Source organism: Methylobacterium carpenticola, assembly GCF_042748905.1.
Classification (GTDB): domain Bacteria; phylum Pseudomonadota; class Alphaproteobacteria; order Rhizobiales; family Beijerinckiaceae; genus Methylobacterium; species Methylobacterium carpenticola.
The window spans coordinates 1-43002 of sequence record NZ_JBHZEO010000002.1 but is presented as its reverse complement, the minus strand read 5'-3'; the positions used below and the strand labels follow the sequence as shown (position 1 = coordinate 43002).

The following is a 43002-nucleotide window of genomic DNA, read 5'->3' as shown; positions in this document are numbered from 1 at the left end:
GCCGAAGGAGGACAGCTTCACGGTCTCGCCCGAGACAAGGCAATCGCTGATCTCCGACAGCACCGTCTCCACAAGGGCCGCAGACTCGACCCGTGACAGGCCCACTCGCTGATAGACAGCCTCGGTCAGGTCAGCCCGCGTGACCGTCTTGCCTGCCATTCTGCGCCTTTCCCCGATCGCCGATCATTTTCGCCTAGCATTACAGTTGCATGGTGTTGCGCCTATCTGAAGGTTTTGGACGGAGAGCCCGATGCCCTCAGCCTCGTTGGAGACCACGTTGGAGCTCTGGTCGACGTCGCTGCGCGAGGCCAAGCAGCGCATGCGACCGCTGTTTGCCGCTCCCAGTGTCGCCGCCTCCGCGAACGCCTTCCTGGATGGGCTGCTCGGGGGCGAGCGGCGCAAGACTGGCTGGATGCGCGCGGAAGCAGCCGGGGATCCTGGGCCCTGGCGTCAGCAGGCGATCCTGGGCCGCAGTCACTGGGACGCGGACGCTCTGCGCGACGTGGTACGCGACCTCGTGATCGAGACGCTTGCCTCACCAGATGCGACCCTCGTGCTCGACGAAACCGGCTTTCTCAAGCAGGGCAAAGCCTCGTGCGGCGTCGGCCGTCAGTACACGGGCTCGGCCGGCAAGATCACGAACTGCCAGATCGGCGTGTTCGCGGCCTACGTCTCGGATCAGGGGCACGCCTTCATCGACCGTCAGCTGTATCTACCCAAAGCGTGGAGCGGTGATCCAGCGCGTAGGCGGGCGGCGCATGTTCCCGACGAGATCGCCTTTTCGACCAAGCCACAGCTGGCGCGGGGGATGATCCAGCGCGCGATCGCCGCGGGGGTGCCGTTTGCCTGGGTGGCGGCGGACAGCGTCTACGGGGTGAGCGAGATCGAGATGGCGCTGCGGCGCGCCTCCAAAGGCTACGTGCTGGGCGTCACCGGCCAACACAGCTTCTGGTCCTGGATCACCGAACGTCCCATTGCCGGCACGGCCGAGGAGATCGCCAAGGCTCTCTCGGAGACGGACTGGGTCCGCTTATCAGCTGGGGCGGGCACGAAGGGCGCACGCCTGTTCGACTGGGCCTACCTGCCCCTGGCCACCCTGCCGGCCAGCGCCGTGGATCCGGCCCTCGATGAGAGCGAGTGGACGCGCGGCTTGCTGGTCCGGCGCAGCCTCTCGGACGGGGCTCTGGCCTACTTCACGACCTGGTGCCCGGCCGGGACACCCGTCTCGACGCTGGTGGCGGTGGAGGGCCGGCGCTGGGCGATCGAGGACGCCTTCGAGACCGCCAAGACGGAACTCGGCTTGGCCCACAACGAGAGCCGCTCCTGGCATGGCTGGCACCGGCACGTCTCGCTGGTGATGCTGGCCTTTGCGATGCTGGCGCGGGTGCGCCGATTGGCGAACGGCGCGCCCCCAAAAACCGCGCTCATCGCCACGCTCGCCGGTGCCCTGGTCGGTCCAGGAGATCCGGCGCGTGGCGATGCGGCTGGCACAGCGACGCATTGAGCCCGCTGTCGTCATTGCATGGTCAGCCTGGAGACGCGCTCATCAAGCGGCAGCCCGAGAAGCATATCTGAAACGCCGCATGCAACTGTAATGCTAGTTGGTGGATAGAGGCGGGGCCGTCTATCGCACCACCTCAATGCTGATGTCGGTCGTCAGCTTCTTCCAGGCTCGGTCGGTGGTGACCGCCACAGCCTTATGGCTCGCCGCGAGCGCCAGGCAGGCACGATCACCGAGTGACAGACCAGCCTCTCGCGTGATGGTTCGTAGGGCTCCGGCGGTTTCGCCCTGGGCCTGATCCAGGGGCACGACGTCGAGATCCAACTCATGCAGATCCGCCACTGCCTCATCCGGCGTCTGCCCGCGGTCGACTAGCTTGCTAATCACCTCGGCCAAGTTCGCGGCACTGATGCAGGCGCTGTGGAGCACGGCCTCCACACGATCCGCTCCCGGCTCATCGAACAGCAGGCAGAGCAGGGCAGACGCATCGAGGACGTAGGCCGCCTTACTCACGACCAGCCTCGTCGCGGCGCTCCGCAATCAGCTCGTCGGACACCAAGCCCTCCGCGGGTGCCAGTGCACGAAGCTTGGCCTGAATGCGTCGCAGGGCTGATCGAGCCGGGCGGATGCGTAGCTCGTCGCCGTGCAGCTCCATGAACACGGTATCGCCTTTGGTGATCCCCATGCTTTCGCGAAAGGCGGCAGGCACAATGATGCGGCCACCCTCCACAACTTTTCCCTTCACCACCGACATGGCGAACTCCCGCTGGAGGCCAGAATGCCACCTCTGGTGTAGCAAACCGCGCCTGGTGCAGGAAGCGTGCGCATGTCACTTCATGCCTAATTGTCCTTACCGCCGCCGAGCAGAAAGGGTGGACCGCTCACACCAGAGGCGGCCCGAGTTGTACTGTCACGAAATCCATCTCTTCGACCGTCTATCGATCATAGACAGAATGACGGGTTTCGTGACACGCTCCAGCCGGTTTGAACGGCTCAGCTCGTATTGTCACTTTAACGACCGTTTTCCTGACATTGCGGGCAAGGACTGCTGGTCGGCTCGCTGGGAGCGAGAGCAGCTCGCGGGCGGCTGGACAGATATCTCTATCGAACCCGATCACATGAACAAATGTAGCCTATATTGCAAACCTAACAGGAACATGTATAACAGATGTGATAGCCGCTCCCCGACGGAGCTGCGGTCCGGGTGGCTAGCCAGGCCAGCTCCGGGTGACCGTGGAAAAAGCCGGATGGCACCGGCAGCAAGCGGCCTTTGTGCCGCAGGAGTGGGAACGGGTCGCCCCGACCCCACAGAGAGCCGGGCGGCTGATCGATGGTCCTCTCGGTGGTTCCGCGTCAGACCTCGCGAGAGGTGAAGCAGCGAGTAAAGGCCGACCGCCTGACCCCGGCCTCCCTGATCAGGGTTTCGTCCATCAATCTGTGACCGGCTCGTACAGCGGCTCCGGCCCGTCAGGCCTGTCAGGCTTCGCCTCGCGTAGGCGAAGCTATGCCCTCTCCCCAGCCCACCAACCCATCAGGTTCTCGCAAGAGTAAATGGCAATCACCGATCAAGCGCAGCGGCTGTCGCTGCTGCGCATCTGCTCAACGTCATGCTCCCAGACAAGTAGGCTACTTCGTAGCCCTAGGGTCGCCTCAGCACTTGCCCGCAGCGACAGCGGCGCCATACAGCGGCGCCATGCAAGTGATCGGCTGATGGGGCCAATCACTGAGCTTCGCGATCTGGCCGCTGCGGGCACTGCAGGAAGGCGAAGATGACAAAGCCGACCAGTCGATCGACCACTGCCATAACAACGAAACCTTACAAGCCGAAGCCGGCCGAGGAGGCGGCCTTGACCGCCTATCGCGCCCGCCGGGCCAAGCGCCCGTCCGCTCACGTGAAGGTCACCAAGACCAAGACAGGCTCCGCGATCGGTCCGGATCATCCCGACCTCGCGATCGGCACCATCACGCTGATGAACGCGATGGGCACGGCGAGCACCGATTTCATGCACGGCTTGCTCACCCAGCTCTCGAACGCGGCCAGCCAGGGGCGCGAGCCGGACGAGGCCGGCATCAACTTCATGCTGTCCGTCGTAAACGGGATCGGCCCGCGCGACGAGGTCGAGGCCATGCTGGCCAGCCAGATGGCGGCCGTGCACATGGCCACCATGACCTTCGCGCGCCGCCTCACACACGTGGAGACGCTGCCTCAGCAGGACAGCGCCGAGAGGGCGTTCAACAAGCTCGCCCGCACCTTTACGACCCAGGTCGAGGCTTTGAAGAGGTACCGCAGCGATGGGCACCAGACGGTCCGGGTCGAGCGGGTCACGGTCGAGGCCGGTGGGCAGGCGATCGTTGGTGCGGTGACCGCGCCGACGGGCGGGGACGGGGGACGCGATGGAAACTGAGGGCAACCCCATGCGCAGTAAATTTGCCATGCATCTCAGTCCGCGATGCGGGGCGAGAACGCGCAGTGGGCGCCCGTGCGGCGGACCGGCGATGCCGAACGGGCGCTGCCGCATGCACGGCGGCCAATCACCTGGGGCGCCGAAGGGCCAAGCGAACGGCATGTACCGGCACGGCCGCCACACGAACGAGGCCCTCGCGCAGCGGCGTGAGCTGAACACCTGGGTGAGGATGCTGAGGCGGACAGCTCGGGAGATTGGCTAGGTGGAGCGCTCTACGGTCTTGTGGGAGCCCGGATTGGCACCACGGTGATGAGCCGGGCAACGTCGCCGCCCGGCTCGACCCGCCAGACGGAGCGCGCCAACGGGTTGCGGCCGTCCGGTGATGGGATCGCTCCCTCGAATACAAGGGTAACTGGCTCGCCGTCGGGCAAGGGACGGCCGGGCTGGACGCGGACGTGCCCCGTCAGAGCGGCCGCAAACTCCGCGGGGCGCTCGCGCGAGAAGCCGAAGGACAGGAAGAACTTGGCCTTTGAGCCGCCCCTCGGATGCGAGAGGTCGAGCAGATAGGAGACGACCTTCTCGTGAGGAACCTCAAAGCCGGATGGAAACGGTGCAGGCTCGCTCACGGTGCCGAGCGGCCAACGAGCCTCAGGCTCGCAGCAGGCACGGCCACGATCGCACCCTCCGGTTCGGAGAACTCAACGGCTATCGTCGCGCCGCCATCCCACACGCCCACGACTGTGCCCTCCGCTCCGGCTGCGACTTGATTGCCGTCGAGGGTCTTGGCGTCCGCGAGCAGGACGACATCGTCCAGCTCCCGAAGCGCGGGGCTCGGGCCGTCCTTGCGCAGCAAGTAGAGGACTTCAACGGACATGCCGAAACGATAGTGCATGTTTCGCGCGGTGCAAGGCGGTGGTGGGAGGCTTTCGAGGCCTGCAGGCCCTTCCTGCCTCCTCCCTCAAGTGTCGGCCTTTCGCGATCGCCCGCGTCCTCTCTTCGGTCCAGCGACGATTTTGGTGTCGTGGGCGGTCAGCTTCTCGGCGGCGCGCCGGTGGCAGATCTGCCCGAGGCCGAAACTCTTGGCGACTTCGGAGCGCGCCGCGGCGTAGCTTGTGGAGGAAACCACCTGAGCCCGCGATCTGGGGGTCTCAGGTCGCGTGCGGTCCTCGGAAGAGGTCGCCCAACGCCTTCCTGCTGAACAGCGTGAGCCAGCGGCGGCGTCGATGCTCGGGCCGGTCGTGGATCATATGGCAGCGCTGACAGAGGGCCATCAGGTTGGTGTCTGAGTTGTCGGAGGTGTCGTGGTTGCGGTGCGCCGCCGCCAGCACCACGCGCGTCGTGCGGACCTCCGCCAGCAGGTCCACTGACGGGGCGCGCCGCAAAGGCCGACCTCGGCCATTCCGCCACGTCCCGACCTCCGTATCCCACCAGCGGCCATCCGAGAGGCAGACGACGCGCTCCAGGTGCGGCCGGCCGCAGCCTTCGCACCGCCCGCCCGCGCGCTGAAAGCGGATCGCGGCTGAGAGCTCGGGCCAGTCGATCGGATAGAAGCCGCGGTGCTCGCGTCGGATCGGCATCCCCTCAGCCCTTCCTCGCTGCCGACTGGCTGTTGGCTCGCGCCTGCGGAAAGTAGCGGTAGAAGGTGTAGCGGCTGACACCGAGGCGCTTAGCGATCTCAGCCACCGAGATGTTGCCCGCCGCCAGGAGCGCCCGCCCGACCTCAAGATCGGCGTCGGACAAGGCCTTCGGCCGCCCACCCTTGCGGCCACGCGCCAGGGCAGCCTTGAGGCCCTCCATGGTTCGCTCGCGGTTGAGGTCGAGGAAGTACTCGGCCATCGCGCCATGCATCTGCAGGGCGAAGCGCCCATGCGCGCTGTCGCTGTCGAACTGCTCGGTGAGGCTGCGGAAGTGGACGTGCTGCCGGCGCAGGCCGTCGATGGTGCGCATCATCTCGACGAGCGAGCGGCCGAGACGGTCGAGCTTCCAGACCACCAGCACGTCGTCGGGACGCAGGAAGGCGAGCGCCGCCTCGAACTCGGGGCGCTTGGTGCCAGCCTTGCCGGACTTCTTTTCCTCGAAGAGGCGCGCGCACCCGGCCTTGGTGAGCGCATCGCGCTGAAGGTCGAGGTTCTGGTCCTGAGTGGAGACCCGGGCGTATCCGACGAGCATGTCAGGATAGTAGCGCGGGATGGTTTTTCTGACAGTTGTTTTCCTACCACGGTTTCGTGACATTCGCGGCCGCGCGGCGCTCTCGCGTCAGGTGCGTCAACCGAGGCGGCTCTCCGCCATGTAAGGAAAACGGTCGTTTTGTTGACAAGTAGACGTTAGCAGCAGAATGACTGCTCAGGATGGTAAGCGGGAATGGCTATCCAGGCTGCGGGAGCTTTTGCTGATGACGAAGCTTGGGACCGGAGGGCTGCCGCCTCAGACGAGAGCGAAAGTGCTGAGCAGCTGGTCCGTAGTGTATGGCTTGGGCAAGAACCGGCCGGAACCTGGAACGTCCGGCGTGTGCAGCCTGACGCGGCCAGAGGTGAGGACCAGCCGGATATGAGGCCAGCGCGCCGACACCCGGGCGGCCAGCTCCAGGCCGTTCAGGGAACCAGGCATCTCAATGTCGGTGAACAGCGCGCCGATCGTCGGGTCGATCTCAAGAATGATCAAGGCAACATCGGCGTTCTCGGCCTCGATCACAGCGAAGCCAGCCTCCTCCAACATATCGACGGCGGCTAGGCGGACGAGATCCTCGTCCTCGACGACCAGCACGACGGGCAGGGAGGTAGTGTGGGCCAATGACATGAAATCCCAACCCGGTTAGCCGGCTGCAAGTGCGATCATCACCTTGACGGCTAGGCGCCGCGCGACGTCGCTGACACCTCCCTTCAGGATGCGGGCAACCCACGCGTTTGCAGAGACGGCAGCTCCGATGTCGAGGGTGATGCCAGGTGCGATAAGGCGCGGGCCAGGCCTAGCACTACTTGGGCAGATTCTCTGAAAAATCTTTTTGTGTCAATGACTTAGCGAAAAGGACCATTTCCGCTAACTCGTTGATCACGCTGCGCAGGATGGTTCTCCATGCGGTCGAGCGCGCTCCTGAACGCCACAATGGCAACGGGAGCGCGCCCGGCCACCATCAGGAGGTCAGTCCCGATGGTCCTGCGCAGTGCTCCCCCATCAATCCGGACCTGTGCCCGGCCGTTGTCCGCGGGGATCAACGCTTCTGCGGGCTTTTCCCGAGCCCGTTAGCCTTTGCGAGTTCGGAACGCTGGGTGGTGTAGCTGGCCGCCACCATCGGATAGTCCGACGGCAGCCCCCATTTGTAGCGGTACTCCTCCGGCGTGAGCCCGCGTATGGCGAGGTGGCGTTTGAGAGTCTTGTAGGGCTTACCGTCCTCGAGCGAGATGATGTGGTCGGGCGTCACCGTCTTCTTGATCGGCACGGGCGGGACAAGCGGCTCGGCCTCGGGCTCTGCAGGCTGACCGAGGCTGCGGAACTGGTCGTACACGTGCTGGATCAGCGCCGGCAGCTCCCCGACCGGCACATTGTTGCACGAGACGTAGGCCGACACGGTCGCCGCGGCCAGCGTCATGATGTTAAAGTCGGATGCGCCTTCGTCAGTCATGTACATACCGTTCTGTAAAATGCGGCTGTCCAAAGCGGACAACAGTGTGGTCCAAGAATTCTTCTATGTTGCTATTAACGTGAATGGGCTCGCATGGAAGCTGGCAGCGTGCTCAGATCATCGAATAAATTCGACTCAATAGTCGATATTTTCTTCGATGACGACGGCGAGAGCGGCCATGATAACGCGCTCCCCTCTTTGATCGCGGACATCGATGCGGATCTGGGACGCATGTGTGCCCGGCTGCCTGTGGATGATTAACTCGCCCAGCAGGCGCTGCACCTCGCCTCGAACCGCGTTGAGGTCGGGAAACTCATGCCCCTGTTTATCTTCGGTTGCCCATCCATCGTAGATATCGAAGTAAAACTGCGGCATTCCACCTCCGCCGCTGGAATGCCCGGAAGCCCTTGTTTCATGGCGTGAGCACACTGTGGCATAAGCTCCTCGCTCCGGATCGGCTCAGATGCCCTAAACCGTCGGCCATCCCACCGATGGGAAGGATGAAATGCGCACCGTTTTTTCGACTAAATGCATTCACCCGCGGGATCGATTTGATTATTGGATGGATTTTGTTCGGCGCAACATCATAGTAAATGATGCTAAGCCGGTTTGCAGGAAGGATTTTGAAGTTGAACTGAAAACAACATCTGTTTGCGGAATAGAAATATCTATCACGAAAAGCTCTGCGATTTCAGTCACGCACACACAGCGGCACGCTAAGCAAGCCAGTGCGGATGACCTGTTTATTTTCATGCCAGTCGTCGGCTTTAAGAAGCTCGAACAGGATGGACGGCAAGTTTGCCTAACCAGAGGACAATTTGCCTTGATCGATCTGAAGCATCCACATTGCGGCCAATTCTCAGACGCTTCGGAAGTGATTACCTACAGAATAAGCCGACAAAAGCTTGAGAGCCGCGTGGGCAACATCGACTGTCTTACTGCGCGATCTGTGACGCCAGGCACCCCAGAGGGCAGTCTGGCGTCGGCCTACCTGGAAATGCTCCCGTTGCGGGCGAGCGGCTTGGGCGAGGCCGCACAAGCCCTTGCCGAGGCCCACCTGCTGGATCTGGTCGCCCTTTCCCTCACAAAGGCGGCGGATGGAACGATACCCCGCACCTCCTCGGTTCGGGCGGTCGTCCGGATGACGGTGCGTGCTGAGATCGAGGCACGGCTGGCTGATCCTTCTCTCGACGCGGACACGATCGCCAGCGCGGCTGGCGTGAGTGTGAAGTACGCCAATGCCATTCTTGCCGAAGAGGACACCTCGATCCGCCAGCTCCTGCAAGCGCGGCGCCTGGCACGCTGTCGGCACGCCCTTGAAGATCCCGCCCAGCTGCATCGCTCGGTGAGCGAGATCGCCTATGGCTGGGGGTTCTCGGACATGACCCACTTTGGCCGGCGGTTCAAAGCCGCCTACGGTCTGCTGCCCAGTGAGTGCCGCCGCCGCGGGACGGGCGAAGGCGGCAACAGCCGACCCTGATCGACGTCCCAGGAGCGAAACACCTTGGCCATGAGTTAAGTGAACCACTCTCCGCCCCCGCCGTCGAGAGGATTACTCGGACGGGCTCCTAGCTGTCTGGATGCGAGGCCTCCTTGGCGTCTGCGACAACCTTGAGCGCTGCGCCGAGTGCGTCCGGGATCAGGCGGCTTGGTGACCGGCTTGGCGAAGTCGGGTTTCGCCTTCCGACGGTGGCCGAACCGGCGTCGCTCCCCGGCCAGCGCCCGCATCGAACCATGGCAAGATCCGCCCCCACGAGGGTACACGCCAGCCGCTCGCTCATCTCGAACGCTGTCTGGAGATGAGCGACCGCGGCCCGCTTGACGGCGTGCGTCAGAACTTTTTGAGAGGAGATCCTTCAGGCCGGCGTTGACGAGCATGGCGTCGGCGAGAAGGCGCTTGAGCTTGGCGTTCTCGTCCTCCAGTGCCTTGAGGCAACGCCCTCCGACACGTCCAGGCCACCGTACTTCGCCTTCCAGGCGTAGATCGTCGCCGTGCTGATGCCGTGCTGGCGACCGCCGTCGGCGGTGGTCGCGCCCGCTTCCTGCTCGCCCAAGATCGCAATCACCTGCTCGTCCGTGAACCACAATCGCTTCATGGTCCGGTCTTTCCAGGGCGCCGATCTCTATCCTCAAACGGCCGAGAAAACGGGAGACAGGTCACCGGACGAGATGACGTCGAGAGAAGCTTACGGCTTGGACGATGAACCGGTTTCAGCGTCTTCGTCGAGGACGCGCACCGTCGCCGTCATGCCCGCCGCGATGTGAAGATCGTGAGGCCATTGCTTGACCTCGATCCGGATCGGAATGCGCTGAGCGAGGCGGACCCAGGTGAACACGGGGTTGACCGCCGGCAGGCCCGCAACCCCGGGCGCTGCGTTGGGATCAGTGATCCCATAGCCGAGGCTCTCGACGCGGCCGTGGATCGTCGTTCCGCCATAGCCCATCAGCACGATGTTGGCCGAGGTGCCGACACGGATCTGCGTGAGCTGCGTCTCCTCGAAGTAGCCGGTGACCCAGTAGCTGTCCGCATTGATGAGCGTCATCGCCGGCTGTCCGACCACCGCATAAGTGCCGGCCTGGAGCAGGAGATTGGTGACATAGCCGTTCACGGGCGAGCGCACCTCCGTCCGGTCGAGGTTGAGCTTCGCGTTGGCAAGGTCCACGATGGCACCCTGGTAGGTGGCCTGGGCAGCCTGCGCGTTGCTCTCGTAGGTCTCCCGCTCCTCGGCCGTGACCGCCAGGTCGCTCAGCTTCTCACGCCGCATCGCCTCGGCCCGGGCATTCGTCATCTGCGCCTGCGCACGGTCCAGGGCCGCCTGCGCCCGCTCGACAGCGATCCGGAAGTCCCGATCGTCGATGCGGAACAGGACATCACCCTTGTGCACGATTTGGTTGTCGGAGACGAGCACGTCTGTCACCCGCCCCGGCACCTCGGGTGCGATCTGCGCGGTGTACGCGCGCACGACGCCGTCACGAGTCCACGGGGTGTAGACATAGTAGGCCCAGGCGAGCCAGCCAAGCAGGCCGGACCCGATCAGAGCCACCGCGACCGCGAAGAGGCCGAAGGCGGAGGGTGCCTTGGGGGCTGGGAGCGGGGCGGGACGGACGGGCGTCGCCGCGGCGCCCTCATGTTCAGCGAGGAGCATGGTTAGACCCTCCCGAGCAGGAGAACGAGGCCGGACAGGATTGTCAGGAACAGCGCCAGTTCAAGAGCCGGCGAGCGGGTCCAGGCGAGGTCTGCCGGCAGGCGGCGCAGAGCAGCCAGAGCACCACAGGCACCTGCGACCGCGGCAGGGATGCAGAGAGCGAAGGGCGCCACGAACACGCCCATCACGTTGATCTCGCGCAAGGGCAACATCACGGTAACCTCCAGGCCCGTTGGGGGAGAATGATGCGGAAGGCCGCGATCGTGAAGGCGACGCCCGCAAAGACCGCCATGGCCTCGTTGAGCGAGGATGAGAGGTCGTACTGCATGGGATTGGTCGGCTGGACGGCGAGCAGGAAGGAGATGTTGTAGCCGAGAGTCGGCGCAATGGTCCGCCGGTCGGTCATGCCGATGCCACCCATGAACAGGAACGGGAACAGCGCAAGAGCAAGCAGTCCAAAAGACGGTGTTGTCGTGAGGGCCGCGTACTTGAGGAACAACCCACAGACTTGTCCGAGGGCGGCGCCCCAGAGGCAGTTCCATGCCTGCTGGTCGGCATTCGGCATGGTGGTGAACATCAGCGCGAGGCTCGCGGCCAGGATCACGAAGATGCCGCCGGATGGCCAAGCGGTCGCGATCCAGATGATCCACGCGACCCCGACCATCACGAAGGTGCGCACGGCATTGGCGACGACCGTGGCCGGAGATGGCAACACCATGAGCGGTGGTGGGCTAGTGCCGGGCCCGTGCAGGATCTCGGCGAGTGTGCTCGCGACGGTGACGCAGACGACCCCGAGGATGATGCTGGAGGTGCGTTCCAGCGCCACGGCGAAGGCCGACAGCGGGGTGGTCGCGCTTAAGACGACGACGAGCACGGCCGTGAGGCCGGCGAGCGCCGCTCCGTAAGACCCGAGCCCCAGCAGTCGGCCGCCGATGATGGCAGTCAGCGACAGCCATAGGGTGAGGAAGAGCCCCATCGCGACGGGGCTCTGTGCGAAGGCTGCGATCCCGACGAGGCCTACGACGAGGCCAAGCATGGTTCCGCCGGCCCTTGAGAGGCCCTTAAGCGCGACCTGACCGCGAGATGGGAGGGCGAGGGACATCACCGTCCAGGCCGCCCAGCGCGGGTTGTCGAGTTGGAGCCACATCGCCAGCCAGAGAGCCACGAGTGCAGCGGCTGCGACACGCACCCCGAACAGCACCACCGAGACGGCTTGCCGGTGAGGCAAGGCCGGATGCTGTGCTTGGGCCTGTTGGGCGGTGACCACGTTCGTCATCTGCAGCCTCCGATCCGAGAAATGCTCCTCTATCCCGCCGATCTCGGAACAAGTACCCGGGCAATTCCTGCGAGGTGTGGTTCGCCTCTATTTCGGCGACGATGCAGAAAATATTTCTGTATATATAGTATCGCTATCATCTTATTGCGCAAGCAAAGCATGCGTTCGTTGAACAGCATTAAACATTGGTATTATCCAGATTTGTAGGATCCAGGTCCTCTCACCTTGGCTGTGAATCAGCTTGGTTGCGACCACGTCGACCGTCGCCGCCGCCTTCTGCGTCGGGGCTGTGCCGACCTTGCGCCTGATGTCCTTTATGGTCGCGCGCACGGCCTCATCGTCGGTCGGATCAGGCGTCTTGGTAAGCTTGTTCGGCGACATGGGCGCCGGCACGGATCCAGAGAGGTATAGTCCTGGCTTCACTTCCCTACTGGCCTTGCGACCGCCCCTGCCTAAAACCGGGGTCTAATTGAACCTGGACCTAAGTGCCTTTTACAGTCCAATCGAATATCAGAATTGCCCCCCTATCGACAATTTTGCATGCAATTTCGGCAGTAGACGGAAATTTATTATCAATTAACTATCGCAAACTAATCACAACGGTCGTGCATTTCCGCCGTAGAAGGCGCCTAGCGAGGTAGACCGTGTCTCTGCAAGCCATATCCATCCGTAGTAAGCTGATTGTCGCATTTACAATTCTAACCATATTCGTAGTCGGTTTAGGTTTTCTGGGGCTAACCAGTACGCAGCATATGCGAGAGCAGGCCGTCAATATCGAGACAAACTGGCTGCCCAGCATGCGTGTTCTCGGAGAAATTGACACGCTTACAGCACGTACTAGCGGCTCGCTTCTCCGACATACACAAGCTACCGACCCAGCCTTGGTTGCAAGTATTGAAAAAGATACCGAGCGTTTTAGTAAAAAACTTGAAGACAAAAAGGCGCTATATGCTCCCATGATTAGCTCTCCCGAGGAGCGTGCGCTCTACGATGTGTTCATTCGGGAAAGCCGCAATTTCGATACTATCCGGCTATCTGTTCTGGATCTCTCTCGGAATGGCCAAAAATCTCAGGCCTATGAGTTGTATGAAAAGAAGGGCATCGCTCCCCGTCGAGCGGCATCTGAAGCGCTCGATAAGTTAATCGCCCTAAACACTGAGGGTGCCGTTAGGGCACAAGCCGATAGCAAAGACGTTTTCGAAAGCACACGAACGCTCGGAGTTGTCGCTGTTGTCCTCGGCCTTGTGCTCTCAATCGTCTCAGCTGTTTTGATCGTCAGGGGAGTGACGCGTGGTATCCGTTCCGTCGTGCAGCCCATGCAGGCGCTGGCGAGCGGCAATCTTGTAGTGAACATCCCCTATCAGGGGGAGAAGACCGAGATCGGCGTCATCGCGGACGCTGTCCAAGTCTTCAAGGACGGGCTCATCCGGATGCGGGCGCTGGAAGAGGAGGCGGCCTTGGCTCGTGCCGGCGCGGAGGCGCAGCGCAAGGCTGCGATGCGTGAGCTTGCTGATGGCTTGGAGCGTGCCGTGGGCGGCATTGTCGGCATGGTCTCCGCCTCAGCCACCGAGTTGCAAGCTACCGCACAAAGCATGACGGCAACGGCTACCGAGACTGCCAGCCAATCGGTCACGGTTGCGGCCGCGGCTGAAGAAGCGGCCTCGAATGTCTCTACTGTGGCCGCTGCCGCCGAGGAGCTGGGCGTCTCTGTGCAGGAGATTGGTCGCCAAGTCAGCGGTTCTGCAACCCTCGCCCAGGCGGCAGCCGGTGAGGCAGAGCAGACCGCGGCTCATGTTCAGGAACTGAGTGCGGCTGTTGCCCGGATCGGCGATGTTGTGACGATCATCACCAGCATCGCGAGCCAGACCAACTTACTGGCGCTCAACGCGACAATCGAGGCTGCTCGGGCCGGCGAGGCCGGTCGCGGCTTCGCGGTTGTGGCGTCCGAAGTAAAGCAACTCGCCAGCCAAACTGCCAAGGCGACTGAGGAGATCGGCGGGCAAATCGGCCGGATCCAGGGATCAACGACCCAGGCCGTTTCTGCTATCGGATCCATCACGGCTCGTATTCGCGAAATCAGCGCGGTCGCAACGACAATTGCTGCGGCGGTTGAGGAGCAGGGAGCAGCTACGCAGGAAATCGTCCGCAACGTAGCGCAGGCTGCCGCTGGTACAGGTGAGGTCACAAGCAACATCGCTGGGGTGGCGGGAGCCGCCGAAGAGACGGGCGCTGCCGCGAGCCAGGTGCTCGGAGCAGCCTCTGAGATGTCCCGTCAGTCCGAGCAGCTGAGCAGTGAGGTGGGACGTTTCCTTGCGACGGTTCGGGCTGCTTAAGCTGGTCCTATCGTGTGAGATCCGCCGATGGCGGATCTCATCCGGCAAAGCCGGTGGAGGAGAGCCTCAACCGGCGTTTTCTACGCTTTGCAGTCCTGGAGCGTTGGATAGCTGGTTCCATACGCCGAGCTTATGCGAGCAGCACAGCCTAGGTCCAGCCTTCGCCACCCCCGCCCGAAATCCGCGATCCTAGAGTTTGAATTCCAGCTGAAGGGACCTTGCCGCCCAAGCCTCGGTAGACGCTTACCCGTGCAGAACGATGTCGATTTCTGACAAGCTCGATTGTCGTCCTGATGAGACGCCAAAGAGGCTGGCTCAGGCAAGTTGTCTGGAGACGTGCTCTCTGGCTAAGGCTCCTAATACACCTTCAGAGGCAAGCGGTACCTCTTAAATTATCAATACGCGGTACCGCTTAGGAGCTAATTTGGCCTGGCCTTGGCATGAGGTAGTAAGGCGCATGGGCCGGCCAAGCTTAAACGTGAAGTCTACGAACATTCGGCTCTCCGAGGGTGTGCCCGACCGGATCGATGCGCTCCTAGGCAAGGGGCGCCGCGCCGAGTTCATCCGCGAGGCCGTGCTTGCTGAACTGGAGCGGCGGGAGCTGGAGCAACGCGCTCAGGCCACCACCGATGACGCTGCGACCACTGACGCCCAGCTCACCGTAGTCAAACAGGCTCTGAAACTACTAGCTCGCGGGATTGTGTGATTTCATGATCAACAATTGTGAGTTCGATGCCATCGTCGTGGGCTCTGGTGCTGCAGGAGGCTGGGCTGCGAAGGAGCTCACCGAAGGCGGGATGCGCGTGCTACTCCTCGAGGCTGGCCGCAACATCGACCCGATTGAGGATTTTCCGCAGCCAAACAAAGCTGGCCATCACCTCGCGGTCGGCAATCCGCTTGTCGCGCGGTCCAAAGCCGCCCTTCTTGGTGGCCAGTTCGTACAGGCCCGCTGCATCGCGTTCAGCCATCTGACCCAGCAGTTCTTCGTCAATGATCGCGAGAACCCTTACACGACGCCGCCGGACAAACCATTCAATTGGTATCGTGGACGTCAGGTGGGCGGCAAGCTCTACTTGTGGGGGCGCATAGTTTTCCGCATGTCGGACGATGACTTCAAAGCCGCGAGCAGGGACGGACACGGGACCGATTGGCCAATCTCCTACAGCGATCTTGCTCCGCATTACGACAAAGTCGAGACATTTCTCGGCGTCAATGGAACACTTGAGGGAATTCCTGGACTGCCGGACGGGAAATACGCCAAGGCGACGACGCTCAATGCGCCTGAGAAGAAGTTCCGTGCCCTTGTCGGACAGGCATTCCCCAGCGCGCGCATAATACCTACGCGCTTCGTCGCGAACAATCTGTCGCGCATTCCGCTCCCCATCCGGGCCGCGCAGGAGACGGGCCTGCTAACGCTCAGAACCGATGCAATTGTCGAGGCTCTTGATATCAACGAGGCGACAGGACGCGCGACAGGTGTACGCTATATCGACCGGATCACACGACAAGCGCGCTCGGTGCGAGCAAAGTTCGTCATCCTTTGCGCCGGCAGCATAGAGACACTACGCATCTTGATGAATTCACGCTGCAATTGCCATCCAAATGGTGTCGGCAATACGTCCGGGCGGCTCGGTCAGAATTTCATGGATGCGGTACACATTGCGCTTACCGGGCCGCACGAAGACGTGGAAGCCCAAACGCCGGCGGACCAGACTGACGCCTTCGATTTCGGCAAGATCGGTGGCTTCTATGTGCCGCCCTTTCGGGCTCAGGAGCCTGTTGCCGGACCCTATCTACGGGGCTTCGGCATTATGGGCGGCATCGGTCGTGGCTATCCCTTCTGGCATCTAACAGCGCAGGGCGAGATGCTGCCGCGGCCGCAGAATAAGGTGACGCTCGACCCTTACAAACGGGATGCTTGGGGTATTCCAGCAGCGCACGTCGATGTCACCTACTCCGAGAACGAGGAGCGGATGGTCGCGGACGCACTCGCGACGATGAAACGCATGGCTGCGGTTGCGGGTCTCGAGCCGAAGGCGACGCCGATCGGCAAGCCGCTGCACAACCTTGCCTTCAAGATTATGCGCAAGCGCTTGGTAATGAAATCCGGCGCCAGCATTCCTGGCTCGGCGATCCATGAGGTCGGTGGCGCGCCGATGGGGACGGAGGCGAAGAACTCGGTGCTTGACCCGTACAATCGGTGCTGGGATGCAGATAACGTCTTCGTCACTGACGGCGCGTGCTTCGTTTCAAGCGGCGCGCAGAATACCACGTTGACAATCATGGCACTGACTGTGCGTGCCTGTGCCCATATCATCAAGACTCATCGTGCTAGCTCACTAGGGTATGAGGCAGACCAAACTGCTGCTTAATCTTCTGCTATCTAATTCATAAGTGGCCTACCTGCATACTCCCTCTTTGCTAACGCGCCGCCTGCGCCATCACGATAGTCTATGGCAGTCGCTAGGATCTTGAGGCCCTGGCGCGGTCCAGTGGGCGGTGACCGGGAGAACACCCACAGCCGGCGGTCTCTAAAGCCTTTGAGGCGCGGCCGGCACCCCGATCGGAGCACCGAAGCCGATGGAGTGGCCCCCAATTCGGCCGGACACTGGGCGCAACCGTGAGGGCCTGGGCGAAAGCCTAGGCGTGCGCCTATGTCGAACGACACGCAGCGGATCGAGATCATCACCGGGCGCGAGCGCCGCAGGCGCTACACCGCCCACGAGAAGGTGCGCTTCGTCGAGGAGACGATGCAGCCCGGCATGACCGTCTCGGCGGTGGCGCGGATGCACGGCCTCTCGCCGAGCCTGCTATTCGGGTGGAGGCGTCGCATGGCCGAGGGCGGACAGGTGGCGGTGCAGGCCGACGAGGAGGTCGTCGCCGCCAGCCGGGAAGACGCTGGAGGTCGAGGTGCTCAAGGAGGCGCTGACGGTCGCGCGGGTAAAACGTATGGCCCGCCCCGTCTGCAAGCGGATTCGTGCGAGGTGATCTGACCGGTCTGCGCCAACGTATCCGGTCTCGGGGTCATGCCCCGGCCAAGATGGAGTTCCGCGCACCCTGGTCCTCATAAAAGCGTCGGCGTCGAACGCCATTTTTTACACCAGGATCACAGGGTGCCGGATCAACCGTCAGGCCATCTCGCGTCAGCCGCCCGCAGACCTCGTCGATCGCCGAGCTGGGCTGCCCGGACGACCCGTCCCGTTCAGGCCGGCGTAGGCTCGACCTCTTGGCCGCATAGCTCTCCCCGGAGCGCAGCACCGCCCAGGCGATACGCGCGAGCTTGCCGGCAAGCGCCACGACGACCTTGTTCTTGTGCGTGCGCCCGAGAAGGCCGCGAAGCCAGCTCCCCATCGCGGTCGGACTCTCGGCAAGCGACGGCAGCGCCGCCCGCGCGCCGTGGATCAGCAGCGTGCGCAGATAAGTGTTGCCGCGCTTCGTGATCCCAAGGAGACGCGGCTTGCCGCCCGTCGTCGCCTGCCGCGGCACGAGGCCGAGCCAAGCCGCGAGGTCCCGGGCCCGGCGGAACGTCTCGCCCGTGCCGATCGCCGCGACGAGCGCTGTCGCGTTCAAGGCGCCGAAGCCCGGGATGCCGGCCAGACGTCGCGCCGCCGCGTCCGACCGCGCCTGCTGGACAAACTCGGCCGTGAGCGCGGCGATGCGCCGGTCGAGCGCAGCCCATTCTGCGCGCATGTCCTCGATCAGCTGGACGATCCGGCCGCTCAGGAGCGCCGGCGGCTCGGCGTCGTCCAACAGCTCCACCAGGCGGACCTCCAACTGCCGGCGCCCTTTGGCGACCACGATCCCGCGCTCGAGCAGCACGGCGCGCAGCTGGTTGATCAGCGCCGTGCGCTGGACGACGAGACGGGTGCGGGCGCGATGGAGGATCTGAGCGTCGAGCTGCGCCTCGCTCTTGAGCTCGACGAACCGCATGGTCGGCCGCGTCGCCGCCTCCGCGATCGCTTCCGCGTCCCGCTCGTCGTTCTTCTGCGCCTTCACATAGGGCTGCACGTACTCGGGCGACATGAGCCGGACCGCGTGACCTTGGCCGCCCAGAACGCGGCCGAGGTGATGGGCGCCGCAGCAGGCTTCCATCGCGACCGTGCAGGCCGGCAGCGTCGCGGCGAGCCGGACGACGCCCTCTCGCGTCAGCCGGCGCCGCAGCACGACCCGCCCCGTCTCGTCCAGGCCCGCGACGCTGCAGCTATTCTTGCCAAGGTCGATCCCGAGAACCGCGATCTTGGCTGCCGTCTTCATTGTCCGCTCCTCCCCTCTCGTAATTCCGTCAGCGTAGCGCCGAGGGAGCCGGAGGGGCGGGCCATCCCATAAAAGCCGCGTGGCCGCTGCCGTCGCCGCCCGCGGGCTCTTCCCGGTGAAGGTCGTGGCTGACGCGCTCGGTGTGGCCCGCTCCAACCTCGTCGAGCAGATACGGGGCGTGTCTCGGTCGCGTGGCCCCTATCGCCGCGCCGACGACGACACCATCCTCGCCGCCATCCGCGCCATCACGGACGTGCGGCTCACCTACGGCTACCGACGGGTGACGGCGATCCTGAACCGGACGCGGCGCGCCACCGGCGAACCTGCGCTGAACCACAAGCGAGTGTTCCGCCTGATGAAGCGAGACAGCCTGCTCCTCCAGCGCCATACGGGCGAGCGGCCCGTGCGCGCCCACGAGGGTCGCGTGATTGCCCCGGCCTCGAACCAGCGCTGGTCCTCGGACGCGCTGGAGATCGGCTGCTGGAACGGCGAGGTGGTGCGGGTGGCCTTCGCCATCGACACCCATGACCGCGAGGTGATCGCCTGGGTGGCTTCGACGGGCGGGGTCAGCGGCCAGATGGTGCGCGATCTCATGCTGGCCTGCGTCGAGGCGCGCTTCGGTGACCTGCGCACAACCCATCCCGTGCAGTGGCTGGCCGACAACGGCTCTGCCTACACGGCCGCCGAGACGCTGTCCTTCGCGGCAGCCCTCGGCCTTGTGCCCTGCTTCACGCCGGTGCGCTCGCCCGAGAGCAACGGGGTAAGCGAGGCGTTCGTGAAGACGCTCAAGCGCGACTATGCCCGCGTGCAGCCCCGCCCCGACGCCGACACCCTTCTGGCTCGGATTGGCGCCTGGATCACCGACTACAACGAAAACCATCCCCACCGGGGGCTCGGCATGCGCTCGCCCCGCGAGTTCATCCGTGCTCAGATGCGACCAGCCCCGTGTCCGGTCTGATGGGGGCAACTCCACTGGCGACACCCTCGCGGCTGGCATGCTACGCTCCAGTATGGCCGCCAAGCATTCCCGCCACATAGCTCTCACGGCTCCCCTCGCTGACTTCGTCGACGAGCAGGTCGCTAAGGGCGAATATGCTTCAGCCAGCGAAATGGTGCGTGCCGCGCTCCGCCTCCTGATAATCCGGGTGAGCGGTTGCGCGTGAGAGAGCCTGACAGGTGAACCGCGCGCCGCTACTTAATTTCCTGACCCCAATCCTTACGGTTTAAGTGTCTGCAAAACCGTCTTTTCTGGACATTCAAGCTGGAGCAGCGCACGGGCTGCTCGGGACGGAATGCAAGGGTTCGGCGCCGTGAAGGACCTCCTCGTCTGAGGAGTGACGTGGCGGTGCAGCGCGAGTTGAAGTTCTTGCAGCACCTAAAAGCCCTGAGATTGAGACGTGACTAAGTCAATCCTATTCAGCATTTACAAGCCTGATTTTTCGAGTCACCCGCAGCGGCGATCGGTCGGATCGCTAGCAGCTTGTTGATGTTCTCGATCTCCCATTCGTAGCGAGGCATTACGCTGTCGGCTAAACTTTGGCGGACCAACTGCTTCGTGGTCGCAATGGCCTCCGGCGACTTGGCCGAGATCGTGCGCGCGAGGTCGAGGGCCTTGTCCAGCGGTGGCCTGTCGCGGCTCACGTGTGTCACCAATCCCAGAGTAAGGGCTTCCTCGGCGAGGACGCGCCGCCCCGTCAGGAAAAGATCCATGGCGCGCAGGTGACCGAGATGCAGTGGCAACAGGAGTGAGGCGGCTCCTTCGGGGATGATGCCCCGATCCACGAATGGATATTGCAGAAAGGCGCCCGGCCCGGCCACGACCAGATCGCAGTGCAGCAGCATCGTGGCGCCGATGCCCACCGCAGCTCCTTGTACGGCCGCAATCACGGGGCGCGGCAGCGCGTACAGCGCCTCGAGGAAGCGCACCACCGGGCCGCCCGGCAGCTGCGGCCAGTGGGTCGCGAACTCGGCGAGGTCATTTCCGGCGCAGAAGCACTCGCCCTGGCCTGAGAGCACGACCGCGCGCGTATCTGGCATAGCACCGATCTGGCGCAGCACGTCCGTGAGCAGCGTGTAGGCTTCCACGCCAAGCGCATTGCGCTTCTCCGGCCGCCGCAGCTCGACGTGCCACAGGCTGCCGTCAATGGCCTCCGCCCGCATCACGACAGGAACTCCTTCGGCGCGAACGAGGCATCGTAGGCGCCCACATCCGGCATCGGGAGAACGGGCCGTTCGTCGAGGTCGCGCACGCAGGTGCGCAAGTCGTCCAGCACTGCACCCCGGGTGGCGTCGTCCACGTACGGCACGTGGTGGGCGACGAATGGTCGATGCACGGCGAGGCCGACGTACCCGAGCGTCCCCTGGAAGAAGCCGCGCATCATGCCTGCTTCGAGTTCGCCGTGGATGGCGTCACGCCCGAACATGTGGGCGCGGCCGCCGAGCCCCATGGCTACGAAGGCCTGTTTCCCAGCGAGGCCGCCGTGGGCGTACACGCGCCGCCCGCCGTAGAAGCGGCCGGCCAGGAACACCCGCTCGATCCAGCCCTTGAGCATGGCCGGCGGGCCGAACCAGAACACGGGGAAGGTGAAGGCGAGCAGATCGGCGGCGAGCACCCGCTCCACCTCGGCCGCGATGTCAGGCGCGAGCGTACCGGATGCGAAGGCGTGGCGCTGCTCCGAGGCGTACACCAGGGTCTCGGGCCGTTCGCGCACCCGGAAGTCAGCGGCCGATGAGACCGGGTTGAACCTCATAGCGTACAGGTCCGACACGGTGACCGCGTCGCCGCGGGCCTCGAATGTTCCGCGAACGGTGTCGCGCATCGCCGCGGTGAAGGAGCCCGGCTCCGGGTGCGTGTGGATGAGGTGGACCTGCATGGACGCTGCCTCCGCTCTCAGGCGTGCATCCGCGCGCCCTTGGTGATCTTGTCGACGATCTTCTTGTCCTCGCGCAGCGCGAGGCCCACCACGTTCATCGCCTCGGGCGCGTACTGCTTCACCGCCGCCCGGTTCGCGGCGTCGTGTCCGGTGGCGAACATGTCCTCGATGTAGAGGGACAGCCGGGCCCCGCGCTCCATCGCCCGGCGATAGATCGTCTTAAGGGTGTCCGCCTCGGCGCTGAGCACGATCATCGGTTGGACAACGAGGGGATTGTAGGTGTTACCGGTCGCGTCCTCGTAGCGCTCGCCAACAAGACCCTCGTTCGCGCCGACGATGCCGCTGGTCAGGAACGCGGTCACGTTGAGCTTCTGCCACGTGGCCAGATCCTCGCGCACGACGATCGCGATCTTGGTGTCGAACATGTGCTTCCTCCCATCAGTTCCGGGCTTCGCCGAGCCGGCGCAACGCCGCCCGGAGCGCCTCGGCCTGGGTACCCATCTCGCGCGCGACCTCGTCGTTGAGCCGGTCCATCGCCGCGTCCAGCGGCGCCTGCAGGTCCCGGCCCCGCGGGGTGAGAAAGAGGCTGTTGACGCGCCGGTCCTCGCCATGGGGGCGGCGCTCCAGCAGGCCGGCGGTCTGCAGGCGATCCGCGAGGCCCGTGATGGTGGCGCTGTCGATTAAGAGGCGCGCGCCGAGTTCGGCGCCGCTCTGGCCGTCCCGCTCCCACAGCACCTTGAGGACGGCGTACTGCGGCGGTGTCACCCCGTGGCCGGCCAGCGCGTCGCGCGCGCGGCGGGAGATCTGCTGGGCGGCCTTGCCGACCAGGAAGGAGATGCAGTCCTCGACGCGATCCATGCGCTCTCACCTTGGCGCGCGGTGTGCCATCAAAGCCAACTCGTATAGCAGTATCTTGTATACGAGATACTTACACGTCAAGAGGGCTGCTGTTGTTGCCCCTTAAAGATGTTCGCAGCAGGACCGCACCGGTGGAGATCATCCGGCGCATGAGGCACCCCTGACCACGGCGGTGGCGGGCGGCTGGCAGGATGGTGTCAGGGCATGCACCCGACGCAGATATCGCGCACCACGTACAGACCCTTTGGTCGTCCCACCTTCTGGTTCGGAAGACCCCGGTCCACCGGCGGCTTTTGGGTTGCCGGTGCGGGGATGCTTCCGGTCACCTCGGCCTTGGGCGGCACGAAGGCGGACTTCTCAGCCCGGGGTGGCACGTAGGCAAAGTACATGTCCTTGGTGTCAGCCCGCGGCAGGGCTGGTCCAGCATTCTGAGCCAAGGGCGCGGCTGGAGCCATGAGCACCAGACCGAGCATCAGGGATGCTGTAGTGATCCGCATGGCAGCGCTCCGCAACAGGCCACGCAGAGAGCAACCAGCAAGGCTGCATGAGGTTCGTCGACACCTGGCCAGGAGGCCGGCATCCGTGGGTGTAACGACAGCGTTCTTCGGGATCAGGCGGTCCTTCCAGGAGCTCCTGGCGCACGTAAAGCCATCTGGGCGAGTTCAGCCTCGGCCATCGCCCGGGCCTCGGCTTCAGACCGGTGAGGCTGGTCCGATCGCCGGTACATCTTGCCGTGGTCACGGATGATCCACGTGAAGGCGCCCGCCACGTCTCGGCTCGGCCGAATTTCCAGCGTGAATAGATGCCGCCCATGCGCGCTCATGAGCCTCATGTTAGAGGCCAACGCCCTCGCTCCAATGCGGCGTCATGGCAGGACCTCCTTCGCCCGCAAGCAGCGACAGTCCAAGCCTCCCGGCGGGGCTCGGTGGGGAGTGCAGGTGAACCGCCTGCCCTTTAAGAGACCTTGCCGCCGCGCGGTGTGGTGTCACACATCGATCCAGAGTAGACGTCACCACATCTCGGCTCAAGGCTATAAATGGCCCAGGCATTCACACCATGAGTACCCGCATTATCCATACTGATGACTGGTCTGCTGCTGAGATTAATCTGAGCAGTTGCGGTTCGGTTCCATTCCTCAGCATTAAGGGCCGGGTAGAAAGCTCTGCCGGGAGCGCCGACCCCTATCTCACTCAGGTCTGCACGAACGATTTCGGCCCGGCCACTCTCGTTCTCGACTTGCAGGGTACGGACAGTAGTTCAGACGCACGCGAGCCAATGCTTCGGCCTGTTCATTTCAAGAGAACCGAGAAGTATCGCAGATACGATACCGTTCTTGTTCTGCATAACGGTGAGGTGCTGAAAAAGCTTCCGATCGCTCGCGCGCGCTGATCGGCTCTGACGCACGATCGCCGTTTCCTTGAGCGGTCGCGCGCTCATCGCATCCTGGCCTGAACTGTCCTGCCGGCAGGGAGTTGGTCTCCGAATTTGAGGAGACACCTGATGGCCCAGAAGATGCAATCGAGCGAGGCACTCTCAGCGAGCACCTACGATCAGCGAGCCGCTCATCTGCATATGTCGGCGAGCGGTCAGAGCTCATCCAGCAAGCCCAAGTCTGAGGCGACCGAGGAGGACATCGCGAGCCCCAGGCTCACGCCTCAAGGCCGCGAGAACCCCGACGCGTCTGGCGAGGACAGCACTGATCCGCGCGGTGGAGCAAAGACAGGACAGCCGAGCCAAGCGGAGGGGTAGCCGGCGGTTATCGGCATCCCTTCCATTCTCACCCTCGTCAGCTCTCGCGATGACGTCGCGCGCGCATTAAACCCAAGCTGGTGGGTTCGCGCTGATGCGGCCACCCGAGTCATCGGCTGAGCCAAGCCATGTGGTGGAGCGGCGGCCACGACAGGTCAGACGCAGCCGCCGCTCTCGCCGATGCGGGAGAACCCTGCTCGGCTCCCTTACAAGGTGGCGGTGGATAGTTAACGGGTGGTCGCTACCGCCTGCCCGGCCCAGCATTCGCGCCGCAATTGCTCCCCTTCAACTGCAGGGGGGATGGTCAGTCGGACTTGGCCGCTCTAGCGGCCGAGCCGCGCTCAAGCCGCCAGCGCATTGCGTCATCCGCGCCGCGGCCCGCCTCGACCGCCACGTTTCGCGCGCTGACCGGCTCCCGGGTTTCAGCATCCACCAACGCTAGTACCGCACGGTTCCCGGTTCGCATGTTGACGATCTCCAGCGGCGGGCCATCGCGGTCGGCGAGGTTCCATCTGTCACCGATTTGCACCATCGCGGTCAGAAGCAGCCCGATATCGCGACCGCGCCTCGTCGGCAGGTACTCGTAGCGGTCAGGGCGGGTCTGATAGCGCCGCCGCTCCACGAGACCGTTCAACTCCAGTTCCTTGAGCCGATCCGACAAAGTCGTGTTCGTCGCCCCGGTCGACCGGCGCAGATCCTCGTAGCGGGTAAGCCCAAGGATCAGGTCGCGCATGATGAGCATGCCCCAGCGGTCGCCGAGCGCGCCCATCACGTCGGCTGCCGAGCACACCATTCCTTCGAAGCGTCTCGATTGCATCGCGCTTGCGTCTCCCGTCCCCCCTCTCGGTCGTCCCGCGACCTGCGGCGTCCCATGGGGCCGCCAGACGCCAGCTCTACACCACAACTGGAGAGGCGACACACCGAGGCGCCCCCGCCGCACAAATGGGACTTGCTTCACTCTGATTATCAGAGTTAAGTGCAATCGTCATCTCCGGAGTGCGCTACGTGGCATCCCAGCAGGCTTCACGCGTCTTTGTCGTCGGTGCCACCGGCGCACAAGGTTTGCCGGTCGTTGAAGGTCTTGTCGGGGATGGGGCGTATTCCGTCCTTGCCCTTACTCGCCACGCTGGTTCGAACCGAGCCCAGTCACTGCTCAAACTCGGCAACGTCTCGTTGCTGGAGGGCACGTTCGCGGACGAGGACACTCTGCGAGTAGGCTTTCGCGCCTGCGACGGGGCCTTCATCAACATCGACGGCTTCAATGCCGGAGAGAGGACGGAGATGTACTGGGCGATCCGCAGTTACGAGATCGCCCTTGAGGAAGGCGTGAAATTCTTCGTCTATGGCAATCTCGACTACACGCTCAAGAAGGCCGGTTACGACTCTCGGTTTCGCTGCGGCCACTACGACGGGAAGGGTCGGATCGGCGAGTGGATCTTGTCGCAGAACGCTGCGAACGGCGAACGGATGGCGGCGGCCTTGTTCACGACCGGCCCGTACATGGAAATGGCGTTCTCGTCGCGCACACCCATGACGCCGACCATCGAGGACGGGGTCGTGACGTGGCGGGTGCCGCTCGGTGGCGGCGCGGTCGTCCACGTGGCACTCGAAGACTGCGCGCATTACGTCCGGTGGCTGTTCGATCATCCCGACCGCGCGAACGGCATGGATCTCGCCGTAGCCATCGAGCCCGTGAAGTATGATGCCCTCGCCGCGGCGTTCACGCGCGTGACTGGACATCCCGCCCGCTACGTCGACGTCGACATCGATGTCTATTTCGAGCGGTCCTTCAGTCATGTCGCGGATGCTCCCGCCGGCTACAACGCCGATCCGAACGATAAGAGCACGATGAGCTTCCGGGACAACTTCACCGGTTTCTGGAACCAGTGGAAGCACAACGTCATCCAGCGTGACTACGCCCTGCTGGACGAGATCCACCCCAATCGCATTCGCAGCGTCGAGCAGTGGCTGCAGCGGCAGGAGCAACTGGAGCGCGCGGCCGGCCGCGGGGAATTGTGGGAGAGGCTGCATCCCGAGAATCTCGCAAAGCACGCCATCCTGAAGGTTAGCGAAGACCAGAGGCGCGGCAAGCTCTAGCCCTGGCCGGCGATAACACCTCGGTTCATCGCCTCATCGGAGGTGCGGTCCGGCAGGCCGTAGTCGGACCGGTGCAGCCAGGCTTTCCCATCGACGCGCCGCTCTCGTCCTCACCGCCAAATCGGAGATTGTGTCCATGACCCACCGCGAGATCGTTCTCTGTAATCCCGTGCGCACGGCCATCGGAGGGTACGGCGGCAGCCTCAAGGGCATCGCGGCGACCGATCTCGGTGCGACCGCGATCCGCGAAACCCTGCGCCGCGCAGGCCTCGACGCGGGCACGCTCGGCAGCGTGACGATGGGCAACGTCGTCCAGGCCGGCAACCGCATGAACCCCGCCCGACAGGCGGCGGTGAACGGCGGCGTGCCCGTCTCGGTGCCCGCCCTTACAGTCAATCGCGTCTGCGGCTCGGGAGCACAGGCCATCGCGACCGCGGCCGACGAAGTTCGCCTCGGACACCATGACGTCGCCTTGGCCGGCGGCATGGAAAACATGGACCGTGCCCCGTACCTGATGGAGGGCGGGCGCTGGGGCCATAGAATGGGGCATGCCCAGATCCTCGACAGCATGCTCAACGACGGGCTCAACGACGCCTTCTCGGGCGAGCATTCCGGGTGGCACACAGAGGATCTTGCCTCGAAGTCACAGATCGGTCGCGAGGCGCAGGACGCCTGGGCGGCCCGATCCCAGGCCCGGTTCGCGGCGGCGCAGGCCGCGGGCGCATTCGACGCAGAGATCGCCGCCGTGGAGATCAAGGGCCGGAAGGGCCCGGAGACGTTCGTGCGCGACGAGGCTCCCCGTCCCGAGACTACGGCCGAGACTCTGGCCAAGCTGAGGCCCGCCTTTCGCAAGGACGGCACGATCACGGCCGGCAACGCGCCGGGCCTCAACTCGGGTGCCGCGGCGATGATCGTGGCCGAGCGCGGCTTCGCGGAGGCCCGTGGCCTGGATGCCTACGGTCGGCTCGTCGCCTACGGCGTCGGCGCCTGCGAACCGGGCCTGTTCGGGCTCGGACCCGTGCCGGCCGTCCGGCAGGCCCTGGAGCGCGCCGGCTGGTCCCTCGGCGATTTGGAGCGGGTCGAGATCAACGAGGCGTTCGCGGTCGTGCCCCTCGCCGTCGCGAAGGAACTCGGCCTGCCCGAGGACATCGTCAACATCGAGGGCGGAGCCATCGCGCACGGTCATCCCATCGGGGCGACCGGCGCGGTCCTCACGACTCGCCTGCTCCATGCCATGCGCCGCGACGGCGTCCGGCGCGGGCTCATCACCCTCTGCATCGGAGGCGGCCAAGGCATCGCCTTGGCACTCGAAGCCGCGTGAGCGTTGCGCATCGCGGCCCTATCCGCCGGACGATCCCTCCATCTCCCGGAAACGGGCCGTCGCCGGACGGCCCGATCCATTCCTCAGGCTTGGCCGGCCTGCGTTCCCCAAGGGTCGACCGACGTGCCTCCGTCGTCGCCGGCCTGACGCCGGGGGCATCCGAGGAGCGCCCTCGGCAAGCGTCCCTTGCCGACGGTGGTGGGCGCTCCAAGCCGTCGACGACGAGACCTGGGCGCCCCCTCCAGGAAGCTCACGCTTCCGTGGCGTCCGCACCCTCGGAGGCATGGTCGGTGCGTCAGGTCGACCACGCCCGGTGCCGCGTCACCCTTTTGCCCAACAACACAGGATCACGCCGATGCGCGAACCCGTCGTGGTCACGGGAATGGGCGTTGTGTCGCCCCTCGGTTGCAGCGTCGAGGGAATGTGGCGACGCCTGACGGCATCCGAGTCCGGCCTGAGGCGCCTACCGCACGACATCGTCCCGGACATCGAAGCGAAGGTTGCGGGGATCGTACCGTCGAAGGACGAGGACGCCGACGGGTTCGATCCCGACGCCCTCATCCCGGCCAAGGATCGTCGGAAGATGGACCGGTTCATCCAGTTCACCCTGGTCGCCGCGGACCAGGCCCTCCGGCAATCGGGCTGGAAGCCCTCCAGCGAGGCGGAGCGTGTCCGGACCGCGACCGTCGTGGCCTCCGGCATCGGCGGCTTCCAGACCATCACGGACGCGGTCGAGACCGTGGGCACCCGGGGGGCGCACCGGCTCTCTCCGTTCACCGTACCAGCCTTCCTGGTCAACCTTGCCGCCGGGCACGTCTCCATCCGCCATGGCTTCAAGGGACCGCTCGGAGCGCCCGTCACCGCCTGCGCGGCCAGCGTCCAGGCCATCGGCGACGCCATGCGCCTCATCCGCTGCGGCGAGGCGGACGTGGTCGTCTGCGGCGGCGCCGAGGCCTGCGTCACCCGCGTCGCGCTCGGCGGGTTCGCCGCCGCGCGCAGCCTCTCGGCCGGCTTCAACGATACACCCGCAGCTGCCTCCCGTCCCTTCGACCGCAGCCGCGACGGCTTCGTCATGGGCGAAGGGGCCGGCATCCTCGTGCTGGAGGCGCTCGCCCACGCGAAAGCCCGTGGCGCCGTCCCGCTGGCCGAACTGGTGGGCTACGGCACCAGCGCCGATGCCTACCACCTCACTGCCGGTCCCCCGGACGGGAGCGGAGCCCGGCAGGCCATCACCGCCGCCCTGGCGATGGCGGGCCTCGAACCTGCCGACATCGGCTACGTGAACGCCCATGCGACGGCGACCCCAGTCGGCGACGCGGGTGAGTTGGCGGCGCTGAGGTCGGTCTTCGGGGAGGCCGGCCCGGCGATCTCGTCGACCAAGTCCGCGACCGGACACCTCCTTGGCGCCGCCGGCGCCCTGGAAGCCATCATCACGGTTCTCGCCCTGCGGGACGGCGTCCTGCCCCCGACCCTCAACCTCGCCGATCCGGACGACGCTGCGGCCGGGTTGGATCTGATCGGACCAACCGCCCGACGCACCCCCGTCGAGCACGCGTTATCGAACGGCTTCGGGTTCGGCGGGGTGAACGCCAGCCTTGTCCTCAGGCGGATGTCGCCGGATCGAGCCGACGCCGCCGCCCTCGAGTCGTAGACCCTCGCAGGGGAGAGCGTCGAGGTCAGCGTCACCTCGCGATGAGCGATCCTGCGGACGGATGGTCAGGCGATTGAGTTCGTCAGCTCCCCTTGCCGATGATGATGCCCAGCGCCATCTCAGGACCATCCAGTTGGATGGCAGGGAGATGGAACACATGATGGGCGACCTTCACGAGTTGCGTCCAAGGACGCCCGAGAGCGAGAAGATCACAGTCAACCTCGGCTTCGTCGATCTCGGGCGCATCGACCTGATGGTGCGCGACGGCTTCTACGCCAATCGCACCGACTTCATCCGCACGGCCGTGCGTAACCAACTCGATCGGCAGGAGGAGGCGATCCGCCACTCCGTGGCGCGCAGGCAGCTCAGCCTCGGCTTGGCGCATTTCTCCAGGCGAGATCTGGAAGCAGCGCGGGACAGCGGGTCACCACTTCACATCCAGGTCCTTGGCCTGGCCAGCATCGCTGATGATGTCACGCCAGACCTGGCTCGCGCGGCCATCGCTTCGGTCCAGGTGCTCGGCGCCTTCCATGCGAGCGCTCCAGTGAAAGCCGCGCTCGCCGACCGGATCACCTGACGCCTCACACCATGCCGTCTTCGGGCCGGCGCTCCCGGCTGCTCGGGCATCGAAAGATCATGACCATGAACAGTTTCGACAAGATCGACATGGGCGAGGTGACCCGTCTCACCCAGGCGGGCAAGCTCGCGGAGGCAATGGCGCTGCTCCAGGGTCACGCAGTTCCGCGCCCGAGAACCGACGGCGCAGAGTGGAAGGCGACGAGGCGCAGTTTTAGCCCCAAGCGCTCCTGGCCGACCATCGACATGGTGGCTCCCACAGGACCGGCGGGCGCCTGGACGGCACCGAGTGAGCCGGAGGGGACCTCTACCGACGGGTCCGCGCGCCCCGACGAGCCGACAGGCTTTCCGGATCTGTTCGAGACGATGCGGGCCTTTCGCGACCGCCTTGCCACGCCGCGTGCCTTCTCCGGCCTGGGAGAGGGCCTCCACCCCGGGCGTCCGACCTCGGTCCCCGTGCCAGAGGGCGCCCGGTTCGAGGAGCGGACCTTCGCCAATGCCGCAGGCAGCCGGACCTACAAGGTGTTCGTGCCGAGCGGCTACACCGGTCAGGCGCTCCCGGTGGTGGTCATGCTGCACGGCTGCACTCAGAACCCGGACGACTTCGCCGCCGGCACGCGGATGAACGACCTGGCCGAGGAGCAAACCTTCCTGGTCGCCTACCCACGCCAGCCCCAGTCAGCGAACATGCAGAAGTGCTGGAACTGGTTCAACGCTGGCGATCAGACCCGCCACGGGGGCGAGCCCTCCCTGATCGCCGGCATCGCGACAGCCGTCGTCGAGGAGTTCTCGGCCGATCCCACCCGGGTCTACGTGGCTGGTCTGTCCGCGGGCGGTGCGGCTGCGGCGATCATGGGGGCGACCTATCCCGATCTGTTCGCGGCCGTCGGCGTGCACTCGGGGCTGGCCTGCGGCGCCGCCAAGGACATGCCGTCGGCCTTCGCTGCCATGAAGGGAGATGGTGCGGTTCAGCCGAGACGGGACGGGCCGGCAGTGCCGACCATCGTCTTCCATGGCGACGGCGATCGGACGGTCAATCCCGTCAACGGGGACCATGTCATCGCACAGGCAAGATCCGATACGACACTGGTCGAAGCCGTGATACGCGGCGAGTCGCCCGGGGGCATGGCCTATACGCGCACGATCCATGCTGATGGTGCCGGGCGAGGGATCCTGGAGCAGTGGGTGCTGCACGGCAGCGGCCACGCTTGGTCGGGTGGCAGCCCGAACGGCTCGTACACTGACCCGCGCGGTCCCGATGCCAGTCGGGAGATGGTGCGCTTCTTCTTGGCCCACGCGCATGCCCGGAGCGCGGCCCAACACTAAGCTCGACGGGGCGTGTGCAGATGCGAGGGCTTGGGATGTGGCAGAACGAGGCGCTACCCCGGACCGCCTTGTACCGCGGGGCCGGTGCCTGGCTGCCAGATATCGCTGAGAGGCACGGAGAGGGCCTGCTGCCCCGCGCGGGCTCTCTCACGTCAATCAGCGTCTGCGGTTCTGGACCGAGCCGCCGTAGGCGTCGGTGCGGAAGTTGGCGCTGTCGCGCAGAAACTGGTCGATGAGGTAGCTGTTCGCGGCGTGGATCTGCACACCGTCGAAGCCGGCCTCCAACGTATTGAGCGCCGCGGCCTGAAAGGCCTGCAGAATGCCCGGGATCTCGTCGAGGTGCAGCGCCCGCGCCGCCGTGTAGGGCTGCTTGCCCGCATAGGTATGGGCGTACCCCGGCGCGGTCGTCACCGAGGAGGAGACCGGCTGGGCGCCGCCGAGGAAGCTCGGGTACACGACGCGGCCCATGTGCCAGAGCTGGGCGATGATGCGTCCGCCCGTGGCTTGGACGGCGTTGGTGACGCGGCGCCAGCCCGCGATCTGCTCGGGCGACCAGAGGCCCGTTGGCGAAAGGCCAGCCGAGGCCCTGCTGGGAGATGCCGATGGCCTCGCTGACGATCAGGCCAGCCGATGCGCGCTGGGCGTAGTAGTCGACCATCATCGCTGTCGGCACGTGCTCGCGCGTGCCCCGCGCCCGGATCATCGGCGCCATCAGGATGCGGTTGGCTGCTTGGATGGCGCCCAGGCGAACGGGATCAAACAAGGTCGGCATGGGCCGCTCCATTCTCCGGTGGCTGGCAGTCGTGTCCGGCTACCCATCAAGGCGAGGGGGCAAGTCAGACGAGGCGCGCGCCGCCGTCGATGTGCAGGGTCTCGCCGTTCATGAAGCCGTTGCTCATCAGGAACACGACAGCCGCACCGGCCTCGTCGGCGGTCCCCAGGCGGCGGGTCGGCAGCTTCTCGGTGAGGGCGGCGACATAGGCGTCGCGATGCGCGCCCAGCGTGCGGGCCAGAAGCGGCGTGTCGGTCGTGCCCGGGGAAAGTGTGTTCACGCGGCGGGGTGCGAGTTCCAGCGCGAGACCGCGGGCGAACGCCTCCATCGCCCCCGAGGCGGCGGCCAGCACAGCGGTACCCTGCGCCGTCGGACGGTCAGCCAGCGCCCCGGAGATGAAGGTGACGGACCCGTCCTGCGCGAGCCGATCACCAAGGGCGCGGATGGTATGCACCGCCGCCCAGATCCGCTCGTCGAAGGCGCGCTTCAGATAGTCGATCTCGGCCTCTAGGACCTTGCCGGCCACGAACGTGCCGGCCAGCAGCACGAGGTGATCGACATGCGAGATGTCGGCGAGCGCCGCGACGATGGTCTCAGGGCGGGTCACGTCCGTGGAGCGCCAACCGGCAAAGCCATTCTCGGCCGCGACGCGCTCGGCTCCCTCGGCATTGAGGCCGATAACGATGACCTTGGCACCGGCCGTCTTCGCCTGCTGGGCGGCAGCGAGGCCGATGCCCGAGGTGCCGCCGAAGATGACGACAGTGCGGTCCTGAAGGGTGCAGCTCATGACGGTGATCCTTCTCGTCTGGCGCTCCTGCGGCGCTGGTGAGAAGGAGAATGGACAGCAGCTGTTGACTTGAAAATTGGGCAGTAAGTTGGTTCAGTTATGCCGCCATGGAACAGATCGGCCTCGACCGCCTTACCGGCATCATCGCCTTCGCGCGCTCCGCCTCGCTCGGCAGCTACACGGCCGCGGCACGCTCGCTCGGCATTTCACCCTCGGCGGTGAGCAAGAGTGTGCAGCGGCTGGAGCAACGGCTCGGCCTGAGCTTGTTCACCCGCACGACGCGCTCGCTCACGCTGACACCGGAAGGACGCGACCTGCACGAACGGGCGCTGCGGCTCCTGCGCGAGGCCGAGGAGATCGAACAGGCCGCAGTCGCGGCCCGCTCGGAGCCAACCGGTACCCTGAGGATCACAGCTCCATTTCCGATTGGCGTCCATCTGCTTGCCCCAGCTCTGCCAAGCTTCCGCGAGCGTCACCCGAAGCTGTCGGTCGACCTGAGCCTCGCCGACCGCTTCACGGACCTGATCGAGGAGGGCATCGACGTCGCGATCCGCGTGGGCGACCTCGCCGACTCCCGCCTGATCTCCCGGTACCTTGCGCCGCACCGGCTCTGCGCCTTCGCCTCACCGGCCTACCTGCAACGACACGGCACGCCGCAGCATCCGGACGATCTTGCCCGCCACAAATGCGTGAACTTCCGTTTCCAGAGCACGGGCCAAGCCCTGCGTTGGCCGTTTCGGATCGGCAGCCGCACCGTCGAGATCACGCCCGAGGCTGGCATCGTCACCGACTTTAGCGACGCGGTTGCGGCAGTGCTTGTGGCCGGCGGTGGCATCGGCATCTCGCCCACCTACGTTGCGGCACCGTATGTTGCCCGTGGTGCGCTTGTCCCAATCTTGAGGGAGTTCGCGGTCGAACGCTCGGTTATCACGGCGCTTTGGCCGGAGAGTCGGCGCGGCAATCCGAACGTGAAGGCGTTCCTCGCCTTCCTTGGGGAGATGTTCCCGTCGCCAGCGCCATGGGACACGCTAATCGCGCATGAAGGCTGTGGATGAGCAATGAAATTGGATGTTGGGTGAGAAACGCGCTTATTGGGTACCGCCGGACGTTGGTTGCCGTGCTCGCGACACACGGCCGGATGGCAAGAACGGGAATTTAAATTCCACGGCTCGGCCGCGCGTGCAGCGCGGTTGCCGGCGCCTGCCCAGAACAGCCGCGTTCGGGCAACCGGACACTCGCGGACCCGTCCCATGACGTCCGCGCATGGCCTTCAGCCTCGCCCTGACCTGTTTCCGCGAATCCTGATCCGCACCTCTAGGTGGCGCAGACGGGCCTGCGACCCTGCCCTCCGGCAGCTTTGCGAGGGTTCCGTGGGGCTGAATGCCCAGGATTATCCCTATCAGTAGGCGTGCCCTGCGCAGATCTGCACCCTCCCCCCACGGACGAGGCGGCAAGCTTGCGGGTGCTCTTTTCGGTTGGCCACCGGAGCTTCGGCGCGGGCGCCGATCGGCCCTTGGCGAGCCGCAGCCAAGTGCGCCACTCCTCCGAGACGATGCGGACCACGTTCGTATCGTTGCGCCACCCCGTGATCGCCCGTTCCTCGATCGTGACCAGTCCGAGCTTACGGGCTTCGCGCAGGGCGTTGCGGACCAGCGTCTCGCAGACCCCGGCGAGGGCTGCGATGTGGCCCACGGCGAGACGACAGTCCCCGCGCCGGCAGACCTCGGCAGCGACGAGGCTGAGGACCGCGATCTCGCCGGGAGTGAAGCGCGCGGCAAGGGCTGGAGGAAGCCGGCCGGAGGCCGCCCAGCGGCGTCGACGCTCCAGGCTGGCGTCTGATCGCGGCCGAGAGCCTACGGCTTTCCTGGGGGCTGCTTGAACCGCAGGTAGGGCCTTCCGCTGCTCGATGAGGGCGGACAGTTCCTCAGCCTCAGCCTCGGTCACCTGCCCTGCCCCGTAAGCGCGCCAGAGCACGGCCGCCACCTCGGGCAGCTTCACGCGCGGTGCGGCCTCTACCGCCCGGCGGATCTCATCAACAAGCATCGTTCCCGGCCCTCGTCGGGCCGCGGCAGATCGTCCGGCCCCGCCGTGTGGCGGTCCGTCTCCGGCAAAGCCTCGCCGTTACCAGAAACGCGTTCTGGCTTGACTCCCGAGGGAGTGTCTGGCGATATCGGGATTGCGAATTCACGACATCGCCGCTTCGGCGGATCGACGGCCTCCGAGTTACCAGCTCGGGGGCCGTTGGCTTTTCAGGGGTTCACTGCGGCGGCGGTGGTCTCCTTCGGCGACTCGCGGAATGCGGAATACGCCTTAAACGGGCATCTGAGCCGGAGCGCCGCCATTCGTCAAACGGGGCCTGATCAGGAATCAAAGCAGCCAGCATGTGGCCAAGGGTGACGATAAGCGCGTGAGTGGTCCCATGGCTGGGGAGCAGCCAATCACGGCATAGGCGATTGTACGGTGCGTCGCCCCAGCCACACCCACGAAAGCGCAAATGTACATTTTCACATTTGGCAATTTTCACAAAAATGCGTATGTTTTTTTAGTTTTATGACGAAAGAACCAAAAAGGCGGTTGTTGTAAAGCCGCTCTGGCCATGCGCCTTTGTGGGCTGATAGGCACGCGCACTTCAGTCCAGGCGCTCAATCGACCGGAAAGGCTTGCGCCTTTACGGTTTCTTGTGTTTTGCGGCTTATGCCCATTCAGGCATGAAGGCGCACGTTCGTCAGACGTTCTGCCCACCCGCCTCAATCGGCGCTTGATCATCCGTGAAGGACTTTTCATGGCCATTGTGAGCCTGTGTTCAACTAAAGGCGGTGTCGGGAAGACGACGCTCGCTATCTGTCTCGCCGCCTCAGCTGCCCGACGCGGCGCTCGCGTCGTCATCCTCGACGCGGATCCGAACGGCCACGTACGGGCTTGGCGCGACGCCGCGACTCGCGAGGGGAGGGGAGTGGGTATTGCGGTCGTGGCAGGAGTCACTGAGTCAACTATGCAAGATCGCATAGCAGAAGCTGCCGAAAATCACGATCTCGTCCTCATTGATCTAGAAGGTGCAGCCTCAAAAGCCGTCACCTTCGCGATTGCTGAGAGCGATGTAGTAGTGATTCCGTCCGGCATCTCGGGCATGGATCTGCAGGAGGTCTTCCGGACTCACGCCGAGGTGAAACGCGCCGAGAAGATGCTGCGCCGCTCAATCCCCGCCCGGGTCGTTTTCACTGGGTCAGCGACGATCAAGAGCCGGGTCGCCAAGCACGCTCGCCAGGAGGTGAGCGACGGCGGAGTGCAGGTCCTCGACACTGAAACCATCAGACGTCCGAACGCCTACCAAGCCATGCATTTCAATGGGCTAACGCCACTCGATCCTGACGGCGATCCGAAGGCAGCGCAGGAGATCGATCAGATCCTCGACGAGATCCTCGCGGTGATTACCCCAGCCGAAGAGACCGCCTGATGGCTGGAAAGCCCCTCATCCCTCTTGGTCGCGCGCCGCGCCCCCGCACCAGCCCGGAGGTGCTTGAGCAACTCGCCGCAGATGGCGCCGAAGCAGGCTTCAGTCGACCGCTAACGCCCCCAACAGATCCCGAGCCTGCCGCTGTACCAGCCGTACCGGCTGCACTCCACCAGACGCGCGTCGCGCCTACTAACATTCCCGAGAAGCCTCTTCGCCTTGAGGTGCCCACCGCCCTCTGGCTGTCACTCAAGATGGAATCCGCTAAACGGGAAGTTTCTGTGAAGTACCTCGTCATTGAGGCCCTCGCAAAGGCCGGCTACGACGTCGATCTCTCGATGATCCGTGAGGATGGGCGCCGGCCGGACAAGCGCTCCCCCTGACATGTGCCTTTCGGAGTCGGTCGGTTCGACGGCGCATGAGGTCGGCCACTGTTGCCAGCTTAATTCAGGTTCGAGGCTGGCTGCAGGGCGAGGGCGTTGAGGATCATGGGCCGGATCCGGAAGGAGGCGGCAAGCTCGGCGGGTATGGCTAACGACTCGTGAACGCGAGCCCCTGCGCGTTTGCGACAGGCCCCCATGGAGCCGTTAGATCGGGCAAGGTCTCGTCTACCTCTCCCAAAACAGAGAGGCGAGACCTCACCAAGGATCGGTCTCGTCCTGCTCCCGCAGCTACGCTGCGACCGCCAGCAGGCCCACACGGTCGATCCAGGCCGCCATCTCGGGATCGTCCTGCTGTCCCGCTCGCACGCTCAAGCTGGCAAACCGGAGGAGGAGCTTCTGCACCTCGTCGTCTACCAGCAGGCTGGGAGGCAAAGCGCCCACGGCAGATGGCAGCGCAACGAAGGCGCGTGAGGTCCTGGCCATCCTGTTCCTCCCGCGAACCGTACCAAGCCGGCTTGGTCGCCGACCCGGACGCCGATGCCATTCACCCTGGAGGTTGCAAGCCGTGACCGGGAGGGTGTGCTCAACCCCGTGCGGACGACCAGTCGGCCGGTAGAGGCACATGATATCGAACCATCCCCTGCCGGTCGCGGGTAAGCGGATGGAACCTCATGAGCAAACTCGATCCCCTGCATGAGCCGTTCTGGCCAAGTCGAAGATCTGACGGCCTTGAAAGAGAAATCGGACGAAGGAGAGACAGAAATTTAAGTTCCAGACCTGCGGGTCTCTTGGATCGTTGAACATGTCGATCTGTGCGGTGAGAACCTGCTCAGCTCTCCAGTTTTCGCATCCGCGATCCAGACCTGGTTACGGCCCTGCCGCTTGGCCTGGTAGAGCGCAGCATCCGCCGCGGCGTACCACTGCTCCCCTGTTAGATCCGAGTGGCGGCTCAGATGGATGACGCCGGCACTCACCGTAACCGCTCCACGGCTTAGGCCAGCGTGGGGGATGCTCTTGGCCGCGATCGCCTGTCGAACGCGCTCGGCACAAGCGACAGCGCCGGCTTCATCCATCCCGCTCAGAATGACCGCGAACTCCTCGCCCCCGATCCGGCACGCCAGCCCGCTCGTGTCACACACCTGCTGCTGCAAGACACGGGCGATGGTCTTGAGCACCTGGTCGCCGGCCAGGTGGCCGTAGATGTCGTTGTAGCGCTTGAACTGGTCGGCATCGAACAGGAGCAGCGCCACCGGACAGGCGTCGGCGTGGCGCATGGCACTCGCGAGCGCGCCGTCAAACTGCCGCCGGTTCGCCAGTCCGGTCAGGCCGTCCGTGGCAGCCAGACGGGCGAGCTCCTGGCTGGCTGCTTGCGCCGCTCGCTCCGCCTTCACGCGTCGGCGCAGCTCGCCGTCCACCCACATCATCAGCACACCGACGCCACAGCACATCACCACCACGAGCAGGCCGACGATGCCAGCTCTCGGCCGCCAGCTGGCATCAATGGCTTGCACCGAGAGCGCTGCGTTGACCCGAAGCGGCCAGGAGCCCACGCGCGAGAAGGTGTAGAAGCGTTCCACGCCATCCATCGCGGATATCGCCCGGAACTGGTCAGCGTCCTCGCTGATGAAGCGGCGGACGTTGGGCGTAAAGGACATGTCGCGGCCGAGGGGGACATGGCCGGCTGGAGTACGGACCAGCAACATGCCGTCGTCCCGGAACAGATTGATCGCGCTGTCTGGCTCGATGTTGAGGCGCCTGAAGAGCTCCGCGAAGTGGGCAACCTCGATGCCGCCGACGACAACGCCCGCGAAGGTGCCGTCCGCATAGGTGAAGCGGCGGCTCATCGGAATGACAACCCGGCCGGTCGGGCTCGCCGTAACCGGCCGGCCGATGAAGAGACCGACATCCGCACGGTCCCGGTGCACGCGATAATAGTCGCGCTCTGACGCGTTCAGAAGCCGCGGCACGGCAGAGCCGGAGTCGATGTAGGCGCGTCCCAGCTGGTCGAGCACGAACATGGCACCGAACCCCGGAGCGGTGGCGGCGCGATCGAACAGGCTGAGCCTCTGGATCTCGGGCGAGAGCCCTTCCAGAGCAGGGTTCTGCAATCCTTCGACGACCGCTTGGAGGGAGAGATCGTACAGCTGGATGTCGCGATCGAGGGTGCGCTCGATGCTGCGCAGGAGGTTTTCCGAGGTGCGCGCAGCCTGGCTCCAGGCGTTCTCGCGCATATTCAGGGTAAAGCAGCCCCCGAGAGTACACAGGGCAAGTATGACCGCTCCGCTGAATGCGAAGAGGATGCGTGACAATGGCGGCAGATGCTCAGGTTGAACCTGATGCGGGTGGATCTGCAACATCTTTTAGCGTCGACCGGCGGCCTTCAGGATCGTCGTAGAGCACAGATCCTAAGAGCCCGTTCTAGTTACGGGCCGCATTTTCCATGTCGGGATGTGCCCTTGCAGTTAAAGCGAGGCACATTCTGTTAGCGCCGTCGCATGCGGTCCGACGGACCGGAGCACCGGTGGCGGCGTGGGCTCACGCTGTTCAGCCGTAAGGCGTTGGGCGATTTGTCCCGAGGACCTTATTTGGCCCGAGACACTGACCAGAGGAGAGGATTAGTTCGTTTTCCTACGAAAACTTCTGAAGTCCTGCGTTGACGCGGCTAGAAATTCAACTCAGGCTGTCGCTCATTGCAATAGGGAACGTTCATGAGCGAAGAAATAGCGGCCAGCCATATCGAGCTGGTCAGCAGCATCGTTTCGGCTTTCGTGTCACACAATAATGTGCCAGCAGGCGAGCTGCCGATGCTGATCCAGAGTGTGTACGAGACCCTCAGTAGCCTAGGGAAACCTTCCAAGCCGGAGCCCGTGAAGCTCACGCCCCCCGTGCCGATCAAGCGGTCGATCTCACCGGACGCCATCATCAGCCTGGAGGACGGGCGACCTTACAAGTCACTCAAGCGGCACCTGTCGGGGCGGGGTCTGACGCCGGACGAGTACCGCAGGAAATGGGGTCTGCCTCCGGACTATCCGATGGTGGCGGCGAACTACGCGGCCCAGCGCTCCGAGCTGGCGAAGAGCCTCGGCCTTGGTCAGAACCGCCAGCGGGCTGCTGCGGAGAAACGCGCCACCGCTGATGCCAAGGTGAGTGCGACTGCCGAGCCGAAGAAGGGCCGAGGACGGCCAAAGAAGGCCGCCGCTTCGGAATAGCCGCCTACGAGGAGGTGTCGTCTGCCGGCTTGTGCCCACGCGCGGGGCTCGGACTTCGTCCCTGAATATCCAAGTTAGGGCTGCATGGCTGCCACACACTTACGTATGATTGAATTGTGCGCCGCAGCGTGGAATACCAGAAACGTGCACGGCCGCGATGGCGTCGCAGCCGTGCCTGCCCTTCTCAGGGCGTTTCCTCCCTAGACTTCGGGCCGCTCCGCAAGGGCGGCCTTTTCTTTTGCCCAGGCGGGCGCGACCGTAGCGACCTTCTTCTCTGGTTCCAAGCCGCTTTGATGCAAAATCGTGCGCCAAGGCCCGTGAGGTGGCACTTTTCTGCTCACCCGCGCGAGCCTTCCGGTCCGAAGAGCTGCAGCACTATCACCGTGGTGACGACCGAGCACCTGTGAGGCCACCTATGGCGGTGCCAGCGGCATAAGCCGGAGTGCGGGCATGGCGTGGCGGTGTGAGAGTTCGGACGCCGCTAACAGCTGGCGGAGCCCGGCTCAACCTTTGTGGTCGACAGCTTGAGGCTGCTCCTACGATGTGTGCACATGACGCTTCCGACCCGCTCATGGGCTGGAGATCCTTCCGGGGCGCCATCAGTGGGCCGAGCTCACTAGATCCCTCCGACACCTCGTCCTGGGGACACTACCATATTAGGACCACGAGCAAGGCGCCCCTCGATCCAGGCTTCTGCTTCGTTCAAACCCGCGAACTCGGGTGGATTTGGGTCGTCAACGGGACCAAAGCCGGCTTCCAAGCGCCAGCGGTCAGCTTTATGCACGTGCATATTAGATGTTCGCACCATGATTGCGACAAGAATGGCATCCGCAAATACTAACATACCATTAGTGCCTTCGCGGCCCGCCCGAATAGAGATCGGCTGAAACTTAATAGTCATTCGACAGCCTATCTCCGATAATGTAGGTTCAAGGGTGTCGCTGTCGTGGACCGCGCTGGAGGAGTGATAATCGGCAATCGATCACGATGCCTGGAAAATCAGAGCGCTAGCGTCACGATAGGCCATGATGCGCCGCCTCGAGAGCCACACACGCTGAGCTCAGCGCGTCAGGCTCTCAGCTAAAGCTGCGAGCTGCACGCGCGAGTTGTTCAGTGCGAAGTTGAGCACCCGCTGACCAGAGTGGCTGACAAGCATCAGCCTGATAGGCTTGCTCTTGAGGCTGCCGCTGTCCTTTGGAGTGCTGATCTCAGGCTGGTCTGTCTGGGCAATGAACGAGCCGCTGAGCATGCTCGGACGACCAAAGCCATCTTTCGTCATCACGCGCCACGTCATCGTCTCAGCCGTCGAGAGATCCCACCTGTGACGAACAGGCGAGAACATCGCCATGTATGTCTGCTTGAAGCCGCCGCGGTCTGAAACGAATTTACACTCAGCGACCGGCGTCTTGCCGAAGATCAGCGTGAGCTCCGGCTTGGTGGTGCAGGTCAGTGTTCCGGCCTCTTGGAGTGATGCGCTCGACAGAGTGCTTTGAGCGTAGGCAGCACCAGCAGCAAGAGCACCGGCAGTGAGAGCGATAACAACAGAGCGCATTGAACAAGACCTTATGACGACACAGATTTCTTGGCTGCTCCTAGGCGCATTCTTGCCTGAGCACGTTGCCTTGAAATTTGTCGTTAACCATGACGCTTGCTCATTGCAGGCGTATTGCGTCCCACATTACAGACAGAACGTTCGTGTGGAGCAACACATGCGCCATCCACGGGCGAACCTTTGAAGCCTCACCGCTGGCGTTGGTTGAGTGGGCAGGCTCTCGCACATCAAGCTTTGGCGAAAGCGGACACACAAACGGCGCCCAAGCCCAGGGGACCGGGCGCCGTCTCGATGAGCGTGCCGCTGATCGTCCCGGCTCCGTCCGGTGACCTGGGTGTCCACGCCGAAGCTACACCACGCCAGGGGACACGACCCGGCAAGCCGAACCATTCTTGAAGGGGAGGGCGCTCGCCCTAGTCCGCAGCAGCAGCCTTCTTCGGCCGCCCGCGCCCCTTCTTCGGCTCGGCAGGCGCACTCGCCGTTATGCCGGCAGCAGCTTGGGCCTCCGCGGCTGCCCTCCGGCGCATCTGGCCGAGCCCCAGGCTCTTGGCGAGTTCGGACCGCTGGGTCGCGTAGTTCGGCGCCACCATCGGGTAATCGACCGGTAGGCCATATTTCTGGCGGTACTCGGCCGGGGTGAGCCCGTTCTTCGTCAGATGACGCTTGATCGACTTATACGTCTTGCCGTCGATGAAGCTGACGATGTGTTCCGGAGTAATTGATTTCCGGATCTGCGCTGGAGTGAGCTTGACCGTCTCTGCAACAACCGGTGCCGACGGCTTGCCGAGTTCATTCATGGTTCGGCTCACCGCCGCGATCAGTTCGGGCAACTCGGCCGAGCGAATAACATTGTTTGACACGTAGGCCGAGACAACATCGGCCACTAGCTCAATGGTACCCATTCCAGACTCGGAAGTACCAACGACTGTTTCATCATCCATGAGCACGCCTCCTCATGGAGGCATCAATTGGCAACACAGTCAGCAGAATCAATGTTGCTGGCTGACAATCCACAGCAGCATTTTTCATCACCCAGAAACTCTCAGAGGACGATCGCCAAGACCATACGTAGTTTTCCGGTTGTGCTCGAGAAGCGGCGGCCATTTGGCCGCCGCCTATTCAGATTGTTGGACAGCGCTACCGTTTACGCCCCAGTCCTATGGTCTTAGCGAGCTCTGACCGTTGAGCGGCGTAGTTAGCAGCCACCATCGGATAATCGTAAGGGAGCCCCCACTTCTCGCGATACTGCTCAGGCGTGAGGCCGCGCGTGGTAAGGTGCCGTTTGAGCGATTTATACTGACGCCCATCCTCCAGGCTGATCAGATAGTCGGGTGTGACACTCTTCTTGATCGGCACGGGAGGGTCCAGCTTCACGGGCTCAGGCGCGGCGGATTTACCAAGACTGCCGAGACTCTCGTAGACGCTCTGGATGAGGGCTGGCAGTTCGCTCGCCGGCACGCTGTTCTTAGACACGTAGGCCGAAACGATATCGCCGACCAATGCAAGGTGGTCAGCCGTATTCCCTTCGCTCATAAATGCCCTCGATGTCTGAAAGCCCCAACGACGGACTGCTTGGGGCAGGATTATATCTGCGTCAACATAAGAATTACCCAGTCCGCTCCTCATTTACGAGGCGGAAACGGGATCAATGCCGTGAACTGGGGGCTGATGATGTGGGCAGAACCCGCTTTCCTCACCTCAGCAATCAGCATGCTCCTCGGCTTCCGCCGGACCGCCGTTGATGCGCGCCTTGAGCACGTTCGAGGGCTTGAACACCATCACCCGGCGCGGCTCGATCGCCACCTCAACACCCGTCTTGGGGTTGCGTCCCACGCGCTTGCCCTTGTCGCGCACCACGAAGGA

The 43002-nt window shown here is 64.3% G+C and carries 45 protein-coding genes and 4 pseudogenes; 19 read left to right on the top strand and 30 right to left on the bottom strand.

Annotated elements, in window-relative coordinates:
- Positions 1–159, bottom strand: a 159-nt coding sequence (locus ACE101_RS31490) for an HU family DNA-binding protein (protein WP_379139201.1), incomplete at its 3' end; no start/stop codon positions are given.
- Between the two features lie 91 nt (positions 160–250).
- Between ACE101_RS31490 and ACE101_RS31485 the strand changes: the two genes are divergently transcribed.
- Positions 251–1504, top strand: a complete 1254-nt coding sequence (locus ACE101_RS31485; protein WP_379132658.1) for an IS701 family transposase — start codon at positions 251–253, stop codon at positions 1502–1504.
- Positions 1505–1624: 120 nt separating this feature from the next.
- Here the strand turns inward: ACE101_RS31485 and ACE101_RS31480 are convergent, their stop codons facing one another.
- Together ACE101_RS31480 and ACE101_RS31475 are read right to left on the bottom strand one after the other, a co-directional pair.
- Positions 1625–2014, bottom strand: a complete 390-nt coding sequence (locus tag ACE101_RS31480) for a type II toxin-antitoxin system VapC family toxin (RefSeq protein ID WP_379139197.1) — start codon at positions 2012–2014, stop codon at positions 1625–1627.
- Positions 2007–2255 (bottom strand): AbrB/MazE/SpoVT family DNA-binding domain-containing protein, encoded by a 249-nt coding sequence (locus ACE101_RS31475; protein ID WP_379139196.1) that lies wholly within the window; start codon positions 2253–2255, stop codon positions 2007–2009. The genes ACE101_RS31480 and ACE101_RS31475 overlap by 8 nt, the downstream gene beginning before the upstream one ends.
- 1015 nt (positions 2256–3270) lie before the next feature.
- Between ACE101_RS31475 and ACE101_RS31470 the strand changes: the two genes are divergently transcribed.
- Positions 3271–3906, top strand: a complete 636-nt coding sequence (locus ACE101_RS31470) for a hypothetical protein (protein ID WP_379139195.1) — start codon at positions 3271–3273, stop codon at positions 3904–3906.
- Positions 3896–4168 (top strand): HGGxSTG domain-containing protein, encoded by a 273-nt coding sequence (locus ACE101_RS31465; protein WP_379139194.1) that lies wholly within the window; start codon positions 3896–3898, stop codon positions 4166–4168. Before ACE101_RS31470 ends, ACE101_RS31465 begins: the two co-directional genes overlap by 11 nt.
- Positions 4169–4178: 10 nt before the next feature.
- On the opposite strand, the gene ACE101_RS31460 is transcribed toward ACE101_RS31465, so the two are convergent.
- The 7 genes from ACE101_RS31460 to ACE101_RS31430 form a co-directional block, all read right to left on the bottom strand.
- On the bottom strand, positions 4179–4532 hold the full coding sequence (locus tag ACE101_RS31460; RefSeq protein ID WP_379139193.1) for a DUF6883 domain-containing protein: 354 nt from the start codon (positions 4530–4532) through the stop codon (positions 4179–4181).
- Positions 4529–4798 carry a DUF4926 domain-containing protein gene (locus tag ACE101_RS31455; protein ID WP_379139192.1) on the bottom strand — a complete coding sequence of 90 codons (270 nt, stop codon included), beginning with the start codon at positions 4796–4798 and terminating at the stop codon, positions 4529–4531. Before ACE101_RS31455 ends, ACE101_RS31460 begins: the two co-directional genes overlap by 4 nt.
- A gap of 256 nt (positions 4799–5054) precedes the next feature.
- Positions 5055–5483 (bottom strand): hypothetical protein, encoded by a 429-nt coding sequence (locus ACE101_RS31450; protein WP_379139191.1) that lies wholly within the window; start codon positions 5481–5483, stop codon positions 5055–5057.
- Positions 5484–5487: 4 nt separating this feature from the next.
- Complete coding sequence (locus ACE101_RS31445) at positions 5488–6075, bottom strand: recombinase family protein (RefSeq protein ID WP_379139190.1); 588 nt, start codon at positions 6073–6075, stop codon at positions 5488–5490.
- A gap of 255 nt (positions 6076–6330) precedes the next feature.
- Positions 6331–6702 carry a response regulator gene (locus tag ACE101_RS31440; protein ID WP_379139189.1) on the bottom strand — a complete coding sequence of 124 codons (372 nt, stop codon included), beginning with the start codon at positions 6700–6702 and terminating at the stop codon, positions 6331–6333.
- Positions 6703–7114: 412 nt separating this feature from the next.
- Positions 7115–7525: a Ros/MucR family transcriptional regulator gene (locus tag ACE101_RS31435; protein WP_379139188.1), complete on the bottom strand. Its 411-nt coding sequence runs from the start codon at positions 7523–7525 to the stop codon at positions 7115–7117.
- 135 nt (positions 7526–7660) lie between these two features.
- Positions 7661–7900 carry a DUF6894 family protein gene (locus ACE101_RS31430; RefSeq protein WP_379139187.1) on the bottom strand — a complete coding sequence of 80 codons (240 nt, stop codon included), beginning with the start codon at positions 7898–7900 and terminating at the stop codon, positions 7661–7663.
- A 130-nt stretch (positions 7901–8030) separates the two neighbouring features.
- Between ACE101_RS31430 and ACE101_RS31425 the strand changes: the two genes are divergently transcribed.
- A complete protein-coding gene (locus ACE101_RS31425; protein ID WP_379139186.1) occupies positions 8031–9005 on the top strand; it encodes a helix-turn-helix domain-containing protein in 975 nt (324 codons plus the stop codon).
- Between the two features lie 203 nt (positions 9006–9208).
- Here the strand turns inward: ACE101_RS31425 and ACE101_RS31420 are convergent.
- From ACE101_RS31420 to ACE101_RS31405, 4 genes and pseudogenes are all read right to left on the bottom strand, one after another.
- Positions 9209–9621 (bottom strand): annotated as a pseudogene (locus tag ACE101_RS31420) (transposase); the annotation flags it as partial.
- 90 nt (positions 9622–9711) lie between these two features.
- Positions 9712–10671, bottom strand: coding sequence for an HlyD family secretion protein (locus ACE101_RS31415; RefSeq protein ID WP_379139185.1), 960 nt, complete (start codon positions 10669–10671; stop codon positions 9712–9714).
- Positions 10672–10673: 2 nt separating this feature from the next.
- Positions 10674–10883 carry a hypothetical protein gene (locus ACE101_RS31410; protein WP_379139184.1) on the bottom strand — a complete coding sequence of 70 codons (210 nt, stop codon included), beginning with the start codon at positions 10881–10883 and terminating at the stop codon, positions 10674–10676.
- A complete protein-coding gene (locus tag ACE101_RS31405) occupies positions 10883–11947 on the bottom strand; it encodes an FUSC family protein (protein ID WP_379139183.1) in 1065 nt (354 codons plus the stop codon). The genes ACE101_RS31410 and ACE101_RS31405 overlap by 1 nt, the downstream gene beginning before the upstream one ends.
- A gap of 644 nt (positions 11948–12591) precedes the next feature.
- On the opposite strand from ACE101_RS31405, the gene ACE101_RS31400 reads away from it, so the two are divergent.
- From ACE101_RS31400 to ACE101_RS31385, 4 genes and pseudogenes are all read left to right on the top strand, one after another.
- The gene (locus tag ACE101_RS31400; protein WP_379139182.1) at positions 12592–14280 is read left to right on the top strand and encodes a methyl-accepting chemotaxis protein; all 1689 of its coding nucleotides are present in this window, start codon (positions 12592–12594) and stop codon (positions 14278–14280) included.
- A gap of 478 nt (positions 14281–14758) precedes the next feature.
- Positions 14759–14986, top strand: coding sequence for a hypothetical protein (locus ACE101_RS31395; protein WP_379139181.1), 228 nt, complete (start codon positions 14759–14761; stop codon positions 14984–14986).
- A gap of 4 nt (positions 14987–14990) precedes the next feature.
- The gene (locus ACE101_RS31390) at positions 14991–16652 is read left to right on the top strand and encodes a GMC oxidoreductase (RefSeq protein ID WP_379139180.1); all 1662 of its coding nucleotides are present in this window, start codon (positions 14991–14993) and stop codon (positions 16650–16652) included.
- A 282-nt stretch (positions 16653–16934) separates the two neighbouring features.
- Positions 16935–17229, top strand: a pseudogene (locus ACE101_RS31385) (transposase); the annotation flags it as partial.
- 279 nt (positions 17230–17508) lie between these two features.
- Here the strand turns inward: ACE101_RS31385 and ACE101_RS31380 are convergent.
- A pseudogene (locus tag ACE101_RS31380) lies at positions 17509–18534 on the bottom strand (IS110 family RNA-guided transposase); the annotation flags it as partial.
- Between the two features lie 79 nt (positions 18535–18613).
- Between ACE101_RS31380 and ACE101_RS31375 the strand changes: the two are divergent.
- Positions 18614–19492, top strand: coding sequence for an IS3 family transposase (locus tag ACE101_RS31375; RefSeq protein WP_379139179.1), 879 nt, complete (start codon positions 18614–18616; stop codon positions 19490–19492).
- Positions 19493–19529: 37 nt separating this feature from the next.
- Positions 19530–19697 (top strand): ribbon-helix-helix domain-containing protein, encoded by a 168-nt coding sequence (locus ACE101_RS31370; protein ID WP_379139178.1) that lies wholly within the window; start codon positions 19530–19532, stop codon positions 19695–19697.
- Positions 19698–19950: 253 nt separating this feature from the next.
- Here the strand turns inward: ACE101_RS31370 and ACE101_RS31365 are convergent, their stop codons facing one another.
- The 6 genes from ACE101_RS31365 to ACE101_RS31340 all read right to left on the bottom strand — a co-directional run bounded on the left by ACE101_RS31365 (position 19951) and on the right by ACE101_RS31340 (position 24831).
- The gene (locus tag ACE101_RS31365; protein WP_379139177.1) at positions 19951–20694 is read right to left on the bottom strand and encodes an enoyl-CoA hydratase/isomerase family protein; all 744 of its coding nucleotides are present in this window, start codon (positions 20692–20694) and stop codon (positions 19951–19953) included.
- Positions 20694–21407 (bottom strand): NAD(P)H-dependent oxidoreductase, encoded by a 714-nt coding sequence (locus ACE101_RS31360; protein WP_379139176.1) that lies wholly within the window; start codon positions 21405–21407, stop codon positions 20694–20696. Before ACE101_RS31360 ends, ACE101_RS31365 begins: the two co-directional genes overlap by 1 nt.
- Positions 21408–21424: 17 nt before the next feature.
- Positions 21425–21832, bottom strand: a complete 408-nt coding sequence (locus tag ACE101_RS31355; protein WP_379139175.1) for a DUF2000 family protein — start codon at positions 21830–21832, stop codon at positions 21425–21427.
- 13 nt (positions 21833–21845) lie between these two features.
- Positions 21846–22265, bottom strand: coding sequence for a MarR family winged helix-turn-helix transcriptional regulator (locus ACE101_RS31350; RefSeq protein WP_379139174.1), 420 nt, complete (start codon positions 22263–22265; stop codon positions 21846–21848).
- Between the two features lie 197 nt (positions 22266–22462).
- Positions 22463–22762 carry a hypothetical protein gene (locus tag ACE101_RS31345; protein ID WP_379139173.1) on the bottom strand — a complete coding sequence of 100 codons (300 nt, stop codon included), beginning with the start codon at positions 22760–22762 and terminating at the stop codon, positions 22463–22465.
- Between the two features lie 1556 nt (positions 22763–24318).
- On the bottom strand, positions 24319–24831 hold the full coding sequence (locus ACE101_RS31340) for a winged helix-turn-helix transcriptional regulator (RefSeq protein WP_379139171.1): 513 nt from the start codon (positions 24829–24831) through the stop codon (positions 24319–24321).
- Between the two features lie 188 nt (positions 24832–25019).
- Here ACE101_RS31340 and ACE101_RS31335 point away from each other — a divergent pair, with 188 nt between their 5' ends.
- The 5 genes from ACE101_RS31335 (at position 25020) to ACE101_RS31315 (ending at position 30985) form a co-directional block, all read left to right on the top strand.
- Positions 25020–26111: an NmrA family NAD(P)-binding protein gene (locus tag ACE101_RS31335; protein ID WP_379139169.1), complete on the top strand. Its 1092-nt coding sequence runs from the start codon at positions 25020–25022 to the stop codon at positions 26109–26111.
- Between the two features lie 136 nt (positions 26112–26247).
- The gene (locus tag ACE101_RS31330; RefSeq protein WP_379139166.1) at positions 26248–27432 is read left to right on the top strand and encodes a thiolase family protein; all 1185 of its coding nucleotides are present in this window, start codon (positions 26248–26250) and stop codon (positions 27430–27432) included.
- Positions 27433–27787: 355 nt separating this feature from the next.
- Positions 27788–29083: a beta-ketoacyl-ACP synthase II gene (gene fabF / locus ACE101_RS31325; RefSeq protein WP_379139200.1), complete on the top strand. Its 1296-nt coding sequence runs from the start codon at positions 27788–27790 to the stop codon at positions 29081–29083.
- Between the two features lie 157 nt (positions 29084–29240).
- On the top strand, positions 29241–29660 hold the full coding sequence (locus tag ACE101_RS31320) for a ribbon-helix-helix domain-containing protein (protein WP_379139163.1): 420 nt from the start codon (positions 29241–29243) through the stop codon (positions 29658–29660).
- A gap of 65 nt (positions 29661–29725) precedes the next feature.
- Positions 29726–30985: an extracellular catalytic domain type 1 short-chain-length polyhydroxyalkanoate depolymerase gene (locus ACE101_RS31315; protein ID WP_379139160.1), complete on the top strand. Its 1260-nt coding sequence runs from the start codon at positions 29726–29728 to the stop codon at positions 30983–30985.
- Between the two features lie 156 nt (positions 30986–31141).
- Here ACE101_RS31315 and ACE101_RS31310 read toward each other — a convergent pair whose 3' ends face one another.
- From ACE101_RS31310 to ACE101_RS31300, 3 genes and pseudogenes are all read right to left on the bottom strand, one after another.
- Positions 31142–31525: an oxidoreductase gene (locus tag ACE101_RS31310; RefSeq protein ID WP_379139199.1), complete on the bottom strand. Its 384-nt coding sequence runs from the start codon at positions 31523–31525 to the stop codon at positions 31142–31144.
- Between the two features lie 91 nt (positions 31526–31616).
- Positions 31617–31688: pseudogene (locus tag ACE101_RS31305) on the bottom strand (hypothetical protein); the annotation flags it as partial.
- A 133-nt stretch (positions 31689–31821) separates the two neighbouring features.
- Complete coding sequence (locus ACE101_RS31300; RefSeq protein ID WP_379139157.1) at positions 31822–32544, bottom strand: SDR family oxidoreductase; 723 nt, start codon at positions 32542–32544, stop codon at positions 31822–31824.
- Between the two features lie 107 nt (positions 32545–32651).
- On the opposite strand from ACE101_RS31300, the gene ACE101_RS31295 reads away from it, so the two are divergent.
- The 3 genes from ACE101_RS31295 to ACE101_RS31285 all read left to right on the top strand — a co-directional run bounded on the left by ACE101_RS31295 (position 32652) and on the right by ACE101_RS31285 (position 36378).
- Positions 32652–33599: a LysR family transcriptional regulator gene (locus tag ACE101_RS31295; protein WP_379139154.1), complete on the top strand. Its 948-nt coding sequence runs from the start codon at positions 32652–32654 to the stop codon at positions 33597–33599.
- 1727 nt (positions 33600–35326) lie between these two features.
- Positions 35327–35998 carry an AAA family ATPase gene (locus ACE101_RS31290; protein WP_379139151.1) on the top strand — a complete coding sequence of 224 codons (672 nt, stop codon included), beginning with the start codon at positions 35327–35329 and terminating at the stop codon, positions 35996–35998.
- Entirely contained in the window at positions 35998–36378 is a 381-nt protein-coding gene (locus tag ACE101_RS31285; RefSeq protein ID WP_379139148.1) for a hypothetical protein, read from the top strand. The genes ACE101_RS31290 and ACE101_RS31285 overlap by 1 nt, the downstream gene beginning before the upstream one ends.
- A gap of 288 nt (positions 36379–36666) precedes the next feature.
- Here the strand turns inward: ACE101_RS31285 and ACE101_RS31280 are convergent, their stop codons facing one another.
- Together ACE101_RS31280 and ACE101_RS31275 are read right to left on the bottom strand one after the other, a co-directional pair.
- A complete protein-coding gene (locus ACE101_RS31280; protein WP_379139145.1) occupies positions 36667–36861 on the bottom strand; it encodes a hypothetical protein in 195 nt (64 codons plus the stop codon).
- A gap of 281 nt (positions 36862–37142) precedes the next feature.
- Positions 37143–38735: a sensor domain-containing diguanylate cyclase gene (locus ACE101_RS31275; RefSeq protein ID WP_379139142.1), complete on the bottom strand. Its 1593-nt coding sequence runs from the start codon at positions 38733–38735 to the stop codon at positions 37143–37145.
- Positions 38736–39086: 351 nt separating this feature from the next.
- Here ACE101_RS31275 and ACE101_RS31270 point away from each other — a divergent pair, with 351 nt between their 5' ends.
- Positions 39087–39587 carry a Ros/MucR family transcriptional regulator gene (locus tag ACE101_RS31270; RefSeq protein ID WP_379139139.1) on the top strand — a complete coding sequence of 167 codons (501 nt, stop codon included), beginning with the start codon at positions 39087–39089 and terminating at the stop codon, positions 39585–39587.
- A gap of 1060 nt (positions 39588–40647) precedes the next feature.
- Here the strand turns inward: ACE101_RS31270 and ACE101_RS31265 are convergent.
- The 4 genes from ACE101_RS31265 to ACE101_RS31250 form a co-directional block, all read right to left on the bottom strand.
- The gene (locus ACE101_RS31265) at positions 40648–41139 is read right to left on the bottom strand and encodes a DUF992 domain-containing protein (RefSeq protein WP_379139136.1); all 492 of its coding nucleotides are present in this window, start codon (positions 41137–41139) and stop codon (positions 40648–40650) included.
- Between the two features lie 413 nt (positions 41140–41552).
- The gene (locus ACE101_RS31260) at positions 41553–42080 is read right to left on the bottom strand and encodes a Ros/MucR family transcriptional regulator (protein WP_379139133.1); all 528 of its coding nucleotides are present in this window, start codon (positions 42078–42080) and stop codon (positions 41553–41555) included.
- Between the two features lie 196 nt (positions 42081–42276).
- Entirely contained in the window at positions 42277–42672 is a 396-nt protein-coding gene (locus tag ACE101_RS31255) for a Ros/MucR family transcriptional regulator (protein WP_379139130.1), read from the bottom strand.
- A gap of 165 nt (positions 42673–42837) precedes the next feature.
- A partial coding sequence (locus ACE101_RS31250; RefSeq protein ID WP_379139198.1) for an HU family DNA-binding protein occupies positions 42838–43002 on the bottom strand: 165 nt, incomplete at its 5' end.

Coding starts and splice junctions, on each gene's coding strand:
- ACE101_RS31295 (WP_379139154.1), top strand. CDS start 32,652: ATGGAACAGATCGGCCTCGACCGCCTTACCGGCATCATCGCCTTCGCG.
- ACE101_RS31265 (WP_379139136.1), bottom strand. CDS start 41,139: ATGCGCTCTGTTGTTATCGCTCTCACTGCCGGTGCTCTTGCTGCTGGT.
- ACE101_RS31470 (WP_379139195.1), top strand. CDS start 3,271: ATGACAAAGCCGACCAGTCGATCGACCACTGCCATAACAACGAAACCT.
- ACE101_RS31300 (WP_379139157.1), bottom strand. CDS start 32,544: ATGAGCTGCACCCTTCAGGACCGCACTGTCGTCATCTTCGGCGGCACC.
- ACE101_RS31405 (WP_379139183.1), bottom strand. CDS start 11,947: ATGACGAACGTGGTCACCGCCCAACAGGCCCAAGCACAGCATCCGGCC.
- ACE101_RS31425 (WP_379139186.1), top strand. CDS start 8,031: ATGCGCACCGTTTTTTCGACTAAATGCATTCACCCGCGGGATCGATTT.
- ACE101_RS31320 (WP_379139163.1), top strand. CDS start 29,241: ATGATGGGCGACCTTCACGAGTTGCGTCCAAGGACGCCCGAGAGCGAG.
- ACE101_RS31270 (WP_379139139.1), top strand. CDS start 39,087: ATGAGCGAAGAAATAGCGGCCAGCCATATCGAGCTGGTCAGCAGCATC.
- ACE101_RS31485 (WP_379132658.1), top strand. CDS start 251: ATGCCCTCAGCCTCGTTGGAGACCACGTTGGAGCTCTGGTCGACGTCG.
- ACE101_RS31255 (WP_379139130.1), bottom strand. CDS start 42,672: ATGAGCGAAGGGAATACGGCTGACCACCTTGCATTGGTCGGCGATATC.
- ACE101_RS31350 (WP_379139174.1), bottom strand. CDS start 22,265: ATGGATCGCGTCGAGGACTGCATCTCCTTCCTGGTCGGCAAGGCCGCC.
- ACE101_RS31475 (WP_379139196.1), bottom strand. CDS start 2,255: ATGTCGGTGGTGAAGGGAAAAGTTGTGGAGGGTGGCCGCATCATTGTG.
- ACE101_RS31275 (WP_379139142.1), bottom strand. CDS start 38,735: ATGTTGCAGATCCACCCGCATCAGGTTCAACCTGAGCATCTGCCGCCA.
- ACE101_RS31365 (WP_379139177.1), bottom strand. CDS start 20,694: ATGCGGGCGGAGGCCATTGACGGCAGCCTGTGGCACGTCGAGCTGCGG.
- ACE101_RS31360 (WP_379139176.1), bottom strand. CDS start 21,407: ATGCAGGTCCACCTCATCCACACGCACCCGGAGCCGGGCTCCTTCACC.
- ACE101_RS31455 (WP_379139192.1), bottom strand. CDS start 4,798: ATGCACTATCGTTTCGGCATGTCCGTTGAAGTCCTCTACTTGCTGCGC.
- ACE101_RS31445 (WP_379139190.1), bottom strand. CDS start 6,075: ATGCTCGTCGGATACGCCCGGGTCTCCACTCAGGACCAGAACCTCGAC.
- fabF (WP_379139200.1), top strand. CDS start 27,788: ATGCGCGAACCCGTCGTGGTCACGGGAATGGGCGTTGTGTCGCCCCTC.
- ACE101_RS31435 (WP_379139188.1), bottom strand. CDS start 7,525: ATGACTGACGAAGGCGCATCCGACTTTAACATCATGACGCTGGCCGCG.
- ACE101_RS31390 (WP_379139180.1), top strand. CDS start 14,991: ATGATCAACAATTGTGAGTTCGATGCCATCGTCGTGGGCTCTGGTGCT.
- ACE101_RS31430 (WP_379139187.1), bottom strand. CDS start 7,900: ATGCCGCAGTTTTACTTCGATATCTACGATGGATGGGCAACCGAAGAT.
- ACE101_RS31370 (WP_379139178.1), top strand. CDS start 19,530: ATGCTACGCTCCAGTATGGCCGCCAAGCATTCCCGCCACATAGCTCTC.
- ACE101_RS31450 (WP_379139191.1), bottom strand. CDS start 5,483: ATGCCGATCCGACGCGAGCACCGCGGCTTCTATCCGATCGACTGGCCC.
- ACE101_RS31260 (WP_379139133.1), bottom strand. CDS start 42,080: ATGGATGATGAAACAGTCGTTGGTACTTCCGAGTCTGGAATGGGTACC.
- ACE101_RS31465 (WP_379139194.1), top strand. CDS start 3,896: ATGGAAACTGAGGGCAACCCCATGCGCAGTAAATTTGCCATGCATCTC.
- ACE101_RS31415 (WP_379139185.1), bottom strand. CDS start 10,671: ATGCTCCTCGCTGAACATGAGGGCGCCGCGGCGACGCCCGTCCGTCCC.
- ACE101_RS31280 (WP_379139145.1), bottom strand. CDS start 36,861: ATGGCCAGGACCTCACGCGCCTTCGTTGCGCTGCCATCTGCCGTGGGC.
- ACE101_RS31340 (WP_379139171.1), bottom strand. CDS start 24,831: ATGCAATCGAGACGCTTCGAAGGAATGGTGTGCTCGGCAGCCGACGTG.
- ACE101_RS31440 (WP_379139189.1), bottom strand. CDS start 6,702: ATGTCATTGGCCCACACTACCTCCCTGCCCGTCGTGCTGGTCGTCGAG.
- ACE101_RS31285 (WP_379139148.1), top strand. CDS start 35,998: ATGGCTGGAAAGCCCCTCATCCCTCTTGGTCGCGCGCCGCGCCCCCGC.
- ACE101_RS31410 (WP_379139184.1), bottom strand. CDS start 10,883: ATGTTGCCCTTGCGCGAGATCAACGTGATGGGCGTGTTCGTGGCGCCC.
- ACE101_RS31315 (WP_379139160.1), top strand. CDS start 29,726: ATGAACAGTTTCGACAAGATCGACATGGGCGAGGTGACCCGTCTCACC.
- ACE101_RS31330 (WP_379139166.1), top strand. CDS start 26,248: ATGACCCACCGCGAGATCGTTCTCTGTAATCCCGTGCGCACGGCCATC.
- ACE101_RS31345 (WP_379139173.1), bottom strand. CDS start 22,762: ATGCGGATCACTACAGCATCCCTGATGCTCGGTCTGGTGCTCATGGCT.
- ACE101_RS31290 (WP_379139151.1), top strand. CDS start 35,327: ATGGCCATTGTGAGCCTGTGTTCAACTAAAGGCGGTGTCGGGAAGACG.
- ACE101_RS31355 (WP_379139175.1), bottom strand. CDS start 21,832: ATGTTCGACACCAAGATCGCGATCGTCGTGCGCGAGGATCTGGCCACG.